Origin of the sequence: Micromonospora sp. NPDC049523, from assembly GCF_040676775.1 — a bacterium.
GTDB lineage: Bacteria > Actinomycetota > Actinomycetes > Mycobacteriales > Micromonosporaceae > Micromonospora_G.
In genome coordinates, this window is the sequence record NZ_JBFAPP010000011.1 from 1 (window position 1) to 57,671 (window position 57,671).

The window sequence follows — 57,671 nt, forward strand, 5'->3', positions numbered from 1 at the left end:
ACCCCACCCCCCGGGGCCGCCCCCCCCCCCCGGGGCCCGCCACACCCATTCCCACCCACCCACCCATCGCCTCGTTGATCATGAAGTTAGCGACCGTTTTCGGCTCTCGGCACGTCGCTAACTTCATGATCAACGCGTTTCGGGTGGGGGCGGGGGGAGGGTGGGGGAATGGCTGCGTGTGTGGGCTGGGATGGGGTAAGCGGGTGCTGTCCAACGATGCGAGGGGGGAAGCACATGTTGGCTGTCAAACGCTTCGGGTTAGGTGCCGGTCTGGCGATGCTCGGGTTGGCGCTGGTGAGTCTGGCGCCGGCTACCGCCGCACATGGCGCGGCCGCGCCTTCCCAGCAGGATTCGCAGTATCTGCAGGCGATTCACCAGGCCAACCTGGCCGAGATCGCGACCGGAAACCTGGCCCGCCAGAATGGTACGAACAAGCAGGTCCAGGACCTCGGGTCGAAGTTCGTGATGGATCACGCCCAGTTGGACAAGCAGGTGCAGAGCACCGCTTCGTCGACCGGGGTGACCCTGCCGGATTCGCCGACGCCGGACCAGCAGGCGGTGCTGAGCCAGTTGCAGGGGACCAGCGGTGCCGCGTTCGACACCCAGTGGATCTCGGCGGAGCTGACCGCGCACCTGAAGAACATCCAGGCGACCCAGACCGAGCTGGCACAGGGCTCGGATCCGGCGGTCAAGAAGGTGGCCCAGGCCGCCCTGCCGAAGCTCCAGATGCACTTCGACGAGTTGCTGTCACTGGCCCGGAAGCTGGGCGTACCGGTGCCGGCCAACCCGTCCACGGGGCCGACCCCGAACCCGAGCGCACCCAGCCCGGGTCGCTCGTCGGGTACGCCGAGCCCGAGCCCGAGCAGCACCGGCAGCCAGCCCGGTCCGGGATCGACGCTCTCGCCCAACCCCGGCATCAGCTGATCCCTGGCTGACTTCAAGCGGAGCGAAAATCACGTCGCCCGCCAGCGTACGAGCTGGCGGGCGACGTGTCCGTGCACAGGCGTCGGTGGGCAGCAGCCGGAACCAGCCGGGGAGGTGGGTCAGTCCGCGTCGGCGAGGCCGATCGCGAACGCCTCCTCCAGGTCGTGCTGCGAGTAGGCCCGGAAGGCGATGTGCGACTCGGTGTTCATGACACCGGGAACCTTCGAGATCCGGCCCGCGATCACCTCGGCGATCTGGTCGAACTCGCGTACCCGCACCACGGCGATCAGGTCGACGTTGCCGGCGACGGAGTAGACCTCGCTGACCCCGGGCTGGGCGGCCAGCGCCTCGGCCACCTCGGGAATCGAGTCGGTCGCGCAGTCGATGAGGACGATCGCGGTGATCACCGTCGGGCTCCTTTCGTGGACCTGCCGCTCATGCTAGAGGGTCACCGACGGTCACGGTCAGGTCGTGGCCGACCCGGATCGAGTCCTCCAGCAGCTCACCCTCGGCCACGATGCCGCCGGGCCAGACCACGGATCGTCGCACGGTGCCGCGTACCCGGGCGCCCGCGCCGATGACCGCCCGGTGGTGTGCGCCGGTCACGGTCGCGGTGGGATCGACCAGGCTGTCGCCTCCGGCGGCGTGCAGGTTCGCCGCGAGGTAGTCGGCGGGCGTGCCGGTGTCGAGGTACGTGCCGGGGTACGGCACCACCGTCAGCTCACCAGCCGCCTGGGCCGGCCGCCACACCGCCCGTACGAGTTCGGCCGGTTCCACCGGCAGGTCCCGTACGTAGCGCCAGGGCAGCAGCGAGAAGCCGGCGAACCGGTGACCATCGAAGCCGTACGGGTCCGACGGGTCCGGCAGGGGCTGGCCGAGCAGGCGTACCGTCCGGCCGTCCCAGTCGGCGAGCAGCGCGGCGATGTCCGGCCCGGGTGCCGCGTACGGGTTAGCCAGGTAACTGTCGGCGTTGCCGACCAGTACGCCCCGCCCGTCGATCCAGTCACGCAGGTTCGCCACCCCACCGGCGGTGCCGAGCGGGGAACCGGGCTCGACCGAGAGGTGTGCCCGCGCGCCGACCTGCCGGACCACCTGGTCACCGAGGTAGCAGGCGTTGACCGCGACCAGTTCGGGCCCGGTGAAGCCGAGCGCCGCCACCCGGTCCCACGCCCGCTCCAGCAGCGGTACGTTGCCGATCGGGCAGAGCGCCTTCGGCACCCGCTCGGTCAGCGGTCGCAGCCGGGTGCCCTCACCGGCGGCCAGGATGATCGCGCAGATGCCGTCGGGTGCGGCGCTCATGCCGCCGGTCCGGGATCGGTCCGTCCCGGCTCGTCGGCGCCCGGCTTGCCCGCCGTCGCTTCGTCCGACGCGGTCGTGGTGGACGCGGGCACTGCCGCTTCGTCTGGCGCGACCGGGGTGGATGTGGGCGCTGCCGCTTCGTCTGGCGCGACCGGGGTGGATGCGGGCGCTGCCGGTTCGCCCGGTGCGGCCGGTGCGGGTGAACCGGTGGGTGCGGTAGGGGAGAACGTGCCGGCGAGTGGGCCGATGCCGTAGCGGCCGAGCAGCCGAGCGGTCGACGTGGTCAGCCGGGGCAGATCGTCCAGCGGGTGCCAGGCAGCCTCGTAGACCTCGCCACCGTCGACGGCCAGCGGCGTGCTGGCTGCCGGCACCGACGCCTCGAAGACACAGTCGACCCAGCCCTTGAGGTGGACCACCGCGTTCGGGGTGGCCGGGCGCAACTGTTCCGGCGCCAGGCGTACCCCGGATTCCTCGAACAGTTCGCGGGCCGCGCCGACGATCGGCTCCTCCCGGCGCTGGAGCAGCCCGGCCGGCAGGCTCCAGCCGTTGCCGGGCGGTTGACGCAGCAGCAGCATTCGTCCGGGCGGTGGGGCGTCCTCGTCGTACAGCAGCGTGACCGCACCCACGATGTACTTCGGCACGGCCAGTCGCACCAGTTTCCGCCGTACCGGGTGGGGGAGCCGGTAGAACGTGCGGTAGAACAGGGCTCGGGTCGCTCGACGGGTGATCACAAAACCAGGCTAGAGGTCGGCGGAGTGATCGCGGGCAGCCGGGGCATGAAGCATCACTCGGGCTGGTCGACCAGGGCGATCAGCCGGTCGACCACCATGTCCGGCTCGATCGTCCGGTCGACCACCGCGACCAGCAGGGTTTCGAGGTCTGGGTAGCCGAGTTCCTCGGAGAGCCGGCGCAGGGGCAGGTCGTTGGCCAGGCCCCGGTCGTGCTTGCGCAGGGTCAGCCCGATGGTCGCCCGGCCGAGCCGTACCTTGTCCGAGATCGAGATGCCCGGCTCCTGGTGCTCGGCGAAGAACCGGTTGATCTGCATCTGGGCGTGCGGGGACTTGACGAAATCCAACCACTCCCGGCGCGGGCCGGACGGCTCGGTGGCCACGTCCAACTCGCCGTGCCCGTCCGCCTCGGTGAAGATCTCGACCACGTCGCCCTCGTCGAGTGGGGAGGAGAGCGGCACCAACCGTCCGTTGATCTTCGCAGCGAGACAGTGGTCGCCCTTGTGGATGCTCAGCTCGTACGCCAGGTCCACCGGGGTGGAACCGGCCGGCAGCACGATCTGGCGCCCCTCGGTGAAGACCTGGATCTGGCTCTCCGCGAGGTCGCCGCGCAGCGACTTGAGGAACTGGGCCGAATCGGAGGTCTCCTGCTCCCAGTCGAGCACCCGGCGCAGCCAGTCCAACTGGTCGGTGTTGGAGCCGCTGGCGGCACCCGACTGCGGGAAGCGGAACTCGGCGGCGATGCCGTACTCGGCGGACTGGTGCATGGCCTTGGTGCGGATCAGCACCTCGACGGTGCGTTCCTCCGGGCCGATCACGGTGGTGTGCAACGAGCGGTAGAGGTTGTTCTTCGGCGAGGCGATGAAGTCCTTGAACCGGCCGGCGACCGGTCGCCAGATGCCGTGGATGGCGCCCAGCGCGGCGTAACAGTCGGTGTCCGGGCCGTCCACCACGACCGCGATCCGGGGCAGGTCGAACGGGACCGAGTGCTCCCCGGCGACGGTGTCCTTCCAGATCGAGTAGAAGTGCCGGGGGCGGGCCTCGACCACACTGACCACCCGGTTGCGGCGCAGTACCACCCGGGCCCGGCCGACCACGTCCTGCAGGTAGCTCGCCCACCGTGGACGGTTGTTGACGTGCTCCTCGATCCGGGAGTATTGCTCGGGCTCCAGGTGCATCAGCACCACGTCGTCGAGTTCACGCTTGAGGGCCTGGATGCCGAGCCGGTCACAGAGCGGGACCAACACCTCCAGCGTGCCGCGGGCGATCCGGGCCCGCGAGGCGGGCGAGCGGACTCCGAGCGTACGCATGTTGTGCAGCCGGTCGGCCAGCTTGATGATGAGCACCCGGACGTCCTTGCCGGCCGCGATGATCATCTTGCGGATGGTCTCCGCCTCGGCGGCCTTGCCGTAGAACGCCTTGTCGAACTTGGTCACCCCGTCGACCAGGTGCGCCACCTCGGGGCCGAAGTCGTCGGTCAACGCCTGGAGGGTGTAGCGGGTGTCCTCCACTGTGTCGTGCAGCAGCGCCGCGACCAGGGTGGTGGTGTCCATGCCCAGGTCGGCGCAGATCTGCGCGACCGCCAACGGATGGGTGATGTACGGCTCACCGCTCTTGCGGAACTGCCCCCGGTGCATGTTCTCCGCGATGGTGTAACCCCGGCGCAGGACCACCGTGTCGGCACTCGGGTGGATGGTGCGGTGGCTGCGCGCCAACTGGGTCACCGGGTCGTCTTCCGCCGGTGTCCAGGACAGCAGCGAGCGCAGGCGTCTGGTCAGCGGTAACTCACCAGCTCGGGTCGTCGGGGCGCCTCCGAGAGCGGCGCCGTGTCCGGCGTCGACGTCCACGCGGAGACACCTCCTCACCCGGCTCCCACACGGACCGGCGCGGTCGTACGGGAGCAGCCCGATTAAACGGGCAGGACTGCACTTCCTTAACAGCCTAGTTGGGTTGACGTAGTCCGATCGGTCAGTTGCTCATAGGCGTTCGGTCGAGAGTTGGGCGGAGGAAGCCGATTCGGCCTTGGCGAGCAGGTCCCGGAACCGTGCCGCGCCGCGTACCGGCGACGCCCAGCCGGCGGAAACCTCGACCAGTCGGGTCTCCGGTCGCTCCAACCAGGCCAGTATCCGCTCGGTCTCCTCGGCCGAGGCGTTCGGTATCGGGCCGTGTCCGGGCAGGACCGTCTCGGCGGTCGCGCGGACCAGGTCGAGCACCGGCCGGGGATGCACCCCCGGCGCCGCGGTGGCCGCACCGGCCAGCCGCCCGTACCGGACCACGACGAGTTCCCAGCCGCCCGTGTCGGTGCGCCGGGCCGCCGACAGCTCGCCGATCCGGGTCAGCCCGGTCAGCCGCTGCATCCGCAGCGTGGTCCGGAGCACCGCCACCAGCCGGCCCCGTACGGTCGCCGCCTCCTCGTAGCGGTGCTCCGCGGCCAGCGCCTCGATCCGGGCCAGCAACGCGTCGACCACCACCTGCGGATCCTCACGGGTGGCGATCCGCAGCGGGATGGTCGCACTGCGCTCGTACTCCTGCGGGGTTATCCGGTGCTCGCAGGGTGCCGCGCACCGACCCAGCTCGGCCAGCGCGCAGGCCGGCGTCGTCGTCCGGGCGGAGAGCTTGTGCGTGCACTGGCGCAGCGGCACCGCGTCGTGGATGCCCGCCGCGGCCAGCTCCGCGCCGCGCCGGGAGGTGAACGGACCCAGGTAGGCGTCGTCGTCCGGCGCGAGCTGCCGGACCACGGACAACCGGGGGTACGCCTCCGTGGTCAGCTTCAGCCACACCTTGCGCTCGGGGAACTTCGACCGCCGGTTGTACGGCGGCGCGTGCGCCGCGATCAGCCGCAGCTCGCGGACCTCGGCCTCCAGTGCGTGCGCGCACTCGACCGCCTCCACCCGCTCCGCCGCGGCGAGCATCTCCGACATCCGGGCCCGCTTCTCCGCGGCGGTGAAGTAGCTGCGTACCCGGGTGGCGATGTCGCCGGAGGTGCCGACGTAGAGCGGCCGGTCGTCGGCGGCCCGGAAGATGTAGACCCCCGGCACCTTCGGCAGCCCCTCGGCGAGGTAACGCTTGCGCCGCTGGGTCGGGGTGACCGCGCGGGCGAATTCGATCGTGTCGCCGAGGGTGTGCACCCCGTGCCCGCCCAGCCGGGCGATCAACCCGTGCAGCACGTCGACCGTTGCCAGCGCGTCGTCCAACGCCCGGTGACTCGGCTGCCTGGGCGTACGGAAGTAGGCGGCCAGGGTGCCGAGCTTGCGGTTGGGCACCTCGTCGCGGGTGAGCACCCGGCGGGCCAGCGCGGCGGTGTCCAGCACCCGCGGGTTCGGCCAGGTGTGCCCGAGTTGGGCGCAGGCGGCCTTGAGGAAACCCACGTCGTACGGCGCGTTGTGGGCCACCAGCACCGCGCCTCGGATGAACTCCAGGAAACTCGGCAGCACCTCCGCGATCCGGGGTGCCGGCAGCAGCATCGCCTGGGTGATCCCGGTCAGCACGGTGATGAACGGCGGGATCGGCTGGTCCGGGTTGACCAGCGTGGCCAGCGTCCCCAGCTCGGTGCCGCCGCGTACCTTGACCGCGCCGATCTCGGTGATGCCGCCGCCGTCCGGTGCACCGCCGGTGGTCTCCAGGTCGACCACCACGAACGTGGTCTGGAACAGCGGCAGCTCGTCCGCCGCCCCGGTGCCGCTGAGCAGGCCGTCCAGGGTCCCCTGGACGTAGCCGGGGCGGGTGGTCTCGGCGCCGGTCCGGGCGGCTTCGGCTCCGGTCCGGGGTCGGGGTGGCCCGGAACGGGGCACCGTGGGCTGGGGTTGTGCCATTCGGGCAGGTTAGGGCTTGGGTACGACACGCACGCACCATCCGTACCGCTGGTAACAGCCGATCTACCAGAAGAGATCATCTGAGTCATCGGGCGCTCCCGACGTCGACGGTGGGAGACTTGACACATGCCCCTCACCGAACCGACCGACGACCGCCTCCCCGAACCGGGGGCGCACGCCGTGCCGGCCGTCGACGGGGAGGCTGAGCAGGACGAGGCACTGGAACTCGAACCGGAGCCCGTACTGCCCGAACCGGTCCGGCAACGGATCGTCGCGCTGACCGCCGTCGCCCTGCCTGGACTGCCGAACGAGGAAGTGCCCGTACCGCTGCGCCGGGTGGCCAAGTTCGCGCCCAACCGGCGGGCCCGGCTCGGCGCACCCATGATCGCCACCCAACTCGCCAGCGACCCGCTGTTCCGCCAGCGGATCACCAAACGGGTGCTGGCGGACGCGGGTGAGCTGGGTGCGGCCGTGATCGGGGGCACCGCCCCGGCGGCGGCCGACCCGGTGGAGGTCGCCGCCCTCGCCTACCTGGTCCGCCCGCGCGGCTGGCGGGAACTGGTCGAGGCGGCCGGGGTCGCGGTACGGGCCGAGGCGGACAGCGCGGTGGTCGCCGAACTCGTACGGGAGGCCGAGCAGCGGGCCAGCCGGGCCGAGCACGACCGTGCCGTGGCCCGGGTCGAGGCCGACAAGCTCCGCGACGAGGTCGCCCGGGTACGCGAGGAACTGGGTCAGCTCCGCGAGGAGTCCCGGGTGCTGGCCCGGTCGCTGCGTGAATCGCAGGCCAAGGAGCGCAAGGCGACCGAGATGCTGGCCACCGAGAAGGGTCGGGCCGCTCGGCTGGGTGCCGATCACGACGCCGAGCTGCGGCGGCTGCGGGCCCGGCTGGCCGAGGCCGAGGCGGTGGTCGGCGCGACCCGGCAGACCGCCAAGGAGGCCCGTTCGGTCGACGACGCCCGGCTCTGGCTGCTGCTGGAGACGATCGGCCAGGCCGCCGTCGGCCTGCGCCGCGAGCTGGCGCTCGACCCGGCCGACCGGATGCCGGCCGACTACGTCGCGGACGCGTTCGCCGAGCGTCCGGCGTCGGCCACCTCCGCCCGCGCGCTGGACACCGACGACCCGGCCCGGCTCGACGAACTGCTCACCATGCCGCGGGTGCACCTGGTGGCCGACGGCTACAACGTCACGAAACGCGGCTTCGGTGAGATGTCGCTGGAGCAGCAGCGCAAACGCCTGATCACCGGTCTCGGCGGGCTGGCCGCGCAGACCGGGGCCGAGGTGACCGTGGTCTTCGACGGTGCCGAGCGGATGCACGGGCTGCCGCCCGCACCGCGCGGCGTACGGGTGCTCTTCTCCCGCAAGGGCGAGACCGCGGACGACCTGATCCGCCGGCTGGTACGGGCCGAACCGGCCGGCCGCCCGGTGGTGGTGGTCTCCTCCGACCGCGAGGTCGCCGACGGCGTACGCCGCCACGGCGCCTACCCCCTCGGCGCCGACTCCCTCCTCCGCCGCCTCTCCCGCTCCTAACCCACCCCCCCCGGCCCCCCACCCCACCCGGGTGGAGCGCGCTCATACAGGGAATGAGGGGTTATTCGTCCCCGGATAGCCCCTCATTCTCTGTATCAGGGGCGGTGGTCGGATTGGGGTGGGAGGAGGCGGTCGGGGGGTTTGTCGTACCCCTGACTTAGCGTCGATGTGACTGACGGTGGTTGGGGCGCGACAGGGCTTCGGCCGTACCGCGAGGAGGAGCGATGCTCATCGACTGCGACAGCTGCACGGTGCGTGGCCCGGCCTGTTCCGATTGCCTGGTCAGCGCCCTGATCGACCAGCCGGCGGCGGAGGCCGGGCTGACCGCGGAGGAGCACCGGGCGATCGAGGTGTTCACCCGGGCCGGCTTCGAGGTGTCGGTGCTCTCCGGGCCGGCACCCGCCGCGCTGCCCATGGTCCGCCCCCGCCGGCCCCGGCGCCGCCACGTCGCCTGACCTTCCTGCCCCGCCTGGCCGGCCCCGCCCGCGCGCCTGCCGGTCGCCGGTCCGGGGCGATACGCGACCACCGAACATCATCGTCCCGCCCGCGCGCCTGCCGGTCGCCGTCCGAAGCCCCGCCCGCATCAACTCCGCTTAGGATGAGCCGGCGCACACGGGCAAACGGGAGGAGCGACACGGATGACGCCTCGGGGGTGGGCGGTCGTGACGCTCGTCGGGCTGGTGGTGCTGCTGATCGCCAGCTCCGCCCTACTGGTGCCGTGGCACCGTCCACCGGCGCCTCGCGCCGACCAACTGGCGGCCCTGCGTGAACTGCCGGCGGCCGACGTCGCCCGCAGCCGGGCCTTCCACGCCGCGTTGCGCCCCGGCTCGTACGGCGCACTCCTCGTCGGTCTGCTGATCGCCCTGGTGCTCGGCCTGACCCCGCTCGGCGGCAAACTGGTCGACCTGGTCAGCCGGCCGTTCGGGGAACACTGGATCGCCCAGGCGACACTCGGTGGGCTCGCCGTGGTGCTCGTCGCCGACCTCGTCACCCTCCCGTTCGCGGCCTGGCGGCACGCCGTCGTGGACCGGTACGGGCTCTCCACCCAGAGCTGGGGCGGCTGGGGTCTGGACCTGCTCAAGTCGTACGCGGTCAGTGCGGTGATCGGCGCGGTCGCGCTGCTCGGTTTCTACGCCGTGACCCGGTTCGCCCCGCGCTGGTGGTGGGCGCTCGGTGCGGCCGGTGCGGCCGTACTCGTGGTGCTGCTGTCGTTCGTCCTGCCGGTGCTGGTCGAGCCGGTCTTCAACCGGTTCACCCCGATGGAGGCCGGACCGCTGCGTACGGAGCTGATGGCGTTGGCCGAACGGGACCGGGTGCCGGTACGGGACGTGCTGGTCGCCGACGCGTCCCGCCGGACCCGCGCGGTCAACGCGTACGTGTCCGGGTTCGGCCCGACCCGCCGGATCGTCGTCTACGACACGCTGCTGCGCGAGGCGACGCCGGACGAGGTGACCAGCGTGGTGGCACACGAACTCGGCCACGCCAAGGACCAGGACGTGCTCGCCGGTACGCTCACCGGCGCGCTCGGCGCCGCCGCCGCGGTGACCGCGTTCTACCTGCTCGGCTTCTGGGGCGGGCTGCTCCGGGCGGCGGGTGTCGACTCGATCGCCCAACCGCGCGCGTTCGCCCTGTTGTTCGCCGTCGTCGCGGTGGTCGGCCTGGTCAGCACCCCGGCCCAGGCGCTGCTGTCCCGGCGGGTCGAGGCACGGGCCGACGCGCACGCCCTCGACCTGACCGGTGACCCGGCCACCTTCGAGGCGATGCAGCGGCGACTCGCCACGGTCAACCTGGCCGACCCCGACCCGCCCCGCTGGGAATACCTCTACTCCGCGTCCCACCCGTCGACCGTGGAGCGGATGGCCGCGGCGCGCGCGTACGCCCGGGGCGAGGGCCGGTGAGCCGGACGCTGGTGATCACGAACGACTTCCCACCCCGGGCCGGCGGGATCCAGTCGTTCGTGCACAACCTCGCCGTACGCCAACCGGCCGGCTCGATCGTGGTCTACGCCTCCACCCATCCCGGTGCGGACAAGTTCGACGCCGAGCAGCCGTTCGAGGTGGTCCGCGAGTCGACCGGGATGCTGCTGCCGACACCCTCGGTCGCCCGCCGGGCGGCCCGACTCGCCACCGAATACGGCTGCGACACGCTCTGGTTCGGTGCCGCCGCCCCGCTCGGGCTGCTCGCACCCGGTCTGCGCCGCCGGGCCGGTGTCGAACGGGCGGTGGCCCTCACCCACGGCCACGAGATCGGCTGGGCCGCGCTGCCCGGTGCCCGGGCCACCCTGCGGCGGATCGGTCGAGGCCTGGACGTGACGACCTACCTGGGGGAGTACACCCGGGTCCGGCTCGACCGGGTCCTGCACGACGTCACCGAACTGCGCCGACTCGCGCCCGGCGTCGACGTCGACCTGCACCACCCGGACATCGACGCGACCGGGCTGCGGGCCAGCTACGGCCTCACCGACCGGCCGGTGGTCGTCTGCGTGTCCCGGCTGGTGCCGCGCAAGGGCCAGGACGCCCTGATCCGGGCACTGCCGCAGATCAGGCGCCGGGTGCCGGACGCCGCGCTGCTGATCGTCGGCGGCGGCCCGTACCGGTCGACGTTGGAGAAACTCGTACGCGAGCACGACCTGACCGCGGACGTGACCTTCGCCGGCAACGTGGAGTGGCAGGACCTGCCGGCGCACTACGCGGCCGGTGACGTGTTCGCGATGCCGTGCCGGACCCGTAACCGCGGGCTGGACGTCGAGGGCCTCGGCATGGTCTTCCTCGAAGCCTCCGCGACCGGCCTGCCGGTAGTCGTCGGGGACTCCGGCGGCGCCCCCGATGCGGTACGCGACGGCGAGACCGGCTACCTGGTCGACGGCCGGAACGTGGCGCAGCTCGCCGACCGGGTGGCGACCCTGCTGGCGGATCCCGTGTCGGCCCGGCGGATGGGTGCCGCCGGTCGGGCCTGGGTGGAGCAGGAGTGGCGCTGGGAACTCCAGGCCGACCGGCTGGCCGACCTGCTGTACCCCGGCGGCCGCTAGTCCTTGTGTCGCGGAGAGTTCGGCCGGTCGTAGCGAGCCGAACTCCCCGCGTGCTGCTCGGGCTTTGGCAGCGCCGTCTGCTGCTGCGGGCTGCGCCTCGACGGTCGTGGCCGGGCGGGCTAGCTCCGGTGGCCGAGCCGGTCGTGGATCCGGACGGCCGGCTCGGGACGGCCGAAGTGCCAGCCCTGCGCGGCGTCGCAGCCAAGTTCACGCAACCGGTCGGCCTGGCCGGCGGTCTCCACCCCCTCGGCGGTGACGGTGAGGTTGAGGGCGTGCGCGAGCGAGACCAGGGTGGCCAGGATGCGTTCGTCGGTGTGGCTCGCCGGGTCGTCGCCGGCCGCCTGGAGCCCGGCCACGAACGAGCCGGCGACCTTCAGCTCGCAGACCGGCAGCGAGCGCAGGTAGGCGAGGTTGGAGTAGCCGGTGCCGAAGTCGTCGATGGCGATCCGGACACCCAACTCGGCGAGCGAGCGCAGCGCCTGCACCGGTTCGCCGGTGGTGGTCATCAACGCGCTCTCGGTGATTTCGAGCTGGAGCTTGTGCGGCGGCAGACCGGTCCGGTCGAGCAGCGCCCGTACCTCGTCGGCCAGCCCGGCCACGTGCACCTGGCGGACCGCCAGGTTGACGCTGACGAACGGCGCGTCCGGGCTGATCGTCAGCCAGCGCCGGGCCTCCCGGCAGGCCTCGTTGAGGACCCAGTCGCCGAGCCGGACGATCAGCCCGGTCTCCTCGGCCAGCCCGATGAAACTGTCCGGGTTCAGTACGCCCAGCGTCGGGTGGCGCCAGCGGACCAGCGCCTCCACCCCCAGCACCTCGTCGCGGGTCAGCGACACCAGCGGTTGGTAGTCCAGGTAGAACTCGCCCCGGTCCAGTGCACCCGGCATCGCCGCGGACAGGGCGTGCCGGGTCAGCTCCAGCTCGTTGCGCTCGGCGTCGAACAGCGCCCAGCGTCCCCGGCCGGACGCCTTCGCCCAGTGCAGGGTCACGTCGGCGGCCCGCATCACGTCGTCCGGGGTGGTGTCGGCGACCGAGCGCTCGACCACGCCGACGCTCGCCGAGATGGTCAGCTCGTGCCCGTCGACGACGGACGGCTCGCCGATCGCGGCCAGCGCGGCGTCGGCGACCTTGAGCGCGTCGTCGGTGCAGGTGGTGTCCTCCACCAGGATCACGAACTCGTCGCCGCCGAGCCGCGCGACGAGATGCTCGCCGACCTGGCCCCGCAACCGCTCCGCGACCGAGATCAGCAACTGGTCGCCGACCGGATGGCCGAGCGTGTCGTTGACGACCTTGAACCGGTCGAGGTCGATGAAGCAGACGCCGATCCGTTTGCCCTCCGCGTCCGCTCGGCGTACGGCCGCGCCGAGCCGGTCGGTGAACAGGGCGCGGTTGGGCAGGTCGGTCAGCGGATCGTGGGTGGCCTGGTGGCGGAACCGCGCCTCGCTCTCGCGCAGCGCCCGTTCCGCCTGCTCACGGGCGACCATGCCGGCACGCCGGATCGACTCCTGCTCGTCGAGCGTACGGTCGTGCATCGCCCGGCTGTAGCCGGTGGCGACGGTGGCGAGCAGCCGGGCCATCCGGTCCTGGGCGTCCTCCTGGCAGAGGCCGAGGTCGCGCAGCAGGCGCAGCTGGATGACCTCGATGGTCCGGCCGAGCCCCTCCGCCGACGCCACGTGCGCGGCGACCAGTGCGGCACCGACCCGGTGCCCGGTACGCAGGTCGAACGGCTCCGACTGCAACGCGTCGGCCAGCTCACCGGTCAGCCGTTGCAGGAGTTCCTCGAGCTGGGTCTGGGTCATCGGCAGGTAACTGGTGCCGGCGACCGCCTTGGCCCAGGCTCGGGCGAAGGTGGGCAGTCCCGGCCGGGCGGCGGTCAGCACCGGCCGGGCGCCGAAATCGTCATCCACCGTGCCGTCCCACGCCGCCCATGAACACGGCCCGTTCGGCGTCGTCGAGGCTGTCGAACGAGTCGGGTCGCCACTGCGGCACCCAGACCACACCCGGGTCGACCAGGTCGAAACCGTCGAAGAGGCCGGTGAGTTCCCGGCGGCTGCGGACCGTCAGCGGGTTGTCCGTACGTTGGTAGACACGCTCGGCGTCCTCGCGCTCGTCGTCGGTCCGGCCGTCGTCGCTGGCCTGGGAGAGGACGAGGTAACTGCCCGGGGCGAGGCTGCGCCGGATGGTGCCGAGGATGCCGCGGGGGTCGTCCGAGTCCGGGATGAAGTGCAGCACCGCGACCACCATGACGGCCACCGGTTCGTCGAAGTTCAGCAGCTTGCGTACGTCCGGGTGGCTCAGGATCTCCGCCGGCTGGCGCAGGTCGCCCCAGAGCGCGGTCGCCTGCTCGTTGCCGCTGAGGATCTCCCGGCTGTGCGCCACCGCGACCGGGTCCACGTCGACGTAGACCACCCGGGTGTCGGGGGCGGCCCGCTGGGCGATCTCGTGCACGTTGCCGACCGTCGGGATGCCCGAGCCGATGTCGAGGAACTGCCGGATACCGGCGTCGATCAGGTAGTGCACCGCCCGGCGGAGAAAGGCCCGGTTCGCCTGGGCCATCAGGGGCGCCTCCGGAACGGACGCGATCATCGCCTGCGCCGCCCGCCGGTCCGCCGCGAAATTGTGCGAGCCGCCCAGATAGTAGTCGTACATGCGGGCCACACTGGGTCGTTCGATGTCGATGCTCTGCGGTGCCCAGTCCGGCCTTTGCATGCCTACCTGCCCCTACGCTGAGAACGCACGAAATACTGCCCCTCGGGTGGTTCCCCGGCTATTCTGCCCGTCGTCTGCCCAGCTATCCAGACCGTGCCGGATCGTCACCCGGATCAATGACGGCAGTCACCATCGCACGGTCCCGGATCCGGTGTGGACACGGGGTCCGCCCACCCGACCGAACGCGGCGGCGGCCGGGTCGGCGGCCGGAACGGCGCCGCCCGCCGCTGCGACGTGGCCCACCCGGAGTGGGACGCCGTGGTCAACGGTCGCGGGGCGTGGCACTCTGGGAATCGTGCAGGACTCCGCGCTGACCGGCCCGTTCGTGGTGGTGACCGTACTGGTCGCCGCCACCGCCTTCGGGCTGTGGCGCCGTCGCCGCGACGGCCGGCTGCGCCCGGTGCTCGCCCAACCGGCACCGCGACCGGTCTCGGCGCACGCCCAACCGGCCCCGGGTGACGGGGGACCGACGCTGGCTCAGCATCAGGCGGTTCGGCAGCAGGACCAGGCGGTTCGGCAGCAGGACCAGGCGGTGCGGCAGCAGGACCAGGCGGTGCGGCAGCAGGACCGGCCGGCCGAGGATCCCGGGGCGCCGGGGATGGCGGTGGATCCCGACCTGTTGACCGCGCTCGGCGTGCAGCTGGGCACGCCCGCGACCCTGTTGCAGTTCTCGTCGGCGTTCTGCGCGCCCTGTCGGGCCACCCGGCGGGTGCTCGGTGAGGTCACCGGGCTGCTCGACGGCGTACGGCACGTCGAGGTCGACGCGGAAAGCCAGCTCGACGCGGTCCGGGCACTGAACGTCTGGCGTACGCCGACGGTGCTGGTGATCGACGCCGCCGGCCGGATCGTCCAGCGCGCCACCGGGGTGCCGGGCAAGGCGCAGGTGGTCGCCGTGTTGGCGCCCCTGCTCACCGGCCACACCGCTGGTGAGACCGCGGCGGACACCGCCGCCGGGCCGGACCGGGAAGGTGTCGTCCGGTGACCGCCCGACTGCTCACCCGGCGCCGCATCGTCGACCACGGCCGCCTCTGCACCAGCCTCTGTCGCTGATCCCGGACCCCGTTCGTCCCGGCTCCCGGGCGGCCGTCGCCGCGCCGCCCCTTCCGACAGAGGTAACCATGCTGCTCGATCCCCGCGGTCCCCGGTTCGCCGCCGCCGTCACCACCGTGGTCCTGATCATCGTGCTGCTCACCGGCTCCGGTTGGCTGGCGCTGGCCCAGGCCGCCGTTTTCGCCATCACCGCCGCGGTGCCGCGCCGGGGCCCGTACGGGCTGCTGTTCCGGGCCTTCGTGGCGCGCCGGCTGCGCCCGCCGACGGAGCTGGAGCCGGCCGCGCCGGTGCGGTTCGCGCAGGTTGTCGGGCTGGTCTTCACGCTGGTCGCGGCGGCCGGTTACCTCGGTGGCGCGGACGGTCTGGGCCTGGTCGCGGCGGCGCTGGCGCTCGCGGCGGCGTTCCTCAACTCGGCGTTCGGGCTCTGCCTGGGCTGCGAGGCCTACCTGGCGTTCCGCCGGCTGAGCGGCCGGGCGATCCCGGCCCGGGTGCCGGTCGACGCGTCCTGACCCGGGTTGGACCGGCCGCTACGAGTACGGGCCGGCCACGGTGTGTTCTACACCGTGGCCGGCCCGAACCGCGAAGCGGTCAGAACTTCGGCGCGTCGGGGGCTTCCAGCAGCCCCAGCCGCAGAGCGGTCATCAGGGCCTGGGCCCGGTTGGCCGCACCGAGCTTCTCGTAGAGCTTGGAGATGTGGGTCTTGGCCGTCGACTCGCTGACGAAGAGCTGCTTGGCGATGCCGGCCACGCTCATCCCGTCGGCGAGCAGGCGGAGCACCTGGCCCTCACGCGGGGAGAGTTGCGGACCGGACGGGGCCAGCCGGCGCTTCATCGCCTCGGCGAGGTCGGCGGCGGTGAACGCGCTCGGCGACGACGCGGCGTGCCGGGCGGCGGCGACCACCTCGTCGGCCGGGGCGGTCTTCGGTACGAAGGCGCTCGCGCCCGCCTCCAGCGCCCCGAACAACTGGTCGTCGCCCGCGTACATGGTGAGGACGACGATGCCCATGGTGGCGCTGGACTTGCGCAGGGCGCGGGTGGCTTCCAGGCCACTGCCGTCGGGGAGGCGAAGGTCCATGATCACGACGTCGGGCTGGAGGGCACCCGCCTGGCGGACCCCCTCCGCCGCCGTCGCGGCCTCACCGACGACCTCGAACTGACGGTCCCGTTCGAACGCGTGGCGCAGGCCCTTGCGGATCAGATCGTGATCGTCGACAAGAAGGACCTTGGTGCGGCCAGCCGGCGTGGGGCTCGTGGTCATGCTCGGGTTACTCCCCTTCTGATGCGGTGACGCTATCGCGCACGTTATCTCGTCGGGGCGTGGTTCCGAGCACCACTGCCACCGTCGTGCCGCTGGGATGCCGTGGACGGATCTCCAACCGGCCCCGGATACGTTCCGCTCTCTCGGCCATGATCGCAAGACCATACCGCCCGTCCGGGCGCTGGTCAGCTATGCCGTGACCATCATCCGACACTTCTATTTGGGCGTACGGGGGATCCACGGCGCAAGTTACCCACAAATTGGACGCGCCCGCGTGCTTGCGCGCGTTCGTGATCGCCTCTTGCGCGATACGTAACAACTCGGCCTCGGTGGCTGCGGGAAGCCGGGCGGTGGACTCATCGAGGGACAAATGGACACGGAGTCCGCCCGAAGCGCCGACGGTTCGGGCGTACTCGGCCATCGCGGCGGCCAGTCCGCCGTGCCGGTCGACCTCACTGCGCAGCTCGAACAGGCTCAGTCGCAGTTCCTGGATCACCCGGGTGACCTCGCCGCGCAGCGTACGGAGTTCGCCGGCGGTCTCCTCGGCACCCTCGGGCAGCGTGGCCATCGCGTTGTCGATGCCGTAACCGACCATCACGAGTTCCTGGGCCACCCCGTCGTGGATCTCCCGGGCCAGCCGCTGGCGTTCCTCGTTGGTGGCCAGCGAGCGCACCTCGTCGAAGAGCAGCGCCGCCTCCAGCCGGAGCGCGGCGGGTCGGGTCAGCGTGGTCACCCGGCCCACCACCGTCGCCGGGTACGCGGTCGCCACGTCCGCCTCGATGATCACCAGGCCGACCGTGCGTACGCCCGCGACCAGCGGCACCACCAGCGCGGAAACCTCCCCGCCGGGGTGGGACCGGGCCTGCGAGCGGGGGGCGGTCTGCGGTTGCTGGCTGGCCCAGGCGTCGGCGATGGCGGAGTCGGCATCGAGCGTGGTCTCCCAGTCGACCCGGTCCACGCCCACCTGGGCGAGCACCACCAGCCGGCCGCCGCCGCTGGCCGAGAGGACGGCCGCCCGGTCGGCGCGGGCGACTCCGCGCAGTTCCTCCAGCAGGTGCTCGGAGATGCTGCCCGGGTCGAGTGTTGCTCCGGGTAGCTGGCGGGCGACGCTGCGGAGTTGGGTGAGCAGTCGGGTCGCCTCGGCGTACGGCTGGGGCCGGCTCTCGCCCCGTGCCTGCCAGATGCGTTGCAGGGTGCCGGCGGCGTACAGGCCGAGCGCGGCGAGCACCAGCCACTGGGCGGAAACCGCCAGGTAGCCGAGCTGGCCGAGGTGACCGAGCGGCTCGTTGTCGCTGTTGCCGCTGATGAAGCCGCCGACGGCGAGGCTGGCCGCGGTGACCGCGAGCAGCGCGGCCCCCTCGGTCGAGCGCCGTTGCAGCGCCGCGACGGTCAGCGGTACGGCCAGGTACGGCAGGATCGCCGCCGCCCCCATCCCGCCGATCGACGCCTCGGCGGCCACCTGGCTCGCCGCGAAGCCGACGATCACCACCTCGGCGAACCGACCGAGCGGGGCGAGGATCGGGTGGTGCGGGGCGAGTACGGCCGGGATGCCGGCGACCGCCAGCAGGGCGATCCAGCGAAGCTGGTCCACCTCGCCAGTGGTGATCAGAGTGAGGATCGCGACCAGCGCGAGCATGACGACGCGTGCCGCCGCCGCGAGCGGATGCGGACGGGGGAGGGCGGGAGTCGAGGCGGGCACCTGACGGATCGTAGTCAGTCTCCGTAGACAGCGGCGATTTCTGCGGCGTATGTCTGGTGTACGACCGCGCGCTTGACCTTCAGTGACGGGGTGAGTTCACCCGTCGCCTCGGTCAGGTCGCGCGGCAGGATCCGGAACTTCTTGATCGATTCGGCGGCGGAGACGGCCTTGTTCGCGTCGTCGATCGCGGACTGGACGTCGGCGGTCAGCGCCGGGTCCTCGCGCAGGTCGGCGACCGGGGTCTCGGTCGGGTGGCCGTGCTCGGCGAGCCATTTCGGCCAGGCGTCGTCGTCGATGGTGACCAGCGCGGCGATGAACGGCCGCCGGTCGCCGACCACCACGCAGTGGCTGATCAACGGGTGCGCCCGGACCCGTTCCTCGAGCACGGCCGGGGCGACGTTCTTGCCGCCGGCCGTCACGATGATCTCCTTCTTCCGGCCGGTGATGCTGACGAAACCGTCACCGTCGAGGTTGCCCAGGTCGCCGCTGTGGAACCAGCCGTCGTCGTCGAGCGCCTCGGCGGTCGCCTCCGGGTTGTTCCAGTACCCCTGGAACACGATCTCGCCCTTGACCAGGATCTCGCCGTCGTCGGCGATCCGGACCGAGACGCCGGGCAGCGGGCGGCCGACCGTACCGATCCGGATGGCGGTGACCAGGTTGGCGGCGACCGCCGGGGAGGTCTCGGTCAGCCCGTACCCCTCGAGCACGGTGACCCCGACGCCGCGGAAGAAATGGGCGAGCCGGGCGCCGAGCGGGGCGCCGCCGGAGATCGCGTCCCGGCAGCGTCCGCCGAGCGCGGCCCGCAGCTTGCGGTAGACCAGCCGGTCGAAGACGCGGTGCTGCATCCGCAGCGGCAGGCCCGGTCCGCCGGGGGAGTCAAGGGCCTCGCTGTACGCGATCGCCACCCGCTCGGCCCGCGCGAAGATCGCGCCCTTGCCATCGGCCGCGGCCTTCTGGGCGGCGCCGTTGTAGACCTTCTCGAACACCCGGGGCACCGAGAGCACGAACGTCGGGCGGAATGCCTGTAGCTCGTTGACCAGGTTCTTCGGGTCGGAGCTGTGCGCCAGGGTAGCCCGGGCGTAGACGACGCCGACCTGGATCAGCCGGGCGAACGAGTGCGCCAGCGGCAGGAACAGCAGCGTGGAGGCGCCCTCGTTGAACAGGTGCGGCAGTACGGCCACCGCGTTGGCGGCGTCGGCGTACAGGTTGCGGTGGGTCAGCAGGCAGCCCTTGGGGCGGCCGGTGGTACCGCTGGTGTAGATGATCGTGGCGAGATCGTCGGCCTTCACGCCGCGGCGACGGGTTTCGACCTCGGCCGGGTCGATCCGACCGCCCTCGCCGACCAGCGCGTCCAGGTCGTCGGTCTCGATCTGCCAGACCTGCTTCAGGGCGGGCACCTGGTCCCGGACGCCGCTCAGCAGCAGCGCGTGTGCGGTGGTCTCCACCACGCAGGCCACCGCGCCCGAGTCGGCGAGGATCCAGGCCACCTGCTCGGCGCTGGAGGTTTCGTAGACCGGCACCGTCACCGCGCCGGCCGCCCAGATGGCGTAGTCGAGCAGGGTCCACTCGTACCGGGTCTTGCTCATCAGACCGATCCGGTTACCGGGGGAGATACCGGCCGCGATCAGGCCTCGGGCGACCGCCACCACCTCGTCGCGGAACTGCCGGGTGGTGATCTCGGTCCAACCGTCGCGGCCGCCCGCCGTCGGCGTGTCGGCCGTGCCCCGGGTACGCCGGGCGAACTGGATCGCGTCCGGGGCCACCTCGGCGTTGTCCCAGACCGTGTCGGTCAGGTTCGCCGTGTCGCCGATGGTCGCGACGGGTGGGACGGAGAACTCGCGCACCTGCACTCCTTCGTGCTCGTACTCGACGGCGGGGATGAGCCGCGCGGGCCGGGCCGGATACACGAAACCTACCCGCCCGTCCGGGTATACCCGCCAGGCAGGCCGGTCGGACGGGACGGGTCCGGGTTGAGCCGGACAGCCGTGCACGCCCGTACACCGGGTAGCCTGCCCCCCATGGCGGACAGCTCCATCCAGTCGATCGTCGTCGCCGCGCCCGCGGACCGGGTGGCGGCGGTGATCTGCGACTTCGCGCGCTACCCGGAGTGGACCGACGCGGTCCGCAGCGTCGAGGTGGTCGAGGAGTACGAGGACGGTTACGCCAGCCAAGTCCGGTTTGTCCTGGATGCTGGCGTGCTGGCGGACGAGTACACCCTCGTCTACGAGTACGCCGAGGACGTCTCCCGGATCCAGTGGCACCTCGCCGCGCCGTCCCGGATGCAGCAGGCCCAGAACGGGTCGTACGACATCGAGGAGAACGGCGACGGCACCTCCAAGGTGACCTACATGCTGGAGGTCGAGCTGTCGGTCGGCATGCTGGGCATGTTCCGCCGCAAGGCCGAGAAGATGATCATGGATACGGCCTTGAAGCAGCTCAAGCGGCGGGTCGAGTCGCTCGATGCGACCAACTGAACCGACCGCGTACGGCAGCGTCACGGCGAGAGGAGGCAGGCATGGCGGCAACCGACCCAACGTCCGCGCGTACGGAGGCTGAGCGCCTGGTCGCCACCGCGCTGGCCGCGGTGCGCCTGGGCACCTCCGGCCGGACCGGCGGCTTCGGCCCACTGGGCGACCTGATCACCGGTGTGCTTGGTCACAGCGACGCCGGCCGGCCCACCGGAGGCGGCACCCCGCCCACCGGCCACCACGACGGCACCGGACCCACCACCGGTACCTCCGGCGGCGCCTTCGCCACCGGCTCACCCGAATGCTGCGTCTGCCCGATCTGCCGGACCATCAGCGCGCTTCGCGACCCGAGCCCGGAGTTCGCCGAGCGGCTCGCCACCGGTGCCGGCGACTTCGCCGCCGGCCTGGCCAGCCTGCTGCGAGCCCTGTCCACGGCCACCACCAGCCCATCGGCCCCCGGTGGTCCGTCGGCCCACCCCGGCACCCCGCCGCCACCCACCGGCACCCCGGCAGGGTCGCCGGACGCCGGGGCACCGGCCGTCGACACCCCGCCGGAGGCACCGGACGTACCGGCCGGTGCAGCCCCCACCCGTCCCGCCCCGCCGACCGCCCGACCGGGTGCGGACGACGAGGTGTGGCGCGGAGCCACCCGTACCGGGCATGATTCGTGGCCGGCACCGGAGCGGGACGTCTGGGCGGCCGCGACCCGCGCGGCAGCCGAGACCCGAACCGACCGTGCCACCCCGCCCGCCGACGCGGCCGGGACCACCGGCGCGACCGCGCGGCCGGCGCCGCCCAGCTCCACCGGAGCCGGGCCGGACGCCGAAGCCACCGGCGCGTCGCCGGTGGTACCCGCCGCCCGGGTACCGGGGGAGCCGGTGCACGCCGACGGCGACACCGGCGACGGGGGCTGAGCGGACCGGACTGCCGCGAGGCAGCGGAACGCGATCGGCCGGTGTGACGCCGGCAGGGCAGGGCACAGACCGGTGTGGTGCCGGCAGAGCAGAGCACAGAGGGGAGCGGCGGCGGTGACGCTGACCATCGGAGTCGACGTCGGTGGTACCAAGGTGGCCGCGGGCGTCGTCGACGCCGACGGCAATGTCCTGGTACGGACCCGGCGGGACACCCCCGCCGATGACGTCGCCAAGACCCGCGACGTCATCGTCGAGGTCGTCGCGGAACTGGCCACCGGTCGGGACATCGAGGCGGTGGGCATCGGCGCGGCCGGCTGGATCGACGCCAGCCGCTCGATCGTGCTCTTCGCACCCAACATCGCCTGGCGCGACGAGCCCATCCGCGACTACGTCAGCGCGGCCGTCAACCTGCCGGTGATCGTGGAGAACGACGGCAACGTGGCCGCCTGGGCCGAGTTCCGGCACGGCGCCGCACGGCACGCGAACGACTCGATGGTGATGCTGACCATCGGCACCGGCGTCGGCGGCGGCATCGTCCTCGGCGGCGAACTGGTACGCGGAGCGCACGGCATCGCCGCCGAACTGGGCCACACCCTGTCCGTACCGAACGGGCACCTCTGCGGCTGCGGCCGGCTCGGCTGCATCGAGCAGTACGCCAGCGGCCGGGCCCTGGTCCGGTTCGCCCGCGCCGGAGCGCGTCAGGCGCCGGCCCGCGCCACCCGGCTGCTCGAGATGGCCGGGGGCGAGGTCGAGTCGATCACCGGACCGATGGTGACCAGCGCCGCCCAGGAGGGCGACCCGATCTCCTGCGAGGCGTTCGCCCAGATCGGCCACTGGCTCGGCTTGGGACTCGCCGACATGGTGCAGATCCTCGACCCCGAGGTGCTGGTTGTCGGCGGAGGCGTGGTCGAGGCCGGCGACCTGCTGCTCGGCCCGACCCAGCAGGCCTTCATGGAAACGCTGGCACAGCGCTCCCGACTGGCGGTGGCGGAGATCCGCCCGGCCGAACTGGGCAACACCGCCGGCATGGTCGGCGCCGCCGACCTGGCCCGGCGCCGGTAGCCGACTCGACCCGAGTCCCGGCCAGCATGAGCGAAGGGGTACCCGGCGTGACACAGGCAGAACCGTCCGGCGCGAGCGTCGCGGGCGTACGCCTGCGGGTGCTGTCGTACAACGTGCACGGCCAGCGCGACGACGTGGCGGCGCTGGCCGCGACCGTTCGGGAGGCCGAGCCGGACGTGGTGATCGTGCAGGAGGGACCCCGCCGGTTCCGCTGGCGACACAAGACCGGTGCCCTGGCCGACGCGCTCGGGTTGGTGGTCGGCGGCGGCGGGCTCCCGTCCCTGGGCAACCTGGTCCTGACCAGCCTGCGGGTACGGGTCCGCCGAACCTGGCACCGCCAGTTCCCGCTCACCCCGGGCCGGCACATGCGCGGCGCGATCTTCGCCGAATGCGCGGTCGGCTCCGCCACCATCGCCCCGTTCGTGGTCGCCGGCTCGCACCTGGGCACCGACCCGACCGAACGCCCAGGCCAGGCCGAACTGCTCAAACGGGAACTGTCCGAACTGGACCTGCCGGTGGTGCTCGGTGCCGACCTCAACGAGAACTCCGGCGGTGCCGCCTGGCGCACCATCGCCGACGGGCTGACCGATGCCGCGGTCGCCGCCGGCCGGGCGGACGCGCGTACGTTCCCGTGCGTCGACCCGCGCGACCGGATCGACGCGCTCTTCGTCGACCCACGCATCGTCGTCACCGGCTACGACGTGGTCGACACCCCGCAGACCCGCCGCGCGAGCGACCACTTCCCGGTCCTGGCCGACCTCCTGCTCCCAGCCCACGACCCGGCCACCGGCAAAGCCTGAGCACCGCGCCCCGCACCACCGGACCGGGGAACCGCCGTACGTCGATCCGGAGGAATGACCAAACGTTGGGCCCCGGGCTGGACAAAGGGTCACGCGAGCCGAGAGGATTCGGCAGCACTCGGCATTCGTGCCGGACAAAAGGAGATTCCCGGTGTCCACCTCCACTGGCCAAGACAGCTCCGAAACGGGCGCGACCCTGCGGTCGGACGGGCGCCCGGTCTACGACCGAGGCGGCACCGTCTGCGTCATCGGCGCCGGTGCCAGCGGCCTGGCCGCGATCAAGAACCTGAAAGAGTACGGCTTCGGCGTCGACTGCTACGAACGGGAAACCAGCGTCGGTGGGGCCTGGAACTGGCGGCACGACCGCAGCCCGGTCTACGCCAGCACGCACCTGATCTCGTCGAAGCCGTTCACCCAGTTCCCCGACTTCCCGATGCCGGACTCCTGGCCGGACTACCCCCACCACAGCCAGCTTCTCGGTTACCTGGAGCGGTACGCCGACCACTTCGACCTGCGCGAAGACGTCTGGTTCGGCACCGAGGTGGTCCGGGTCGAACCGGCCGACGACAACCGCTGGGACGTCACCACCCGCAGCACCGGCGGCTACGGCGCCGAACGGACCTCCCGCTACGCCGCCGTGGTGGTCGCCAACGGGCACAACTGGGCCCCGAAGATCCCCGCGTACGAGGGACTCGACGAGTTCCGGGGCCAGGTCATCCACGCGTCGGCGTACAAGGACACCACCCAGTTGCGGGGCAAGCGGGTGCTGGTGATCGGGGCCGGCAACACCGGCTGCGACATCGCGGTCGAGGCCGCCCAGCAGGCCGCCAAGTGCTGGCACTCCACCCGCCGTGGCTACTGGTACGCACCCAAGTACGTGCTGGGCCGCCCGACCGACCAGGTCAACGCCGGACTCGCCAGGCTCCCCATGGGCCTGCGTCAGTGGTTCTCCGCCCGTACGCTGCGGCTCACCGTCGGCGACCTGACCCGGTTCGGCATGCGCGCACCCGATCACAAGATCTACGAGACGCACCCGATCGCGAACAGCCAACTCGTCTACTACGTCGGGCACGGAGACATCACCCCCGTACCGGACGTGGCCCGGTTCCGTGGGCACAGCGTGGAACTCTCCGACGGGCAGCAGATCGAACCGGACCTGGTCGTGCTCGCCACCGGCTACCTGCCGAAGTTCGAGTTCCTCGACCCGAAACTCCTCGGCGACGACAACTCCGGCCGGCCCACGCTCTACCTCAACGCGTTCCCGCGCCGCCACCCCACGCTGGCCGTGGCCGGCCTGCTCCAGTCCGACTCCGGCATCTTCCCGCTCGTGCACTGGCAGACGGTGGCGATCGCCCGCCGGCTGCGCGTACAGCAGACCGAGCCGGACCGGGCCAACGCCTTCGCCGCCCGAGTGGAGGCCGGCGCCGCCCGCAGGTGGAGTTCGGCGAAGGTCAAGGACAGCACCCGGCACTGGTTCGAGATCGGCCACCGCGACTACCTGAGCGAGCTGCAAACCGTCCTCGACGACCTGGAGGTCAGCAAATGAGCGCGGCCGGCACCCGGATCATCCGGACGCGCGACTGGGCCAACCCGGTCCCACCCGTACGCCGTGAGGTGCGCAGCGCCACCCCGGAGACCGACGAGGGCAAGCCGCCGCTGCTGTTCGTACCCGGCTTCGGTCACGGCGCCTGGGCGTTCGCCGAGCACTGGCTGGAGCACTGCGCGACGCGCGGGTTCGCGGCGCACGCGGTGAGCCTGCGCGGGCACGGCGGCAGCGGCGCGGCGCCGAAGGCGTCGCTGCGGGCGTACGTCCATGATGTGGTCCAGGTGGCGGCGAGCCTGCCGCGGCAGACGGTGCTGGTGGGGCACGGCGCTGGTGCGCTCGTGGTGACGCACGCGCTGGCCCGCTATCCGGCCAGGGCCGGCGTGCTGGTCGCGCCGGTGCTCGGTGGCTGGGGCACGTTCGGCGGCGCCCTGCGGCGCAACCCCGCCGGCACCCTGCCCGCGATCTTCGGCGGCCGGCTGCGGCTCAACCGCCGCCAACTGTTCAGCCGCGAACTACCCGCCGCGACCGCCGCCGACTACACCACCCGACTCGGCCGGGCCACCGCACGCGCCCAGTGGCAACTGCTGCTGCACCGCGACCCCGAGCCACCCGTCGGCAACCCCCCGCTGCTCGTCCTCGGCAGCCCCGACGACCGGATCGTCTCCGCCGCCTCCCTCACCCGCGCGGCCCGCCGCTACGACGCCGCCCCGCTGCTCTTCCCCGGCATGGGCCACGACCTGATGCTCGACGCCCGCTGGCGCGAACCCGTAGACGCCCTCCTCGACTGGCTAGACAAAGACCTCCCCACCCCCTGACCAAGCCGCCCTCGCAGGCCCAAAGCCGCCACGGCGGACCCGCCACCGCCCGTCGCACCGCAACCAAGGTCAGGGTTCGGGGGCGGCGTGCCCCGCGGAGAGATCAAGCCTGACCGCTCGGAGTGGGGCACGCCGCCCCCGAACCCTCCACCGCAACCAACCTGACCGCTCGGAGCGGGGCACGCCGGCCCCCGAAACCCCCACCAAATCAAGCAGGCGCCAACCGATCAGCCAACGCCCCGGTCTGATCGAGAGACGTGAGATAAGCCCGAGCCCAAGCCCGAATGTCATACGTCCGCAGATGGTCGCGCATCGACCGCATCCGGTCGCTGACATCAGCCGGTGTCGCCTGCAACGCGTGCATCAGGGTCAGTTTCAACCCCTCCAGGTCGTGCGGATTCACCAGGTACGCCTGGGTGAACTCCGCCGCCGCCCCGGCGAACTCGCTGAGCAGCAGCGCGCCCCCGTTGTCGACCCGGGCCGCGACGTACTCCTTGGCGACCAGGTTCATCCCGTCCCGCAGCGGCGTCACCGCCATGATGTCGGCGATCCGGTAGAGCGCCGCCAACTCCGTACGGTCGAACGGCTGGGTCAGGTAGTGGATCGCCGGCTCGCCGACCCGCCCGAATTCCCCGTTGATCCGGCCGACCTCGCGTTCCACCCGCTCGCGCAGGACCTGGTACTGCTCGACCCGTTCCCGGCTCGGCACCGCCACCTGGACCATGACCGTGTCGCGGACCTTGATGTGTCCGTTGGCGATCAGCTCGCTGTACGCCTTGAGCCGCTGCTCGATGCCCTTGGTGTAGTCCATCCGGTCGATGCTGAGGATCACGTGCTGCGGGTCGCCCAGGTCACCGCGGAGCCGGCGGGCCCGCTGGACCACGTCCGGGCGGCGGGACAGCGCCTCCATCTCCGCCATGTCGATGGAGACCGGGAAGGCGCCGATCCGGACCACCCGGTCGTCGACCGCGATCCGGCGGTCGGTGGCGGGCAGCTTGAGCACCTTGGACGCGAGCTGGGCGAAGTTGTGCGCCGCCTGGGCCCGTTGGAAGCCGACCAGGTCGGCGCCGAGCATGCCGAGCAGCAGTTCGGCCCGGCGGGGCAGTTGCATGAACAGCTCGGGCGGCGGGAACGGTACGTGCAGGAAGAAGCCGATCCGCAGGTCCGGGCGGAGCGCCCGGAGCAGACCCGGTACGAGTTGCAGGTGGTAGTCCTGCACCCAGACCACCGCACCCGGTTCGGCGGCTTCCGCGGCGGCTTCGGCGAACCGCTGGTTGACCCGTTGGTAGGCCTCCCACCAGCGGCGGTGGTAGACGGGCTGCTCGACCGCGTCGTGGTAGAGCGGCCACAGGGTGGCGTTGGCGAAACCCTCGTAGTGGTCCCGCATGTCCTCGTCGCTGAGCGGTACCGCGTGCATCCGTACGCCGTCGATGTCGGGTACGGCGGGCGCGGGGCCACTGCCACCGGCCCAGCCGACCCAGACCGCCGGGGTCTTCTTCAGGATGGGATGTAGGGCGCCGACCAGACCACCGGGACTACGACGCCACTCACAGGCGCCGTCGAGCGCCACACCGTCGTCAACCGGTAGCCGGTTGGCCACCACCACAAGCGGACTCTGTCGCATTCGGGCACCTCGTTCCGAGCGAGGCGACCACCGCGAATGATGCGCGATCGGGCAGTCGTGAGGGGGAGTGAGGAGAGGTGACGTACAGGGGTATTCCTACTGACATCAAGTTACACGAGTGTTACGCACGGGCGCTGTGTGCGATCAATCTCACTATTTGCCTGTTACAGGCTCAGACCACCGCACCGTCGTCGGGATCGTCGTCCTCCTCGTCGCCCGAGCGCAGACGCCAGATCAGGGTGACGAACCCGCTCAGGATCCCGGCGAAGCCGATCAGCGTGACCAGGCCCCGGTCGATCGGCAGCAGGCTGGGGAAGACGAAGAGGATGAAGCCCAGGACAACCGCGAGCACCCCGGCCACGGCGTACTTCGACACGTGCGGCAGCGGCGGCGGGGGCGGCGGGATGTACCGGTCCTCGGCGCCGTCGGGCAGGTCCGCGCCGAAGGTGTCGAGCCCGTCGAGCAGCGAGCCCTGGTCGGACCGGGGGTCGAGGGAGATGCCGGAGATGTCGGTCGCGGACTGCAACGGCCGTAGCTCGGTGGCCGGCCCGGCGCTCTCCTGACCGGTCCGGGTGGCGGTGCCGGTGGCCGAGCCGGTCTTGTCGGACGGCTCCTCCGCGTTCACGTCCTCGGCCGCCGGCCACGGCCGGGCGCCTTCGGTCACGTCCGCGTGGTAACCGGCGACGATGCGGGCCCACTCGGCGTCCACGTCCGGATCGGGGCGGGACGGCGTCGGGCTCGGCGTGCCCTCGTCGGCGAGTTGGGTCAGGTAGTCCCGGGCGGTCGCGAGGTGGGTCCGGTCGACGTAGAGCCGGTCGGTCGGTCGCGCCGGCACCGTGGTGGTCCGGGTCACCGGGTTGAGGTCGGCGGATGGCTGCAGGTAGGCGGCGATGCCGCCGGCCGCGAGGACGTCCAGCAGGTGTTCTCCCACCCGTGGGTCCACGTCGCCAGCGACGGCGTATTCGGTCGCGTCGAGCCCGTTGTCCCGCCGCCCTCGGCGGGCACCACCCGGTGACACTGGATACCCTCCCTCACCGGCGCGTGCGCGCGCCCGACCAAGACCCCCGTCGCGCGCGATCGCGCGTGCCGTGCCTTGAATCGTGACACGGCAGGAGCGGGTTCCGGGAGTGCGTTGTGGCGTGCCGTACTCGCTTCGTAGGCTCATTCCCGACAGATCCGCCCGCGGAGCGGCCCCGCGCAGGCGCGGAATCGGCGCGGCAGGGACGCCCGTGCTGTACCGACTGATCGCGAGCCGCGCCGGATCGGATCTCCACTCCGTTCATGATCGAGTGAAAAGTGACCTTCGTCGCAAAGGGCGAATACCTCGCCGCCCAGACGCGAGCCGGCCTTCTCAGGAGGCGAGCACCGGCGACCAGCCGCCCGCGCCACCCGGGTTGCCGCCCAGCCGGAGCAGACCGGGCGCCTGGTTACGCAGCGCGAACGCGCGTACCTCGGCGAGCGTGACCTGGGCGGTCGCCCGCTCACCCGAGCGGCTCAGCTCACCGCCGGCCAGGGCCAGCGCCAGCATCCGGTCGGTCACGTCCGGGATCTGCGCGTAGATCTCCGCCGCGGCCGCGTACAGCTGGGCCGCGCGGTGATGGTCACCGTCCGCGGCGGCCACCGCGGCGGTGACCGTACGCAGTGCGGCCTCCGCCCACGGCGTACGGTGCGTGACCCGGTCCAGCATCCCGCGCACGCGTACCGCCTGGTCCCGCCCGGTCAGCGCGGCGGCGTACGCGGCCGCGGTGATCCACTCACCGCTCGCCAGGGCCGGTACCGGTGCCCAGGAGTCGGCCAGCTCGTCGATCAACTCGACCACGTCCGCGCTGCGGCCCTGCAGGGCTCGGCAGAGCGCGGCCGGTCCCAGCACGGTCCAGTGCAGCCGGTGGAAGCCGCTGCGCCGGGCCGTCTCCAGCGCCTCGGCAATGTCGTCGGTCAGCGGCACCTGCTGACCCCCGACCGGCACCGCGACCGGTTGGTTCGGTACGGCCTGCGGCCCGCTCGGCTGCGCCGCCCCGCCCGGCGTCTCTCCCGCCGACGCGGTGGCCGTACCGGTGGGCGCGGCGGCCTGCGCGGCCCGGCTCGCCAGGCTGTCCCGGCCGCTCGGCACCGGCTCGCCGCGCAGCACCCGCAGGCAGGCGCGCAGGCCGCGGACCTGCATGTCCCAGCGCCCCTGGTCGGTGTCGACGAACGCGTCGGCGGCGGCGAGGAGCTTGCCGAACTCGCCGTTGAAGTACGCCCGCATCGCCTCGCCGGAGTAGCCGGTGGTCAGCGTCTGCTCGTCGCCCTGCTCGGCCGCGGCGGCGGTGAGCATCGCGTTGGACTGGACCCAGTCGCCCTCCTCCAGCATCGCGTACGCGAGGTTCTGCATGGCCCGGGTCAGGGCCTGGAGCTTGTGCGCCCGGCAGAACTGCACGGCGGCGTGCAACTCGTCCAGCCCGGTCCGGTCACCGGCGTAGTACCGGGTCGACGCCATGGTGATCCGGGCGTTGGTCTGCGCCTCGACCAGTCCGAGCCGTTCGGCGATGTCGGCCGCGGCACCGGCGGCGGCGAGCGCGGGGTCACGTTCCATGTTGAGCATGTGCAGCCGGCCGAGTTCGGCGTACGCCTCGGCCTTCTGCTCGCTGTCGGGCAGCGCGTCGAACAGTTCCACCGCCCGGTCCAGGCAGGCCAGCGCCGCCGCCCGGTCGGCACGCAGCCAGGCCGCGTGCCCGAGCAGGGTCCAGGCCCGGGCGGCCGAGCCCTGGTCGTTGATCGCGTAGAGCCGGTCGGCGAGCGCGGTCAGCTGCTCGGTCCCGCCGCCGGACAGGAACGCCCGCCCGTCCCGGAAGAACGAGATCTCGGTGCTGAGCAACTCCAGTTGCAACCGGTCCAGCTTGTCGTCGAGGCCGGCGAGCAGCAGCGCCTTGCCCGCGTGGCTGGCCGCGGCGTCCAGGGCGTGCAACGCGTACGCCCGGCGGGCCGCCCGGTGCAGCGCGTCCCGCGCGGCCGGGGCGTACCGCTCGGTGTCCACCCCGAGCGTGCCGGCGATCTCGTGCGCCGCCCAGCGGTGGTGCGCGAGCACCTCGGCCAGGTCGGTGTCCCGACTGCGCGACAGCGCGTCCAGCCAGTCCGCCGTACGTTCGTGCCGGGCCACCCGCTCGGTACGCGGCAACCGCTGGTAACAGACGTCGCGGACCAGCACGTGCCGGAACCGGAACTCCGGCTGACCGGCCATGATGGACCCGGCCTGCTCGTGGACGAAGTCCCGCTGTTCCAGCCGGCGCAACGCCCGCTCGACCGACTCGACCGGCTGCCCGAGTGCCGAGGCGACCGCACCGGGCCAGAACTGCATCCCGACCACCGACGCGGCCAGCAGCACCGTCCGGTCGTTCACGTCGAGCAGGTCGACCCGGTTCGCGATGACCGCGTGCACGCTGTCCGGCATCGGCAGGTCGTGCTGCTTCTCCAGCGACCAGCCCCGCCCCGACTGCCGCAACGCACCCTGCTCGATCAGCATCCGGACGTACTCATACGCGTAGAGCGGGTTGCCGTCGGCGACCTCGACCAGCGGGCTGAGCATGTCGGCGGAGAACGCGGCCTGGCCGAACATGTGCGCGTAGAGCGAGGCGATGCCGGTGTTGCGCAGCGGCGGCAGGTTGATGGTCAACGACGAGGTGATGCTCGCCGCCCAGCTCGGTTCCCGGTCGACGAGTTCCGGCCGGGCGGTGCAGAGCAGCACCAGCGGTACGTCCCGGGCCGAGGCGCCGAGCAGTTCCACGAAGCGCAGCATCGCCTCGTCCGCCCAGTGCAGGTCCTCGAAGACCAGTACGGTCGGCCGCCGGGCGGCCAGTGCCACCAGCAGCCGTCGCCAGGCCGACTCGGTCTCCTCCACCGGCAAGGCCGGTCCCGGCAACCCGACCAGCGGGCGCAGCGCGTCCACCACCCGGGCGGTCTCGCCGTTGGTGGCGACCAGTTCGCCGACCGCCGACTCGAGGCGTTGGGCGGCCACCGACGCCGGGTCGGTGTCCAGGATGCCCGCCTCGGACTTCACGATGTCGGCGAGCGCGGCGAAGGTGACGTTCTCGCCGAACGGTGGGCAGCGTCCGGTACGCCAGGTGACCGGTTCGTCGATCAACCGGTCCGCGTGCCGGAACAGCTCCCGTACCAGCCGGCTCTTGCCGATGCCGGCCCGACCGAAGACCGTGACGACCTGCGGGATCCGTTCCCGTACCGACCGGTGCAGGGCGTTGACCAGCAGGCCCAGCTCGTGTTCCCGGTCGATCAGCGGGGTCGAGTCGAGCTCCCGGTCGGGGTGCTGCCGGCGTACCGGTGCCAGCGCCAGCCACACCTCGGTCGGCGACGACCGCCCACGCAGCGTCACCGGCGGCTGCTCGTCGTAACGGATCGCATCCTTGGTCAGCGCGTACGTGTTGCCGCAGACGAGCACCCCGCCGGGCGGCGCGACCGACTGCATCCGGGAGGCGGTATTGACCACGTCACCGGCGACGATCGCCTGCCCGCCGTCGCGGGCCGCGGCCACGTCCACCAAGGCCTCACCGGTCGACACCCCGACCCGGAACCGCAGCCCGCCGGCATCGGCCGGGGCGAACCGGGCCAGCACCCGCTGCAACTCCAACCCGGCCCGGACACACCGCAACGCGTCGGTCTCGGTCGCCACCGGGGCACCGAACAACGCCATCACCGCGTCCCCGATGTACTTCTCCACCACCCCGCCGTACTGACCGACGACGCGGCGGGCGGCCGAGAAGAAGCTGGTCTGCATGCCCCGGACCAGTTCCGGGTCGGCCCGCTCGACGTACGGGGTGAAGTCGATCAGGTCGACGAAGAGGACACTGACCCGCCGCCGGTCCTCCTGCGCGGTGGTCGCCGGCCGGGTCGCCCCACCCGGACGAGGTTTGCCGCAGGAGGTGCAGAACGCCGCGTTGGTCGCCAACGGCCGGTCGCAGTGCGGGCAGGCGGGCACGAGTTCGTTGCCGCAGCCGCCGCAGAAGCGGTCTTCGGCTGCGGCGATCCGGCCACACTTGGCACACGGAGCGGAGATAACGTCCTCCTACCGCAGTCGGGTCGGGATGGGTCGTGCTGCCGCAGCCAGACCGGTGCGCCAGCCGAAGCACTGGTGGCGAGCCGGTCGTGTCGCTGCCCGGCTTGCGGTGTGCTGGCCGGGTTGCGGCTTGCTGGCCGTGTTGCGGGGTGCTGGCCGTGTTGGTCGCCAACGCCGAGTATCGCCGGTCCGCGCCAGTGTCGGTAACCGGGCTGTTGGCTAGCAGACACTCGTTCGGCCGGCTGACCCGAGCGCCTGCCGGCTACAGTCGGGCAGCCAAGTGATCGAGCGATGTTAGGGAGATACGTCGATGGTGTACGTCCAGCTGGTGCAGGGGTGGACAGACGACGCGGGTGTCAACCACTCCGCGGGCGAGAGTGTCGATGTGGACGCCGCGACGCTGGCCCGGCTGCAGGCCGAGGGGATCGTCGGCGAGACGGGTAGCGGCACCGGCGGCGGCGCCGACACCGACTGGGTCGGCCCGACCAGCACCAAGCCCTGATTCCGGGCTGCCGCAACAGAGCGGGAACCGTGGGGTTCCGCTGGTCGCCGAGAGCGACCGGCGGAACCCCACGTTCCGTTCGGCTCGAATGTGTACGCCGATCAGCGGTCGGACATGCCCGCTCGGCGGCGCAACGCCCCCACATCGGTCACCACGATCCGGCGTCCCTCCGTACGCAGCCAACCTCGGCTGGCGAAGGAACCGATCGCCTGGTTGACGCTCTGCCGCGAACCGCCGGCCATCTCCGCGAGCTGACTCTGGTTCAACTCGATCGTGATCATCGGCGCCTGGCTCTCGCCGGCCAGCCGGACCAGGGTCTTGGCCACCCGGCCGGGCAGGTCGAGGAAGACGTGGTCGGCGTTCTGCTCGGTGAGCCGGCGGATCAGTCCGCCCAGCGAGCGCATCACCGCGTCGAGGATGCGCGGGTTGGAGTGGACCAGCTCCATGAAGGCGCCGCGGGACAGGGCGAGCGCGGTGCAGTCCTCGATCGCCTCGGCCGACAGCGAGCGGGTGGAGGCGTCCAGCAGGGACACCTCGCCGAGTACGTCAGGCGGCCGGATCACCGACAGCACCGCGCGCTCACCGGTCGGTGCCGTACGGAAGACGACCACCGCGCCGCGGCGCAGCACGATGAGTGACTCGCCGGGGTCGTTCTCGACGAAGAGCAGTTGGCCCTTGCGATAGGTGCGCGGGACCGCGGCAGCGATCACGCGCTGCCGTACCTCCGGTTCGAGTCCGGCGAACATCTGCACACCCGTGAGCGCGTCACCCGGCTCCGGCAGGCGAACCTCCAAGGCTCAACCCCTCACAGTCTGCTTTCGGTCGAGGCTCTCGCCCCCGAGAGCAACATGATCTGACACCGGATGACCTGTCCGGTAGCGGTACACATCAGATCATGACGGTCCTGTCGCGTGCTGTACACCCCTCGAATCGCTTCTGTGACAGTCCTGCGTCCTGACGACCGGCATTCTTGTGCTCAGATCCGCCGCTGGGTGGGGGCTGTACGGGGGCGTGGCGGATTGGGGTCGCGGGGTGCCGCGACCGGCCGGACGGTGAGCGTGCTGCGCCCGTCGTCCGGCCGGTCGCGTGAGCGGCGGGGAGACCGGGCCCGGTGGCAGCCGGGCGACCGCCGGGTGGCGCCACGACGACCGCGCCGGTGATCGGGTACGCCCCCGGCGCCGGACCCGCGGAGCGGGTGGGCGAGGATGGCGGGGATGGTTTACCGCTATTTCTACGACTGTGAATTCATCGAGGACGGCCGGATCGTCGACCTCGTCTCGATCGGCGTCGTCGACGAGTACGGCCGGGAGTTCTACGCCGTCTCCACGCAGTTCGACGACTCCAGAGCCGTGCCCTGGGTTCGCCGCAACGTGCTGGACAAGCTGCCGTCACCCGGCGACCGGGTCTGGCGCTCCCGGGAGCGGATCCGCGACGAGCTCTACGAGTTCCTCACCGAGCCGGTACGCGGCCGCCCGGACGAGAAGCTGGAGCTGTGGGCCTGGTACGCCGCGTACGACCACGTGGCGCTCGCGCAGCTCTGGGGGGCGATGCCGGCCCTGCCCCGGGAGATCCCCCGGTTCACCAAGGACCTGCGGCAGCGCTGGGACGACCTGGGGCGCCCGCCACTGCCGGACGCGGCGGCCGAGCGGCATGACGCGCTGGTCGACGCCCAGCACAACCTGGCCCGGTGGCGGGCCATGGGCGGCTGAACCCCGGTCGGGCGGGATCCGGGCGGGCGGCCTCGCTCGAAGCCGGACGCGGGTCCCTCCTCGCCCGTGAGGCGTGCTGGCTTGCCTCCGGCGCGACGACTACAGTGCGCATTGACGGCCCGCCCCGGGCCGGCAACGACGCCGATGGTCTGACGTGACTTCGCTCCTGGGGCTGAATTGGGCTTACCTGAAGCTCCTGGAGGATGAGCAGATCATGCGTATCGGCGTGCTCACCGGCGGCGGTGACTGTCCGGGTCTGAACGCGGTGATCCGAGCGGTCGTGCGTAAGGGTGTCGCTACCTACGGTCACGAGTTCGTGGGCTTCCGCGACGGCTGGCGCGGTCCGCTGGAGGGGCTGACCAAGCAGCTCGGCATCGACGAGGTGCGGGGGATCCTGCCCCGGGGCGGGACCATCCTCGGCTCGTCCCGGACCAACCCGTTCAAGATCGAGAACGGCGTCGAGCGGATCAAGGACAACCTTGCCGCGCAGGGCGTCGACGCGCTGGTCGCGATCGGCGGCGAGGACACTCTCGGCGTCGCGACCAAGCTGACCGAACTCGGCGTCCACGTGGTCGGCGTACCGAAGACGATCGACAACGACCTCAACGCGACCGACTACACGTTCGGCTTCGACACCGCGGTCAACATCGCGATGGAGGCGATCGACCGGCTGCACACCACCGCCGAGAGCCACCACCGCACCCTGGTGGTCGAGGTCATGGGCCGGCACGCCGGCTGGATCGCACTGCACGCCGGCCTGGCCGGCGGCGCCAACGTGATCCTGCTGCCGGAGCGGCAGTTCGACGTGGAGCAGGTCGCCACCTACGTCGAGAAGCGGTTCCAGAAGCAATACGCCCCGATCGTGGTCGTCGCCGAGGGCGCCCAGCCGCTGGACGGGCAGATGGTGCTGCACAACCAGGAGCTGGACTCCTTCGGGCACGTCCGGCTCGGTGGCATCGGGCAGTGGCTGGCCGGCGAGATCGAGGCCAAGACCGGCAAGGAGGCCCGTACGGTCGTGCTCGGGCACATCCAGCGCGGTGGCACCCCGACCGCGTTCGACCGGGTGCTCGCCACCCGGCTCGGCCTGCACGCGATCGACGCCGTGAACGACGGCGACTGGGGCAAGATGGTCGCCATGCAGGGCACCGACATCGTCCGGGTGCCGCTGGCCGAGGCGACCCGCGAGCTGAAGACCGTACCGATCGAGCGCTACGAAGAGGCCGAGGTCTTCTTCGGTAGCTGATCGGCCACGTACCACCCGGGCCGGGGTGGACTCCGCGGAACTTGGTTCGAGCGGAGTCCACCCCGGTTCGGTGCGACCGGAACGAGGCGGGACAGGATGGGGGACCAGATGGCACCGGGTGCGCACACGGTGGCCGTGATCGGCACCGGGAAGATCGGCGAGCTGATGCTCTCCGGCCTGCTGCGGGCCGGCTGGCCGGCTGGCCGGCTGCTGGCCACCACGCGGCGGCAGACCCGGGCCGAGGAACTCGCCACCCGGTACGGCATCCGGGTGGTGGACAACCTGTCCGCCGTCGCCGAGGCGGACGTGCTCGCCATCTCGGTGAAGCCGCAGGACGCGGGCGCGCTGCTGGACGAGATCGGCCCCAAGGTGCCGGCGGACAAGCTGGTGATCTCGCTTTGTGCCGGCCTGCCGACCAGCTTCTTCGGCCGCCGACTGCCGGAGGGCACCCCGGTGGTACGGGTCATGACGAACACGCCCGCCCTGGTCGACCAGGCGATGACGGCGATCTCCGCGGGCCCGTACGCGACCGGGGCGCACCTGAGCCTGGCCGAGGAGATGTTCACCCCGCTGGGCTCGACCATCCGGGTGCCCGAGTCGCAGCAGGACGCCGTCACCGCGCTCTCCGGCTCCGGACCGGCCTACTTCTACCTGCTGGTCGAGGCGATGATCGACGCCGGCATCCTGCTCGGCCTGCCCCGGCAGGTCGCCCACGACCTGATCGTGCAGACCGCGATCGGCTCGGCGGTCATGCTCCGGGACTCCGGTGAACATCCGGTGAAGCTTCGGGAGGCGGTCACCTCGCCGGCCGGCACCACGATCTCCGCGATCCGCGAACTGGAAAAGCACGGCGTACGCGCGGCTCTGCTCGCCGCGCTGGAGGCGGCCCGGGACCGGGCTCGGGAGATCGCCGCGCAGAGCGACTAGCCGACTGCGGGGTTGCCCCGGTTGGGCGATCGGTGCCCCATACTGTCCGGTGTGTTCACCCTCGCCCAGGCCAGATACCTGATCGCCACCCTGCGCCCCCGGATCGACGAGCTGATCCTGCTGCGCGCCGACCTGGCGGAGCTGCGGGCCGATCTGGACGGCGGCGGGCTGAGTCAGCTCGGTGGCGTACCGGAGGTCAAGGCCCTGGAGGCCCGGCTGCACGGCATCCTGGAGGAGCTCAACGAGCACGAGATCCAGGTCAAGGGCTTCGCCCCGGTGCTGCTCGACTTCGTCGGCGAGCGGGAGGGCCGCCAGGTGCTCTGGTGCTGGCTCGAAGGCGACGACGACATCCGCTGGTACCACCGCGCCGACTGCGGCTTCCCCGGACGCCGCCGGATCTGAGCGCGGTCCCCGATTCGCCTTCCTTACGGGGTGGCGACGGCGTAGACGACCAGGTTGTCGCGGTAGTGGCGGGTGTCGCGGTCGAAGGTGCCGGCGCAGGTAATCAGGCGCAGTTCCGGGCCGGGGGTCGGGCCGTACACCTCGGCGGTGGGGAACTCGTCCTTGTCGTAGCGACTGGTGGCCACGACGACGAACGAGATCCAGCGCTTGCCGCCGAGCACCTCCACCCGGTCGCCGACGCGCAGCTCGTACAGGCGGTAGAAGACCGCGGGGCCGGTGGTCGAGTCGACGTGTCCGGCGATCACCGCCGGGCCGATGTCGCCCGGTGCCGTACCGGCGCCGAACCAGCCGGCCTGGGCGAAGTCGGCCGGCGCGGCCAGTTGCCCGGACCGGTCCAGGCCGAGCACCTCCAGGGACGAGTCCACGCCGATGCGCGGGATCCGTACCCGGCTCGGCGGGCCGGCGAGCGCGGTGGACGGGTCCGGTTGCGCCGGTCGGGCGCCGGTGGGCGGTTGCGCCGGTTGCGCGCTGTCGGGCGGTTGCGCAGGTTGGGCGCTGTCGGGCGGTTGCGCGCTGTCGGGCGAGCAGCCGGCGGTACAGCCCGCCCGCCACACCCCGGTCGTGGTCGCGGGACCGGTCCCGGCCAGGCCCAGCCCGGTGCCGGTGATCAGCGCGAGGACTCCGACGCCGAGTCCGGACAACGCCAACCAGATCCGCCGCTCGGTCGCCGCCCCGAGATGGGGCCACCGCCCACGGTGCCGCCTGATCCCGGCGGCACGCGCGGACGGCGCGGTGTTCACCAGGTACGCCGCGCGCGGCGCCGCAGCAGCAGCACGGTCGCTGCCGCGAGTACGACCAGCAGCGCGCCGGCCGCGACGGCGGCGATCAGCGGGTAGCCCCGGCCGGGGTCATCGCCCGCCTCCGACGCTTCGAGCCCGATCACGTCCTGGACGCCGACCATGTCCCGGGCGCCGCCCGCGCCGGTGTCCACGCCGCCGGCCGGCACCACCTCGCCGCCCCGGGCGTCGACCCGCAACTCGGTGGTGAGCCCTCCCTGTGCGGCGTCGAGCACCAGGAGCGAGTAGACCGTTCCGGCGGTGAGCCGTACGTCGGCCGTGGTCGGGGTGCCGCCGGCACTGTTCAGCCGCAGCTTCCACGAGCCCGGTTCGACCTGCGAGTAGGGCGTGGTGGTGGCGAACTGTACGGCGTCGGCGATGGTGGGCCCGTCCGCCGCGGCGACGTCGATCACGGGTGCCCGTACGGAGGCCTGCACCACGCGTACCTTCGCCCGCCCGGCGGCCGGCGCGCTGATGTCGTCGTCGAGCACCCGCAACCCGAGGTCGGCGTAGCGGCCGACCCCGGCGACCGTGTACGCGTCCCCGGCGGTCACCGCCACCTCGGCGGTCAGTACGGGTTTGGTGCTCGCGGGGGCACCGGCCTGGCGCATCGCGACCGCGTACCGGCCGACCGGCAGGGTCAGGTAACCCGAGACGACCCCGTATCCGACGGCGGGGAAGACCCGTGGTTCGTCCGATCCGGTTGCCGTACCCAGGTAGACGTCGACCGCCGGGGTGTCCGGGGACAGGTGGGCGAGCCGGACGTAACCGACCCCGGCGGCGCCGGCCGGTCGGCCCGCGACCGCGCTCAGACCCGCGCCGACCAAGGTGGCGCAGGCGAGCGCCAGGATCCGCCGGAGCGTACGGGCGTGCGGTCGGGACAAACGCATGCTGCCTCCTCGGTACGGCCAGCTTGGTACGGCGAGCGCCGAACGAGCGGTTCCGCACCAAAGAGTCCCGTTCATCGGACTCCCAGGCAAGTGCAGCACGTCAAGTAATCAAATCGTTACTCGGGGATATTGCCTGGTCGGCGCGTTGCCGGCCGAGAATTCGGGGCGGCGGGGTGGGCGGCTCCCACCTGCGAGGGGGTGCCCATGGTGGCGGTCGGCGACTGGCGCACGGTGAGTCGCGACGGCGTACGGCTGGCCTGTCTCGACCGGGCCGGCCCGCAACCACCGGTGCTGTTCCTGCACGGGCTGGCCGGTCACGCGGGGGAGTGGGACGCCAGCGCCGCCGCACTCGACGGCACCCACCGGGTGCTCGCCCTGGACCAGCGCGGCCACGGCCGCAGCGAACGCCGGCCCGCCCAGTTGACCCGTTCGGCGTACGTCGCCGATGTCGCCGCCGTGGTCGGCGCGCTGCAGGCCGCCCCGGTGGTGCTGGTCGGACAGTCTCTCGGCGGGCACACCGCGATGCTCACCGCGGCCCGCTATCCGCGGCTGGTCCGGGCCCTGGTGGTGGTGGACGCCTGGCCCGGCGGCGCCCGGGAGGACCCGAGGCGGATCGGCGAATGGCTGGACCGCTGGCCGGTCCCGTTCCCGTCGTACGCGGACGCGGTGCGTTTCTTCGGCGGCGGCGACCGGGGCCGGGCCTGGGCGGACGGGCTGGCCGAGGAGGTCGACGGCTGGCGGCCCCGGTTCGTGCCGGAGCTGATGGTCGAGTCGGTACGCGAGTCGTCGGCCACGGCGTTCTGGGCCGACTGGTCGGCGATCCGCTGCCCCACCCTGCTGGTCCGGGCCGGTCGGGGTGTGGTCGGTGCGGAGCAGGCCCGGCGGATGCTGGACCGGCTGCCCGGCAGCGAACTGGTCGAACTGCCCGACGCCGGCCACGACCTGCACCTGGAACGCCCACGCGACTGGCACCGGATCCTGCGCGACTTCCTGACCCGGCTGGCGGCGCCGGTGCCTAGGCCCGGGTGAACTCCATGACCCAGTTCGTCTCCCAGGTACGGCCACCGTCGGCGGAGAACTCCTGCTCCCAACGGGCCGAGGTCGGGGTGATGCCGGACCAGATGAAATGCGCCTTGATCGGCGTACCTTCGTGGGTGTCGTCGCCGTAGAAGTCACCCCGGCCGTCGGCGAAGGTGCCGACCACCGGCGGGTAGAGCAGTCCGGTACGGCTGTTCGCCCAGTACAGCGACCACTGCTTGCGCTCGGTGTCGAACAGCCGAAGCGTCATCCCCCGGGTACCGGTCGTCGGGAAGACGATCTCCTCCACGTTGCCCACCCCGCCGAGGACCGGCTGGCAGGTGCTGCTCGACGGGTACGTGTCCCAGTCGTCGCTGTCGGAGAAGAGCTTCGTGAGTTGGCGGTTGACTATGTTCCACGAGCCGATGAGAAAGTCGAAGTCGTTCATGGGTCAGGATTCTGTACCTCGTACCCGATGTTCGTTGCCCCTGCTATCCGGCGGGGTGGTCCAGCGGTGGCCCACCGAGCACCGCCGTGCACCGGGCGAGCCAGTCCAGGGTCAACCCGCGGAACGCCTCCGGCTGCTCGAACGGCAGGTAGTGCCCGGCGTCCGTGAGCAGGGCGTAACTCGCCGCCGGGTAGCTGGCCAGGGCACGGAACTGGTCGGCGTACCCGGCGATGTAGTCCTGGCGGGCGGCGATCAGGCTGGTCGGCCCGAGGAAAGCCCGCGTCGACGTCTCGTCGGAAAGCTGGTAGCCGGTGTTGCGCAGCCGTTCCAGGTACTCCTCGTCGCCCGGCCCGGACGCGACCAGCACCGTCGCCACCCGTTCGGCCGCGTCCCTGGTCCGGTTGCCCAACGCCACCGACAGGTGGGCGCGCAGGTCCGGGGGTACGTCGACCAGCCAGTCGGCCTCCTCGCTCACCACCGGAGCCACCGGGACGTCCCGGTCGGCCGGCAGGATCCTGGTGCCGTGGCAGATCAGCAGCAGCCCGGCGACCTGGTCCGGCCGGCGCCGGGCCAGCCCGGCGGCGAGGTAGCCGCCGTAGGACCAGCCCGCGACCAGGAACGGGGCGGTGCCGATCTCGGTGTCGACGAAGTCGGCGATCGCGTCGAGCACCCCGTCGGAGTTCTCCGGACCACCCGGCGACCGGCCGGTCCCCGGTAGGTCGAGGTAGATCCGGCGCAGGCCGGCGCTGGCGGCCACGGCCGGTTCCAGCGCGGCCACCATCGCCGACCCGGCCAGACTGAAACCGGGCAGGCACAGCATCGGCAGACCGGTTCCGTAGCTTTCCGCCACCAGGCTCATGCCGTGATCAGATCACGCCCGCCCGCCCCGCCCGCCCCAATTCTCCGACCAGCGAAACCCCCCCACCCCTCCCTCCCTCCCTCCCCCCGGAGAGCCCGGACACCCCGACGATCTTGCACTTGTGGTGGTACGCAAATCCGACGAATGCCCCGATCTGGCCACCACAACTGCAAGATCGTCGGCGGGTGGGGGGTGGGGTGGGGTGGGGTGGGGTGGGGCGTTCCGGGGGTGGGTGGGGGTGGGGTGGGGGCTTAGTGGGGGAGGACCTGTTCGATGGCTTGGGTCAGGTCGGGGGACTGGGGGTCGGTTTTGGTGGGGAAGCGGGCGGCGACCGTGCCGTCCGGGGCGACGAGGAACTTCTCGAAGTTCCAGCGGATGTCGCCGGTGTAGCCGTCCGCGTCGGGGGAGTCGACCAGTTCGGCGTAGAGCGGGTGCCGGCCGGGGCCGTTCACCTCGATCTTCTCCGTCAGCGGGAACGTGACGCCGTAGTTCGTCGAGCAGAATTCGGCGATCTCGGCGGCGGTGCCGGGTTCCTGGCCGGCGAACTGGTTGCTCGGTACGCCGAGCACCACCAGCCCCCGCTCACCGTAGCCGTCCTGGAGCGCCTGGAGGCCGGCGTACTGCGGGGTGCTGCCGCACTTGGATGCGACATTGACCACCAGGACGGCCTTGCCGCGGTACTGATCCAACCGGGCCGGACCGCCGTCGAGCGCGGCCAGGTTGATGTCGAAGATCGTCATGTGCGTGAGGTTACCCGTTGACCTGGTCATCCGCCGACATACGGAAATCGAAACATGGACATCTTGACGGAGTGGTGAACCCGTGAGTAGCGTCTCACTTGCTATTTGGAAAGTTTCCTAACTGTTTTCAGGGAGACGCCGCATGAGAAGTTCCCTCCGTCGGGCGTTCTGGGCCGGCGCCGTGGTAGCGGTGGCGGTCGCCGCCGTCCCGGTGACCGCGGCCTTCGGCGCCGGAAACGTCACCACCACGTTCGCGGCCGCCTCCGACTGGGGAACCGGTCACGAGGCCCGCGTCACGATCACCAACGGCACCGATGCCTCGCTCGCCACCTGGCGGCTGGAGTTCGACCTGCCGTCCGGCACCACCATCGGCAGCTTCTGGGACGCCGACGTGACCCGGACCAACAACCACTACGTCGCGGTCAAGAAGAGCTGGGCCGGTGCGCTCGCCCCCGGCGCCTCGTTCTCCTGGGGCTACAACGGCACCGGCGCGTACAAGGCTCCGCTGAACTGCACCATCAACGGCGCCTCGTGCGGCGGCGGAACCACGCCCACCACCCCGCCGACCACCCGGCCGCCGACCACTCCGCCGACGACCCCGCCTACCACGCCGCCGACCACCCGGCCGCCGACCAACCCGCCCACCACCACCCCGCCGACCAACCCGCCGCCGGGCGGCAAGAAGGTCGTCGGCTACTTCGCCCAGTGGGGCGTCTACGGCCGGAACTACCACGTCAAGAACATCGTCACCAGCGGGTCCGCGTCCAAGCTGACCCACATCATGTACGCCTTCGGCAACACCACGAACGGCCAGTGCACGATCGGTGACAGCTACGCCGACTACGAGAAGGCGTACACGACGGCGGACAGTGTGGACGGCGTGGCCGACACCTGGGACCAGCCGCTGCGGGGCAGCTTCAACCAGCTGCGCAAGCTCAAGGCAGCGTACCCGAACATCAAGGTGATCTGGTCGTTCGGTGGCTGGACCTGGTCCGGCGGCTTCACCCAGGCCGCGGCGAACCCGACCGCCTTCGCGAACTCCTGCTACAACCTGGTCGAGGACCCGCGCTGGGCCGACGTGTTCGACGGCATCGACATCGACTGGGAGTACCCGAACGCCTGTGGCCTGACCTGTGACGCCAGCGGCCCGAACGCGTTCAAGAACGTGATCCAGGCGCTGCGTACCCGGTTCGGTTCCTCCGCCCTGGTCACCGCGGCGATCACCGCGGACGGCACCAACGGCGGCAAGATCGACGCCACCGACTACGCCGGGGCGATCAACAACCTCAACTGGCTGATGCCGATGACCTACGACTACTTCGGTGCGTTCGCCGCGCAGGGCCCCACCGCCCCGCACTCGCCGCTGACGTCGTACACCGGTATCCCGACCGCCGGTTTCTACTCCGACGCCGCGATCCAGAAGCTGAAGAGCAAGGGCATTCCGGCCAGCAAGCTGCTGCTGGGTATCGGCTTCTACGGTCGCGGTTGGACCGGGGTGACCCAGGCGGCACCGGGTGGCAGCGCCACCGGGGCGGCACCGGGCACCTATGAGGCCGGCAACGAGGACTACAAGGTCCTCAAGAACACCTGCCCGGTCACCGGTACGGTCGCCGGCACCGCGTACGCCAAGTGCGGCAGCAACTGGTGGAGCTACGACACCCCGAGCACCATCAACGGCAAGATGTCGTACGCCAACAACCAGGGTCTGGGCGGCTCCTTCTTCTGGGAGCTCTCCGGTGACACCAGCAACGGTGAGCTGATCACGGCGGTCAAGAACGGCCTCGGCTGACCCCGACGGCTGACGCAACACCCACGTAACAGGTACCACCAGCAGTAGGACGGTCCCCGCCCGACCCGCGCCCACGGGTCGGCCGGGGACCGTGCTGGTGTCCGGCCCCGGTCGGTGGTGTCCAGCCCTGTCGGGCTGTCCAACTCCGTGGTGCTGTGGCGGTCCACTACCCCTATAGGGGCAGAAACTCGCCACAGCACCACCGATCTTGACTGGTGACCGGTCCCCGGCCGGCCCGCGCCCACGGGTCGGCAGGGGACCGGCGCTGGGCCAGCAGAACAAAGAAAGCCCCCAGCGTCAACGCCGGGGGCTTCTTCCTGTCGGTCTGTCCGTCAGTGGCCCGAGGTCTTGGCGAAGCCGACGAACGCGCTCCACGCCGCCGGCCCGAAGGCCAAGGTGCCACCGTCACGGTCCTTGGTATCCCGAACGAGTACGCGACCGGGAATGTTGTCGGCGACCTCTACGCACTCGCCGCCTGCGCCGTTGCTGCGGCTGGACTTGCGCCAGACCGCTCCGGTTAGGTCAGTCATCGCTGCTCTCCTTCGCGATCATGGCTATGAGGTCGGCCGACAGGGAGGGGGCGAGTGACAAGCCCTCCAGTGCTTCCCACACCCGATCGTACGTAGCGACCTCGGCCGGCTTGTCGAGGTAGAGGGGAGCCTGTCAGTTCCCCGAGCTGGTCACGGGCGGGGTGGCACCCTTCCATCTTGAGGTGGGCACGGAGAAGACCTGTTTCGGCTCCGGCGCCCGGACCATCCCTCTCGCCGCACCCGGCCCGCCGTGCGGTTGACGGGCGATGATCAGCGCTCGTGTACAAGGCGTGGCCACACCTCCGATGGAAGTGTGGCCATGCGTGATCTTGGTGGTGGCGGTCACCGCTGCTCTGCCGTGCGGCGGTGGGATCAGACCTCTTCGTACTTCAGGTAGAACGCCCAGCCCTGTTCGGAGCCGCCGTTGCTCGGCCACTGGATGACGTGGGTGCCCTGGGCGGTGCTGCCGCCGTTGTCGAGCGATGCCACCTTGCCGCTCTTGCCGTTCACCAGGTAGCCGCCGGACGGGTACCAGTCCTGCTCGGGGCCGTCGTTGCAGGTCCACTGGATGGCGTGGGTGCCGTTCGCGGTGCTGCCCCCGTTGTCGAGGGAGAGGCACTTGCCGCTCTTGCCGTTGATCAGACGGTTGCCGGAGCGGCGCCACACCTGTTCCCACCCGTCGTTGCAGCCCCACTGGATCACGTGGGCGCCGTTGGCCGTACTGCCGCCGCCGGCGATCGACATGCACAGGCCGCTCTTGTAGTTGACCAGGTTGTAGTAGGAAGCGGCCTGTGCCGGCGCGGCGGCAACCAGCGAGGTGGCGACGGCTGCTCCGGCCATCGCCAGGGCGGTCAGGCCCCGGCTCAGGAGTCGAGACAATTTTCCCCCATTGTGAGCTGTCCGATGTGGAATGTGAGGCGTTCCCGCCTTCGACCATATGTGCGGGCGGTGGCCGGGTGGAACGAGTGCAAGATCTAGTTCCGTCGACGTTCACGCGCCGTCCATCGAGCCCCGACAACGCGTACCCGTACTCCGGGTTTTCGTGGCGTCACCGGCGAGGTGCTCCTTCTTCCTAATATCCGGTATGAGATGAATAGCGCTGTTATACCCTCGATGGGCTGCATGGGGGGTATACATGAAAAGGCGACTTTTGCTCGTTTTGGTGTCCCGGGACGGCACCGAAAGCACGAAGCCGCTGTGAACGGCAGGTTGGCGGCACGGCGGAGGATCGGTGCCGGGGTTGTCGCCGTGCTGCTCGCGACACTGGCGGTCGTCCTGCCGCCGACCGTGGTCTCGGCGGCCGGATCGACGCTGTTCGACCAGCCCTTCCACAACAACTCGCCGGACGGTCTCGGGCCTGTCATCCTGCCGGCCGTAGCCACCAGCACCGTGACGCCGAACACCGCATGCCTGACCGCGTCGGGTAACCCCAGTACGGGCGTGCTGCACAGCTGCACGGGCACGACGGACCCGGCGGGCAGCGGCAAACTGCGTCTCACCGACAACACCACCAACAAAACCGGTGGTGTCTTCGGGGCGGCGAGCGTCCCCACCTCGATGGGTCTGGACGTCACGTTCAACCTTTACCAGTGGGGTGGTGGCAACGCGGACGGGATCGCGTTCGTCCTCGCCGCGGTCGACCCCGCCGGAGGGACCGCGCCGGCAAGCCTCGGGCAGACCGGTGGCGGTCTGGGCTACACCAGCACCACGAACCTGGCCGGCCTGGCCAACGGCTACCTGGGCATCGGCTTCGACGTTTTCGGGAACTACAGCACGACCACGTACCAGGGGAGCGGCTGCACCAACCCGCCGTTCATCAGCTCTGCCAAGATCGCGGGCCAGGTGGTGGTTCGCGGGCCGGGGCGCGGAACGGTCGGCTACTGCGGGCTGAACAGCACCGCCACGAACAGTTCCTCCCCGGTGATTCCGCTGCGCGCGCCCACCCGGGCCGCCTCGGTCGTCCCGGTCGAGGTGGTGGTCAACCCGACGGCGAGTTCGTTCACCACCGCCTCCGGCCTGGTGGTCGCTCCCGGCACGTACCAGGTGGTGTTCACGCCGGTCGGTGGCAGCCCGCGGACCCTGACGGGCCCGCTCCCCGCGGTCGCCGCAGGTCTGTACCCCTCCGCGACCTGGACGAACAGCAACGGGGTGCCACGCCAGCTCGCCTTCGGCTGGGTGGGCTCCACCGGCTCGGTGGTGGACTACCACGAGGTCGACAACGCACGGGTGGTCACCTTCAACCCGGTGCCGGACCTGCGCGTGGCGCAGACGAGCTACACCGGCCCGACGCCGCAACCAGGTGATCCGGTGAACTACACAGTGGTCGCCGGCGTCGACCCCGGCGTCGACGAGACCGTCCCGGTGTCGGTGACCGAGACCCTGCCGACCGGCGTGGTGCCGGTGGGCGCGTTCGGCACGGGCTGGTCCTGCGGTTCCCCGGTCGGACAGCGAATCACGTGCACCAACAACAACGCCCCGTTCGCCAACGGCTCCAGTCTGCCGCCGATCAACATCGTCGGCATCGTGACCGGATCGGGGGTCACCCCCACCCTGATCCAGACCGGTTCGACCGCCGCCGCGTCGTCCATCGACGCCAACCCCGGCCTCGCGACGACGACCACCGTGGGAACCGTCCCGGCCACGCCGAGCGGGATCACCGTCACCCCGGCCACCAGCACGATCGCCGGTGGCATCCCCGTCACGGTCGGCGGCACCAACATCGCCGGAGCCACCGCCATCGAGATCGGCACCACGGCCGAGCAGCAGGCCGGCACGCCGGTCACGCTGCTGCCGTGCCAGTCCGGCCCGGCGGCCGGATGCTTCACCGTGAACGGCGACGGAACGCTCGCCATCTCGTCCATGCCCGCCCGGACCACCGCCGCCACGGTGAACGTCACCGTCGTCACCAGGGGCGTCGCCGCCGCCGCGAGCTACGTCTACACCGACCGACCGGGCACCCCGGCCGCTCCGACCGCGACCGCCGGCCTGGGCAGCGCCACCGTCAACTGGGTGGCACCGGCGAGCAACGGCAGCCCGATCACCAGCTACATCGTCACCCCGATCCGCAACGGGGTGGCGCAGACCCCGATCACGTACGACGCCTCCACCACCAGTCGGGTGCTCACCGGCCTGACCGTCGGCGCGACGTACACCTTCACGGTCACGGCGGTGAACGCGATCGGCACCGGCCTGCCCAGCCCGGCGTCGGTCGGGGTGGTGCCGTTCAGCCTGCCCGGAGCGCCGACCATCACGGCCGCGAGCGCCGGGGACCAGTCCGCGACGTTGACCTGGACCGCACCCAGCACCGGGGGCAGCCCGATCACGTCGTACGTGGTGACGCCGTACATCGGCAACGTCGCGCAGGCTACCCAGACATTCGCCGGTACGGCGACCACCCAGACGGTGACCGGGTTGACGCCGGGTACGGCGTACACCTTCACGGTCACCGCGACGAACGCCGGAGGAGCGGGGCCGCCCTCGGCCCGGTCCGCGGCGGTGACGCCGAACGCCTCGCCGAGCCTGTCGAACCCGCCGCCACCGGCCGGCGAGGTCGGTGTGGCGTACAGCGTGCCGCTCACCGTCACCGCCGGTACGGCACCGTACGTCTGGTCGGTCAGCGCGGGGACACTGCCGCCCGGAGTGACCCTGAACGCCTCCACCGGCCTGCTCTCCGGCACCCCCACCACCGCCGGCAGCTTCCCCTTCACCGTCCAGGTGACCGACGCCAGCAACCAGTCCGCCACCCAGGCGTTCACCGTGGTCATCGCACCGCAGCCGACATTGACCTTCCCCGCGCCGCCGCAGGGCCAGGTCGGCATCGCCTACAGCGTGCCACTCACGGTGAGCGGTGGTACGGGCCCGTTCACCTGGTCGGTGGCGGCGGGTAGCCTGCCGCCCGGCCTCACCCTCAACACCGCCACCGGTGTGCTCTCCGGTACGCCGACCGTGGGCGGCAACTACTCGTTCACCGTCCGGGTGGTGGACGCGTTCGCGCAGGTCGCCAACCGTACGGTCGCACTCGGCATCACCGCCTCGCCCACCCTGACGTTCCCCTCGCCACCGCCGGGCCAGGTCGGGGTGCCGTACAGCGACCAGTTGACCGTCAACGGTGGCACGACCCCGTTCACCTGGTCGGTCTCGGCGGGCAGCCTGCCGCCCGGCCTTACCCTCAATGCCAGCACCGGTCTGCTCTCCGGCACCCCGACCACGGTCGGCAGCTACCCGTACACCGTGCGGGTGGTCGACGCCGCCGGTCAGCAGGCGACCGAGGCGGTCACCCACGTGATCGCGGCGGGACCGCTGATCGTGTCGAAATCCGCCAATGTCAACGCCGTCGCCTCCGGCGGAACCGTCAACTACTCCATCACCGTGACCAACACCGCCTCGATCGCCTTCACCGGCGTCAGCGTGACGGACCCGCTCGGTGGGGTGCTGGACGACGCCACCTACAACGCGGACGCGACCGCCACCTCGGGCACGGTGTCGTTCGTCAACCCGACCCTCACCTGGACCGGTGACCTGGCCGCGGGTGCGGCCGTGACCATCACCTACTCGGTCACCGTGGCCAACCCGTCCGCCGGTGACCTGAGGCTGACCAACACGGTGACCTCGGGGATGCTCGGGACCAACTGCGCCGCCGGCAGTGTCGACGCCCGGTGCACCGTCAGCGTCCCGGTGGCCGTGCTCACCATCGTGAAGACCGCGGACATGGCGACCGCCACGCCCGGAGACGTCGTCCACTACACCGTCACCGTGACCAACGCCGGCCAGGCCACCTATGCCACGGCCGGGTTCACCGACGCGCTGGCCGCGGTGCTGGACGACGCGACGTACAACGCCGACGCGACGACGACTCTCGGCACGGTCGGTTTCACCTCGTCGAACCTGACCTGGACCGGCGTACTCCCGGTCGGCGCGAGCGCCACCATCACCTACTCGGTGACGGTCCGGCAGCCGGACACCGGTGACAAGGTCATGACGAACCCGGTGACCTCCGCGGCCCTGGGCAGCAACTGCCCGCCCGGGGGCAGCGACGCCCGCTGCACGGTGACGGTCACCGTGCTGGTGCCGGGCCTGGTGCTGACCAACACACCGAGTACGACGACCACCACGCCCGGATCGACCGTCGGCTACACCGTGGTCATCAGCAACACCGGGCAGACGGCGTACGCCGGGATCAGCGTCACCGACTCCCTGGCGGGGCTGCTCGGCCGGGCGACGTACAACGGTGACGCGACCGCCACCAGCGGCACGCTCGCGTACGTCAGCCCGAACCTGACCTGGACCGGCAACCTCGCGGTCGGCGCCTCGGTGACCATCACGTTCACCGCGACCGTCACCACCGCCACCACCGGCCAGTCGGTGCTGACCACCGTGCTCTCGTCGACAGCCGTCGGCAACAACTGTGCGGCCGGCAGCACCGACACCCGGTGCACCTCGTCGGTGACCATCCTCATTCCCGGCCTGACGTTGCTCAAGACCGCGAGTACGCCGACCCCGACGCCCGGAACGGTGGTGGCGTACCGGATCGAGGTGACCAACACCGGCCAGAGCGCGTACGTGGGGGCGACCTTCACCGACTCACTGGCGGGTGTGCTCGACGACGCCACGTACGACGCCAACGCCGCCGCCACCGCCGGAGCGGTGAGCTACAGCGCCCCCGTCCTGTCCTGGACCGGCGACCTCGCGGTGGGCGCGACCGCCGTGATCACGTACTCGGTCACGGTCGCGGTTCCCGATTCGGGCGACCGGACGTTGACCAACCGGGTGGTCTCGCCGACTGCGGGGGCCAACTGCGCCGGGGACAGCACCGACCCGCGCTGCGTGGCGGTGGTCGCCGTGCTGCTGCCCGGGCTGACCCTGACCAACACGCCCAGCGCGGCGACCGCCACCCCCGGCGACACGGTCGGTTACACCATCACGATCGCGAACACCGGCCAGTCCGCCTACTCCACGATCAGCGTGGCCGATGACCTGACCGCCGTGCTCGACGACGCCGTCTACAACGCGGACGCCACCGCCACCACCGGTACGGTCACCCTCACCGGCTCCGTGCTGACCTGGACCGGTTCGCTCGCCGTCGGGGTGACCGCCACCGTGCAGTTCTCGGTCACGGTGCGCGCCCCCGACTCCGGTAACCGGGCGATGGTCTCGACGCTCACCTCGACCGCAGCCGGCAACAACTGCCCGTCGGGCGGCAGCGATCCAACGTGTACGGCCAGTGTCACGGTGCTCATCCCGGGCCTCGACGTGGTCAAGACCGCGGACGTGGCCACGGTGACGCCGGGTGGCGTGGTGTCGTACACGATCACCGTGACCAACACCGGCGAGACCGCGTACGTGGGTGCCAGCGTGACGGACTCGCTGGCGAACCCGCTCAACGACGCCACGTACAACGGTGACGCGACCGCGTCCACCGGCACCGTGTCCTATGCGGCCCCCACGCTGAGCTGGGTCGGTGACCTGGCCGTCGGCGCCTCGGCGTCGATCACGTACTCGATGACGATCCTGGACCCCGACCCGGGCGACAAGGTGCTGTCCAACACGGCGGTCTCCAGCACCCCCGGCAGCAACTGTCCGGCCGCCGGCACCGACCCCCGTTGCACCGCCACCGTGCTGGTGGAGGTGCCGGCGCTGACGATCACCACGACCGCCGACGTGGCCAGCACCGCGCCCGGCGCGGTGGTCGGCTATACCGTCACGATCACCAACTCGGGCCAGACGGCGTACCCGACGCTGACCGTCACCAACGCGTTGGCCGGGGTGCTCGACGACGCGGTCTACAACAACGACGCCTCGGCCTCCGCCGGTACGGTGAGCTTCGCCAGCCCCAACCTGACCTGGACCGGAAGCCTGACCCCCGGCGCTTCGGCGACCGTCACCTACTCCGTGACCGTCGCGAACCCGGACACCGGGGACCTTGTCCTGAACAGCCGGGTCGCCTCGGCGGCCGTCGGCAGCAGCTGCCCGGTCGGCAACACGATCCCGGCGTGCGCGGTGAGCGTGCCGGTCGCCCGACTGCTGATCACCACCACGGCCGGCGGGCCGACGACCACGCCGGGAAGTGTGATCCGGGTCGACGCGACCTTCACCAACACCGGCCAGGTGCCCTACACCGGGATCAGCATCAACGCCGATTTCTCGGACTACCTCGACGACGTCATCCGCACGGGTGACCAGACCGCGTCCTCCGGCACCTTGATCGCCGGACCGACCGGCGCGATCTGGACCGGCGACATCCCGGTGGGGGCGACCGTCAGGCTCACCGGCACGACGACCGTGCGCGACCCGGACCCGGGCAACCACGTCCTCAGGGGTAGCTGGTCGTCGGCCGCGCCGGGCAACAACTGCCCGCCGGGAGGCAACGACCCGCGCTGTGGGTTCACCGTCGCCGTACTCATCCCGGCGCTCGCCATTACCAAGGCCGCGGACAGGGCGACGGCCGTGCCGGGCGATGTCGTCGGCTACACCGTGACGGTGACGAACACCGGTACGGCGCCGTACACGGGCATCAGCGTGACCGATCCGCTGACCGGGGTGCTGGACGACGCGACGTACAACGCCGACGCGAGCGCCTCGGCGGGTGTGGTGTCGTACGCGGCGCCGACGCTGACCTGGACCGGCGACGTGCCGGTCGGTGGGGTCGTGACGATCAGCTACTCGGTCACCGTGCTGTCCCCCGATCCCGGCAACAAGATCATGGTGAACACCGTCAACTCGACCGCGCCGGGCAGCTCCTGCTCCGCCGCCGGCCAGACGGCCGGATGCACCGCGACCGTGCAGGTGCTGACACCCGCGTTGACCACGGTGAAAGCCGTCGACAGCACCACGACCAGCCCGGGCAGCGTGCTGACCTACACGGTGACGATCACCAACTCCGGGCAGATCGACTACACCGCCGTCAGCGTGGCCGACGACCTCTCCGGTGTCGTCGACGATGCCACGTACAACGCCGACGCGAGCGCTACCGGGGGCTCGGTGTCGTACGCCGCACCGGTGCTCACCTGGACCGGTAACCTGGCCGTCGGGGTCACCGTCACCGTCACCTACACGGTCACCGTCGACAATCCCGATCTCGGCGACCAGAGCCTGGTCAACTCGGTCAGCTCGGCCGCGGCCGGGGCGAACTGCCCGGCGGTCGCGACCGACCCACGGTGCACGGTCACCGTCGCGGTCGTCCCGTCGACCGACCTCACCTTCACCAAGACCGCGGACGTGGTCTCCAGCGCCGCCGGATCGGTGGTGACGTACACGATCGTCGTCGCGAACTCCGCGCCGGCCCCGTACGTGGGCGCCGGCCTCACCGACTCGCTGGCCGACGTGCTCAACAACGCCGTCTACAACAACGACGCCGCGGCGACCGGAGGCGGGACCGTCGGCTACGTCGCACCCGTGCTGTCCTGGAACGGGAACGTGCCGGCCAACGGTTCCGTTGTCGTCACCTACACCGTCACGGTGAACGCCCCCGGTGGTGACAACAGCATGAGCAACACCGTGGTCTCGTCCGCACCGACCAGCAACTGCGCGACGGGAAGCGTCGACGCGCGGTGCACGGCGGTGGTGACCGTCTCGCAGTTGACCATCGTGAACACCGCCGACGTGGCCACCACCACTCCGGGTGGCTCGGTCACCTTCACCGGGGTCATCAGCAACACCGGTGGCACCCCGTTCTTCGGCGTGACCGTCTCGTTCGACCGTGCGGACCTGCTCGACGACGCCATCCTCACCGGTGACGTGGTCTCCTCGGGCACCATCGTGGTCACGCCGACCACGCTGGAATGGACCGGCGACATTCCGGTGGGCGACGAGGTCACGATCGAGAGAAACTTCCTGGTACGCAATCCGGACCCGGGTAACAAGGTCATGTTGAGCCAGGTCAGCTCGACGGTTCCGGGCAACAACTGCCCGTCGGGCGGGACCGACCCACGGTGCACGGCCAGTGTGGCCGTACTGGTCCCGGGCCTGAGCATCGCCAAGACGGCCAACGTGACCGTCACCACCCCCGGCGGCACGGTCGGCTACACCATCAGGATCACCAACACCGGCACCGCTCCCTACTTCGGTGCGGTGGTCACCGACAACATGACCGGTGCGCTCGACGACGCCACCTACGGCGGCGCGACCACCGACGCGGGAAGTCTGTCGTACGTCGCGCCGACGCTCACCTGGACCGGGGACCTGGCGGTGGGCGCGGTCGCCGTCATCACGTACTCGATGACGGTGAACAACCCGGACCTGGGCGACAAGGGCATGGTGAACGTGGTGTCGTCCACCGAGGTCGGTAGCGACTGCCCCCCGGCCAGCGCCAACCCGGCCTGCTTGGTCGGCATCGCCGTACTCACGCCCGCCTTGACCATCACCACCGCCGCCGACACGGCCAGCACGACGCCGGGTGCCGTGGTCGGTTACACCACCACCATCGCCAACACCGGCCAGACCACGCAGTCCGGCGTCACGGTGACAAACGCGCTCGCCGGGGTGCTGGACGACGCGTCGTACAACGGTGACGTCGTCGCGTCCGCCGGCACCGCCGTCTTCACCAGCCCGAACCTGGTCTGGTCGGGAACCCTCGCCCCGGGCGCGACCGCGACCGTCACCTACTCCGTCACGGTCGCCGTCCCGGATGCCGGCAACCGCATCCTGACCGGCACCGTCACCTCCGCGGCGGTCGGCAGCACCTGCCCGGCGGGCAACACCAACCCCGCCTGTACGAGCACGGTGACGGTGTCCGTGCTGACCATCGTGAACAGCCCGGGGGCACCCACCGCCGTTCCGGGTGGGACGGTCGTGTTCACCACCACGGTGACCAACACCGGGCAGACGCCGTACACCGGGATCAGCCTCACCACCGACTTCGCCGGCTCGGTCGACGATGCCGTCTACAACGGTGACGCCGCCGCCTCGACCGGCACCATCACCCTGCTGCCACCCAGCTCGATCCAGTGGACCGGCGACCTCGCGCCCGGCGCGAGCGCCACCATCACCCGCTCGTTCACCGTGCGCGACCCCGATCCGGGCAACCGGAACATGACCTCGGTGGTCACCTCGGCCGCGCCCGGCAACAACTGCCCGGCCGCGGGCGCCGCCCCGGCCTGCACCGCCACCGTCACGATCCTGGTCCCGGCCCTGACCGTGGTGAAGACCGCGAGCAGTGCCACCACCACCCCCGGCGGGATCGTCGGTTACACGATCACGGTCACCAACACCGGTGAGACGGCGTACCCCGCCGCGACGATCGCCGACAACCTGGCCGGGCTGCTCGACGACGCCAGCTACAACGCCGACGTCACCGCCAGCACCGGCGACGTCTCCTACACCGCCCCGACCATCACCTGGACGGGTGCGCTCGCGATCGCCGGGACGGCGACCATCACGTACACCGTCACCGCCGACGATCCGCAAACCGGCGGCCGGATCCTCACCAACACCGTCAGCTCCACCAGCTCGGGCAGCAACTGCCCGCCCGGCGGAACCGATCCGGCCTGCGCCGCGACCGTCCAGGTACTGCTGCCGGCGCTGAGCATCGCCAAGCATGCCAGCGCCGGGACCGCCACACCGGGCGCCACGGTCGGCTACACCATCACCGTCACCAACAGCGGTCAGACCCCGTACACCGGGGCCACCCTGGCCGACAGCCTCGTGGGCGTGCTCGACGACGCGACCTACCAGGACGACGCCGCCGCCACGGGCGGAGCGGTCTCGTACGCCGAACCGGTGTTGACCTGGACCGGTGACCTGGAGGTGGGAGCCTCCGTGGTGGTCAGTTACTCGGTCGTGGTGAGCAACCCCGCCACCGGCGACCGGAGCATGGGCAACGCGGTCACCTCCACCACCGTCGGCAGCAACTGCCCGTCCGACGGCACGGACCCGGCCTGCGCCGTGACCGTCGCGGTCCTGATCCCGGCGCTCGCCATTACCAACGTCGCCGACGTCGCCACGACGACCCCCGGTGGAGTCATCCGGTTCACCGCCACCTTCACCAACGTGGGTCCGACCGCCTACACCGGCATCAGGATCGTGACCAACGCCTCGAACGTCTTCGACGACGCGCGACCCAACGGCGACCAGGTCGCCAGTTCCGGCACCCTCACCGTGGTCGGCGCCGCCGTGACCTGGACCGGCGACATCCCGATCGACGGCGTCGTGGTCGTCACCGGCACCGTGACCGTCAACAGCCCGGACACCGGCAACCGGACCATCGCCAGCACCATCACCACCGACGCGCCGGGCAGCAACTGCCCGACCGCCGGGCCGGGGCCCGCCTGCACCGTCACCGTGGCCGTGCTCCTGCCCGGCCTGACGATCGAGAAGACCGCCGACAATCCCACCACCACACCGGGCGGGACCGTCACGTACACGATCTCCGCCACGAACACCGGTGAGACCGCGTACGTCGGCACCACGATCACCGACTCGCTCGCCGGCCTGGTCACCGACGCCACGTACAACGGCGACGCCGACGCCTCCAGCGGCGCGCTGTCCTACACCGCGCCCGTACTGACCTGGACCGGTGACCTACCGGTCGGCACTGCCGTCACCATCACGTACACCGTCACGGCCAGCGGCTCCCAGACCAGCGGGCGGATCCTCACCAACACCGTCACCTCCGCCGCGCAGGCCAACAACTGCCCGACCGGCAGCGCCGACCCGGCCTGCACCGCCAACGTCCCCATCCTCATTCCCGCCCTGGCGATCACCAAGACGGCGGACACCGCGGCCGTCGACGCCGGTGAGTCCGTCACCTACACGATCAGGGTGACCAACACCGGGCAGACGCCGTACGTCGGCGCGGCGTTCGCCGACCCGCTCACCGACGTACTCGAAAAGGCCGACTACAACTTCGACGCGGCGGCAACCCTCGGTGACGTCACGTACGCCGCACCCGTGCTGAGCTGGACCGGTGACCTGCCGGTCGGCGGCAGTGCCCTGATCACCTACTCGGTGACGGTCCTTCTTCCGGACGAGGAGGACGAGACGATGGTCAACACCGTCACCTCCGACACCACGGGTGCCAACTGCCCGGGCTCGCCGGCCTGTACCTCGACGGTGATCATCCGGATTCCGGCCCTGACGATCGCCAAGACCGCCGACAGCAGCACCGTGGTCGCGGGCGGGACGGTCCAGTACACGGTGCTGGTCACCAACAGCGGGCAGTCGCCATACAGCGGCGCCACGCTCACCGATTCGCTCGCCGCAGTGCTGGACGACGCCGTCTACCAGGGCGACGCCACCGCCACCACCGGCGCGCTCACGTACACCGCTCCGGCTCTGACCTGGACGGGTGACCTGCCGATCGGTGCGACCGCGGCGATCACGTACACCGTGATGGTCAACCAGCCGACGACCGGCGACGGTCAGCTCGTCAACACGGTCACCTCCACCACCCTCGGCAACAACTGCCCGGACGGCGGGACCGACCCCCTGTGTGGCACCGACACCACCGTGGTCGAGCAGAGCATCACCCTCACCGACCTGCCCGCCGTGGTGACCATCGCCGGCCTCTCCGGCGAAGTCGCCAGGAAGGACGAGGCGGTCAGCATGACGGTCACCACCAACAGTCCCACCGGCTACCTGGTGACGGTCCAGGCCCTGGCGCCCGAGCTGACGCCGGCACTGCCCGCCAACCCGGACACCATCCCGATCGAAAACCTCCGGGTACGCGACAGCGGCACAGGGGCCTTCCAACCGGTGTCCGACCAGAGGGCGCTCGTCATCTACAGCCAGACCACGCCGTCGGCCCCCGGCGGGGACGCGATCAGCAACGACTACGAGATTCTCATCCCGGAGGTCGTGGCCGACGAGTACTCCGTGACGTTGGAGTACGTAGCGATCACCCAGTAAGAAGCAGCTAGGAGCATCATGTCCAACCTCCCCGCCCTTGCCGTCGCCGCCGTCGTGTCGATGATCACGATGTCGGCGGCCGTGCCGGTCGCGCCTCGGACGGGCGTGGCGCCGACGCCGACGGTCGACGCGGTGCAGCCGTTGCTGAGCATCGCCATCGACAACGGACGGACCAGTGCCGCTGCCGGCGACGAGCTGACGTACAAGATCACGATCCGCAATCTCGGTACGACGGAGGCGAAGGGGATCGAGATCTCGCAGAGCCTTCCCACCGGTCTCACGTTCACCTCCGCCGACAACGGCGGCACCGCCCATGCCGGTCGGGTCGTCTGGCCGACCGACCTGAAGACCGGCCAGGAGGCGACGTTCACCACCGTCGCCCGGGTCGGGCAGACGCCCGACGAACTGCTCCGCCTCGCCACGGTCGCGTGCGCCGCCACCGACGGAGCCGAGAAGCCGCTCGTCTGTGCGACCCACTCGGACCTGCTCCCCGCTGGCGCCGCGGCCATCCGTACCACCGAGGGGAAGGCCATCGCCCCCTGGATCCGGTACGGCGCGGCAGCCGCGGCGCTGGCCGTCCTCGCGCTGGTCGCGACCGTTGTCGTCCGTCGTCGTCGCCGACGGCTCCTGAGGTCA

General features: G+C 71.3%; 42 protein-coding genes and 1 pseudogene (1 of these 43 running past the window's edge). 22 read left to right on the plus strand and 21 right to left on the minus strand.

What is annotated here, in order from left to right; genetic code table 11:
* Positions 1-234: 234 nt before the first annotated feature.
* The gene (locus AB0J90_RS18600; RefSeq protein WP_363597356.1) at positions 235-924 is read left to right on the plus strand and encodes a DUF4142 domain-containing protein; all 690 of its coding nucleotides are present in this window, start codon (positions 235-237) and stop codon (positions 922-924) included.
* Positions 925-1,043: 119 nt separating this feature from the next.
* On the opposite strand, the gene AB0J90_RS18605 is transcribed toward AB0J90_RS18600, so the two are convergent.
* From AB0J90_RS18605 to AB0J90_RS18625, 5 genes and pseudogenes are all read right to left on the minus strand, one after another.
* Complete coding sequence (locus AB0J90_RS18605) at positions 1,044-1,331, minus strand: Lrp/AsnC ligand binding domain-containing protein (RefSeq protein ID WP_329102623.1); 288 nt, start codon at positions 1,329-1,331, stop codon at positions 1,044-1,046.
* A gap of 28 nt (positions 1,332-1,359) precedes the next feature.
* Entirely contained in the window at positions 1,360-2,223 is an 864-nt protein-coding gene (locus AB0J90_RS18610) for a sugar phosphate nucleotidyltransferase (RefSeq protein ID WP_363597358.1), read from the minus strand.
* A gap of 218 nt (positions 2,224-2,441) precedes the next feature.
* A pseudogene (locus AB0J90_RS18615) lies at positions 2,442-2,954 on the minus strand (NUDIX domain-containing protein); the annotation flags it as partial.
* A gap of 53 nt (positions 2,955-3,007) precedes the next feature.
* The gene (locus tag AB0J90_RS18620; protein ID WP_363597360.1) at positions 3,008-4,798 is read right to left on the minus strand and encodes a RelA/SpoT family protein; all 1,791 of its coding nucleotides are present in this window, start codon (positions 4,796-4,798) and stop codon (positions 3,008-3,010) included.
* A gap of 129 nt (positions 4,799-4,927) precedes the next feature.
* Complete coding sequence (locus AB0J90_RS18625; protein WP_363597362.1) at positions 4,928-6,763, minus strand: DEDD exonuclease domain-containing protein; 1,836 nt, start codon at positions 6,761-6,763, stop codon at positions 4,928-4,930.
* A gap of 126 nt (positions 6,764-6,889) precedes the next feature.
* Between AB0J90_RS18625 and AB0J90_RS18630 the strand changes: the two genes are divergently transcribed.
* The 4 genes from AB0J90_RS18630 (at position 6,890) to AB0J90_RS18645 (ending at position 11,318) form a co-directional block, all read left to right on the plus strand.
* A complete protein-coding gene (locus AB0J90_RS18630) occupies positions 6,890-8,290 on the plus strand; it encodes an NYN domain-containing protein (RefSeq protein ID WP_363597364.1) in 1,401 nt (466 codons plus the stop codon).
* 224 nt (positions 8,291-8,514) lie between these two features.
* Positions 8,515-8,745, plus strand: a complete 231-nt coding sequence (locus AB0J90_RS18635) for a hypothetical protein (protein WP_363597366.1) — start codon at positions 8,515-8,517, stop codon at positions 8,743-8,745.
* A gap of 183 nt (positions 8,746-8,928) precedes the next feature.
* The gene (locus AB0J90_RS18640) at positions 8,929-10,188 is read left to right on the plus strand and encodes a M48 family metallopeptidase (protein ID WP_363597368.1); all 1,260 of its coding nucleotides are present in this window, start codon (positions 8,929-8,931) and stop codon (positions 10,186-10,188) included.
* Complete coding sequence (locus AB0J90_RS18645) at positions 10,185-11,318, plus strand: glycosyltransferase family 4 protein (protein WP_363597370.1); 1,134 nt, start codon at positions 10,185-10,187, stop codon at positions 11,316-11,318. The genes AB0J90_RS18640 and AB0J90_RS18645 overlap by 4 nt, the downstream gene beginning before the upstream one ends.
* A 119-nt stretch (positions 11,319-11,437) precedes the next feature.
* Here AB0J90_RS18645 and AB0J90_RS18650 read toward each other — a convergent pair whose 3' ends face one another.
* Positions 11,438-13,114, minus strand: coding sequence for a bifunctional diguanylate cyclase/phosphodiesterase (locus AB0J90_RS18650; protein ID WP_363597755.1), 1,677 nt, complete (start codon positions 13,112-13,114; stop codon positions 11,438-11,440).
* A gap of 100 nt (positions 13,115-13,214) precedes the next feature.
* Positions 13,215-14,024 (minus strand): SAM-dependent methyltransferase, encoded by an 810-nt coding sequence (locus tag AB0J90_RS18655; protein ID WP_363597372.1) that lies wholly within the window; start codon positions 14,022-14,024, stop codon positions 13,215-13,217.
* 295 nt (positions 14,025-14,319) lie between these two features.
* Between AB0J90_RS18655 and AB0J90_RS18660 the strand changes: the two genes are divergently transcribed.
* Together AB0J90_RS18660 and AB0J90_RS18665 are read left to right on the plus strand one after the other, a co-directional pair.
* Entirely contained in the window at positions 14,320-15,006 is a 687-nt protein-coding gene (locus tag AB0J90_RS18660) for a thioredoxin family protein (protein WP_363597374.1), read from the plus strand.
* Positions 15,007-15,142: 136 nt separating this feature from the next.
* Positions 15,143-15,583, plus strand: a complete 441-nt coding sequence (locus AB0J90_RS18665; protein WP_363597376.1) for a DUF4395 domain-containing protein — start codon at positions 15,143-15,145, stop codon at positions 15,581-15,583.
* A gap of 79 nt (positions 15,584-15,662) precedes the next feature.
* Here AB0J90_RS18665 and AB0J90_RS18670 read toward each other — a convergent pair whose 3' ends face one another.
* The 3 genes from AB0J90_RS18670 to AB0J90_RS18680 are packed head-to-tail and all read right to left on the minus strand — an operon-like array spanning position 15,663 to position 19,874.
* Positions 15,663-16,331 (minus strand): response regulator transcription factor, encoded by a 669-nt coding sequence (locus tag AB0J90_RS18670; RefSeq protein WP_121155899.1) that lies wholly within the window; start codon positions 16,329-16,331, stop codon positions 15,663-15,665.
* 7 nt (positions 16,332-16,338) lie between these two features.
* Entirely contained in the window at positions 16,339-18,030 is a 1,692-nt protein-coding gene (locus AB0J90_RS18675) for a GAF domain-containing sensor histidine kinase (RefSeq protein ID WP_363597377.1), read from the minus strand.
* Between the two features lie 14 nt (positions 18,031-18,044).
* Positions 18,045-19,874 (minus strand): AMP-dependent synthetase/ligase, encoded by a 1,830-nt coding sequence (locus AB0J90_RS18680; protein ID WP_363597379.1) that lies wholly within the window; start codon positions 19,872-19,874, stop codon positions 18,045-18,047.
* 174 nt (positions 19,875-20,048) lie between these two features.
* On the opposite strand from AB0J90_RS18680, the gene AB0J90_RS18685 reads away from it, so the two are divergent.
* The 6 genes from AB0J90_RS18685 (at position 20,049) to AB0J90_RS18710 (ending at position 25,635) form a co-directional block, all read left to right on the plus strand.
* Entirely contained in the window at positions 20,049-20,504 is a 456-nt protein-coding gene (locus tag AB0J90_RS18685) for an SRPBCC family protein (protein WP_363597381.1), read from the plus strand.
* 41 nt (positions 20,505-20,545) lie between these two features.
* Entirely contained in the window at positions 20,546-21,412 is an 867-nt protein-coding gene (locus AB0J90_RS18690) for a hypothetical protein (RefSeq protein ID WP_363597383.1), read from the plus strand.
* A 114-nt stretch (positions 21,413-21,526) separates the two neighbouring features.
* The gene (locus tag AB0J90_RS18695; RefSeq protein ID WP_363597385.1) at positions 21,527-22,474 is read left to right on the plus strand and encodes an ROK family glucokinase; all 948 of its coding nucleotides are present in this window, start codon (positions 21,527-21,529) and stop codon (positions 22,472-22,474) included.
* 47 nt (positions 22,475-22,521) lie between these two features.
* On the plus strand, positions 22,522-23,274 hold the full coding sequence (locus tag AB0J90_RS18700; protein ID WP_363597387.1) for an endonuclease/exonuclease/phosphatase family protein: 753 nt from the start codon (positions 22,522-22,524) through the stop codon (positions 23,272-23,274).
* Positions 23,275-23,425: 151 nt separating this feature from the next.
* Positions 23,426-24,820 (plus strand): NAD(P)-binding domain-containing protein, encoded by a 1,395-nt coding sequence (locus tag AB0J90_RS18705; RefSeq protein WP_363597389.1) that lies wholly within the window; start codon positions 23,426-23,428, stop codon positions 24,818-24,820.
* Positions 24,817-25,635 carry an alpha/beta fold hydrolase gene (locus tag AB0J90_RS18710; protein WP_363597391.1) on the plus strand — a complete coding sequence of 273 codons (819 nt, stop codon included), beginning with the start codon at positions 24,817-24,819 and terminating at the stop codon, positions 25,633-25,635. The genes AB0J90_RS18705 and AB0J90_RS18710 overlap by 4 nt, the downstream gene beginning before the upstream one ends.
* Positions 25,636-25,843: 208 nt before the next feature.
* On the opposite strand, the gene AB0J90_RS18715 is transcribed toward AB0J90_RS18710, so the two are convergent.
* From AB0J90_RS18715 to AB0J90_RS18725, 3 genes are all read right to left on the minus strand, one after another.
* Positions 25,844-27,259, minus strand: coding sequence for a trehalose-6-phosphate synthase (locus tag AB0J90_RS18715; RefSeq protein WP_363597393.1), 1,416 nt, complete (start codon positions 27,257-27,259; stop codon positions 25,844-25,846).
* Positions 27,260-27,431: 172 nt separating this feature from the next.
* A complete protein-coding gene (locus AB0J90_RS18720; protein ID WP_363597395.1) occupies positions 27,432-28,277 on the minus strand; it encodes a DUF308 domain-containing protein in 846 nt (281 codons plus the stop codon).
* A gap of 333 nt (positions 28,278-28,610) precedes the next feature.
* Positions 28,611-32,303: an adenylate/guanylate cyclase domain-containing protein gene (locus tag AB0J90_RS18725; protein ID WP_363597757.1), complete on the minus strand. Its 3,693-nt coding sequence runs from the start codon at positions 32,301-32,303 to the stop codon at positions 28,611-28,613.
* Positions 32,304-32,613: 310 nt separating this feature from the next.
* On the opposite strand from AB0J90_RS18725, the gene AB0J90_RS18730 reads away from it, so the two are divergent.
* A complete protein-coding gene (locus AB0J90_RS18730) occupies positions 32,614-32,805 on the plus strand; it encodes a hypothetical protein (RefSeq protein WP_363597397.1) in 192 nt (63 codons plus the stop codon).
* 101 nt (positions 32,806-32,906) lie between these two features.
* On the opposite strand, the gene AB0J90_RS18735 is transcribed toward AB0J90_RS18730, so the two are convergent.
* Entirely contained in the window at positions 32,907-33,599 is a 693-nt protein-coding gene (locus tag AB0J90_RS18735; RefSeq protein ID WP_121155877.1) for a Crp/Fnr family transcriptional regulator, read from the minus strand.
* Positions 33,600-34,019: 420 nt separating this feature from the next.
* Here AB0J90_RS18735 and AB0J90_RS18740 point away from each other — a divergent pair, with 420 nt between their 5' ends.
* The 4 genes from AB0J90_RS18740 (at position 34,020) to AB0J90_RS18755 (ending at position 37,086) form a co-directional block, all read left to right on the plus strand.
* Positions 34,020-34,514 (plus strand): polyadenylate-specific 3'-exoribonuclease AS, encoded by a 495-nt coding sequence (locus AB0J90_RS18740; protein ID WP_326563211.1) that lies wholly within the window; start codon positions 34,020-34,022, stop codon positions 34,512-34,514.
* Between the two features lie 214 nt (positions 34,515-34,728).
* Positions 34,729-35,757 (plus strand): 6-phosphofructokinase, encoded by a 1,029-nt coding sequence (locus tag AB0J90_RS18745; RefSeq protein WP_363597399.1) that lies wholly within the window; start codon positions 34,729-34,731, stop codon positions 35,755-35,757.
* Positions 35,758-35,865: 108 nt separating this feature from the next.
* Positions 35,866-36,684: a pyrroline-5-carboxylate reductase gene (proC, locus tag AB0J90_RS18750; protein WP_363597759.1), complete on the plus strand. Its 819-nt coding sequence runs from the start codon at positions 35,866-35,868 to the stop codon at positions 36,682-36,684.
* 51 nt (positions 36,685-36,735) lie between these two features.
* Entirely contained in the window at positions 36,736-37,086 is a 351-nt protein-coding gene (locus AB0J90_RS18755) for a DUF2203 domain-containing protein (RefSeq protein ID WP_363597401.1), read from the plus strand.
* A gap of 23 nt (positions 37,087-37,109) precedes the next feature.
* On the opposite strand, the gene AB0J90_RS18760 is transcribed toward AB0J90_RS18755, so the two are convergent.
* Together AB0J90_RS18760 and AB0J90_RS18765 are read right to left on the minus strand one after the other, a co-directional pair.
* Positions 37,110-37,886: a class F sortase gene (locus tag AB0J90_RS18760; protein ID WP_363597403.1), complete on the minus strand. Its 777-nt coding sequence runs from the start codon at positions 37,884-37,886 to the stop codon at positions 37,110-37,112.
* Complete coding sequence (locus AB0J90_RS18765) at positions 37,883-38,812, minus strand: DUF4397 domain-containing protein (RefSeq protein ID WP_363597405.1); 930 nt, start codon at positions 38,810-38,812, stop codon at positions 37,883-37,885. The genes AB0J90_RS18760 and AB0J90_RS18765 overlap by 4 nt, the downstream gene beginning before the upstream one ends.
* 204 nt (positions 38,813-39,016) lie before the next feature.
* Between AB0J90_RS18765 and AB0J90_RS18770 the strand changes: the two genes are divergently transcribed.
* Positions 39,017-39,841 carry an alpha/beta fold hydrolase gene (locus AB0J90_RS18770; RefSeq protein WP_363597407.1) on the plus strand — a complete coding sequence of 275 codons (825 nt, stop codon included), beginning with the start codon at positions 39,017-39,019 and terminating at the stop codon, positions 39,839-39,841.
* On the opposite strand, the gene AB0J90_RS18775 is transcribed toward AB0J90_RS18770, so the two are convergent.
* From AB0J90_RS18775 to AB0J90_RS18785, 3 genes are all read right to left on the minus strand, one after another.
* Positions 39,828-40,277, minus strand: a complete 450-nt coding sequence (locus tag AB0J90_RS18775; RefSeq protein WP_363597409.1) for a hypothetical protein — start codon at positions 40,275-40,277, stop codon at positions 39,828-39,830. The two genes, AB0J90_RS18770 and AB0J90_RS18775, sit on opposite strands and share 14 nt — an antisense overlap.
* A 43-nt stretch (positions 40,278-40,320) precedes the next feature.
* Positions 40,321-41,136, minus strand: coding sequence for an alpha/beta hydrolase (locus AB0J90_RS18780; protein WP_363597411.1), 816 nt, complete (start codon positions 41,134-41,136; stop codon positions 40,321-40,323).
* Positions 41,137-41,387: 251 nt separating this feature from the next.
* Complete coding sequence (locus AB0J90_RS18785; protein ID WP_363597413.1) at positions 41,388-41,876, minus strand: glutathione peroxidase; 489 nt, start codon at positions 41,874-41,876, stop codon at positions 41,388-41,390.
* A gap of 142 nt (positions 41,877-42,018) precedes the next feature.
* Here AB0J90_RS18785 and AB0J90_RS18790 point away from each other — a divergent pair, with 142 nt between their 5' ends.
* Positions 42,019-43,665: a glycosyl hydrolase family 18 protein gene (locus tag AB0J90_RS18790; protein WP_363597415.1), complete on the plus strand. Its 1,647-nt coding sequence runs from the start codon at positions 42,019-42,021 to the stop codon at positions 43,663-43,665.
* A 332-nt stretch (positions 43,666-43,997) separates the two neighbouring features.
* Here the strand turns inward: AB0J90_RS18790 and AB0J90_RS18795 are convergent, their stop codons facing one another.
* Both AB0J90_RS18795 and AB0J90_RS18800 read right to left on the minus strand, forming a co-directional pair.
* The gene (locus tag AB0J90_RS18795) at positions 43,998-44,195 is read right to left on the minus strand and encodes a DUF397 domain-containing protein (protein ID WP_363597417.1); all 198 of its coding nucleotides are present in this window, start codon (positions 44,193-44,195) and stop codon (positions 43,998-44,000) included.
* Positions 44,196-44,567: 372 nt separating this feature from the next.
* Positions 44,568-45,074, minus strand: coding sequence for an RICIN domain-containing protein (locus AB0J90_RS18800; RefSeq protein ID WP_363597419.1), 507 nt, complete (start codon positions 45,072-45,074; stop codon positions 44,568-44,570).
* Positions 45,075-45,392: 318 nt separating this feature from the next.
* Between AB0J90_RS18800 and AB0J90_RS18805 the strand changes: the two genes are divergently transcribed.
* Both AB0J90_RS18805 and AB0J90_RS18810 read left to right on the plus strand, forming a co-directional pair.
* The gene (locus tag AB0J90_RS18805) at positions 45,393-57,035 is read left to right on the plus strand and encodes a putative Ig domain-containing protein (RefSeq protein WP_363597422.1); all 11,643 of its coding nucleotides are present in this window, start codon (positions 45,393-45,395) and stop codon (positions 57,033-57,035) included.
* Between the two features lie 18 nt (positions 57,036-57,053).
* Positions 57,054-57,671: the 5' portion of a hypothetical protein gene (locus tag AB0J90_RS18810; protein WP_363597424.1), read on the plus strand. The gene runs 54 nt beyond the window's last position; the window shows 618 of its 672 coding nt (coding positions 1-618); its start codon is at positions 57,054-57,056; its stop codon lies off the right edge, out of view.

Bases quoted from the DNA above. Each gene is read 5' to 3' on its own strand.
- AB0J90_RS18600 (WP_363597356.1), top strand. From the start codon at position 235: ATGTTGGCTGTCAAACGCTTCGGGTTAGGTGCCGGTCTGGCGATGCTC.
- AB0J90_RS18610 (WP_363597358.1), bottom strand. From the start codon at position 2,223: ATGAGCGCCGCACCCGACGGCATCTGCGCGATCATCCTGGCCGCCGGT.
- AB0J90_RS18625 (WP_363597362.1), bottom strand. From the start codon at position 6,763: ATGGCACAACCCCAGCCCACGGTGCCCCGTTCCGGGCCACCCCGACCC.
- AB0J90_RS18630 (WP_363597364.1), top strand. From the start codon at position 6,890: ATGCCCCTCACCGAACCGACCGACGACCGCCTCCCCGAACCGGGGGCG.
- AB0J90_RS18635 (WP_363597366.1), top strand. From the start codon at position 8,515: ATGCTCATCGACTGCGACAGCTGCACGGTGCGTGGCCCGGCCTGTTCC.
- AB0J90_RS18640 (WP_363597368.1), top strand. From the start codon at position 8,929: ATGACGCCTCGGGGGTGGGCGGTCGTGACGCTCGTCGGGCTGGTGGTG.
- AB0J90_RS18650 (WP_363597755.1), bottom strand. From the start codon at position 13,114: ATGACCCAGACCCAGCTCGAGGAACTCCTGCAACGGCTGACCGGTGAG.
- AB0J90_RS18655 (WP_363597372.1), bottom strand. From the start codon at position 14,024: ATGCAAAGGCCGGACTGGGCACCGCAGAGCATCGACATCGAACGACCC.
- AB0J90_RS18665 (WP_363597376.1), top strand. From the start codon at position 15,143: ATGCTGCTCGATCCCCGCGGTCCCCGGTTCGCCGCCGCCGTCACCACC.
- AB0J90_RS18670 (WP_121155899.1), bottom strand. From the start codon at position 16,331: ATGACCACGAGCCCCACGCCGGCTGGCCGCACCAAGGTCCTTCTTGTC.
- AB0J90_RS18685 (WP_363597381.1), top strand. From the start codon at position 20,049: ATGGCGGACAGCTCCATCCAGTCGATCGTCGTCGCCGCGCCCGCGGAC.
- AB0J90_RS18690 (WP_363597383.1), top strand. From the start codon at position 20,546: ATGGCGGCAACCGACCCAACGTCCGCGCGTACGGAGGCTGAGCGCCTG.
- AB0J90_RS18710 (WP_363597391.1), top strand. From the start codon at position 24,817: ATGAGCGCGGCCGGCACCCGGATCATCCGGACGCGCGACTGGGCCAAC.
- AB0J90_RS18715 (WP_363597393.1), bottom strand. From the start codon at position 27,259: ATGCGACAGAGTCCGCTTGTGGTGGTGGCCAACCGGCTACCGGTTGAC.
- AB0J90_RS18730 (WP_363597397.1), top strand. From the start codon at position 32,614: ATGGTGTACGTCCAGCTGGTGCAGGGGTGGACAGACGACGCGGGTGTC.
- AB0J90_RS18740 (WP_326563211.1), top strand. From the start codon at position 34,020: ATGGTTTACCGCTATTTCTACGACTGTGAATTCATCGAGGACGGCCGG.
- AB0J90_RS18745 (WP_363597399.1), top strand. From the start codon at position 34,729: ATGCGTATCGGCGTGCTCACCGGCGGCGGTGACTGTCCGGGTCTGAAC.
- proC (WP_363597759.1), top strand. From the start codon at position 35,866: ATGGCACCGGGTGCGCACACGGTGGCCGTGATCGGCACCGGGAAGATC.
- AB0J90_RS18765 (WP_363597405.1), bottom strand. From the start codon at position 38,812: ATGCGTTTGTCCCGACCGCACGCCCGTACGCTCCGGCGGATCCTGGCG.
- AB0J90_RS18770 (WP_363597407.1), top strand. From the start codon at position 39,017: ATGGTGGCGGTCGGCGACTGGCGCACGGTGAGTCGCGACGGCGTACGG.
- AB0J90_RS18775 (WP_363597409.1), bottom strand. From the start codon at position 40,277: ATGAACGACTTCGACTTTCTCATCGGCTCGTGGAACATAGTCAACCGC.
- AB0J90_RS18780 (WP_363597411.1), bottom strand. From the start codon at position 41,136: ATGAGCCTGGTGGCGGAAAGCTACGGAACCGGTCTGCCGATGCTGTGC.
- AB0J90_RS18785 (WP_363597413.1), bottom strand. From the start codon at position 41,876: ATGACGATCTTCGACATCAACCTGGCCGCGCTCGACGGCGGTCCGGCC.
- AB0J90_RS18790 (WP_363597415.1), top strand. From the start codon at position 42,019: ATGAGAAGTTCCCTCCGTCGGGCGTTCTGGGCCGGCGCCGTGGTAGCG.
- AB0J90_RS18795 (WP_363597417.1), bottom strand. From the start codon at position 44,195: ATGACTGACCTAACCGGAGCGGTCTGGCGCAAGTCCAGCCGCAGCAAC.